Origin of the sequence: Paenibacillus sp. FSL K6-1318, from assembly GCF_037976905.1 — a bacterium.
In the GTDB taxonomy this organism is placed as follows: Bacteria; Bacillota; Bacilli; order Paenibacillales; family Paenibacillaceae; genus Paenibacillus; species Paenibacillus amylolyticus_A.
The window spans coordinates 576717-634387 of the sequence record NZ_CP150270.1; the positions used below are offsets into that span (position 1 = coordinate 576717).

49 protein-coding genes (2 of these 49 cut by a window edge) are annotated in these 57671 nt (G+C 46.6%); 37 read left to right on the forward strand and 12 right to left on the reverse strand.

All coding sequences use genetic code 11. The features are described 5' to 3' along the window. From NYE45_RS02700 to NYE45_RS02710, 3 genes are all read right to left on the reverse strand, one after another. Positions 1-577 carry the 5' portion of an SMI1/KNR4 family protein gene (locus tag NYE45_RS02700; protein WP_340015469.1) on the reverse strand. 398 nt of this gene lie to the left of the window's left edge, so 577 of the gene's 975 nt are visible here — the first part of the coding sequence; it begins with the start codon at positions 575-577; the stop codon falls past the left edge of the window. A gap of 166 nt (positions 578-743) precedes the next feature. Continuing rightward, positions 744-1775 carry a ribonucleotide-diphosphate reductase subunit beta gene (locus tag NYE45_RS02705; RefSeq protein ID WP_062837278.1) on the reverse strand — a complete coding sequence of 344 codons (1032 nt, stop codon included), beginning with the start codon at positions 1773-1775 and terminating at the stop codon, positions 744-746. A gap of 364 nt (positions 1776-2139) precedes the next feature. Beyond that, positions 2140-4458 carry a ribonucleoside-diphosphate reductase subunit alpha gene (locus NYE45_RS02710; protein ID WP_340015471.1) on the reverse strand — a complete coding sequence of 773 codons (2319 nt, stop codon included), beginning with the start codon at positions 4456-4458 and terminating at the stop codon, positions 2140-2142. Between the two features lie 774 nt (positions 4459-5232). Between NYE45_RS02710 and NYE45_RS02715 the strand changes: the two genes are divergently transcribed. The 3 genes from NYE45_RS02715 (at position 5233) to NYE45_RS02725 (ending at position 7411) form a co-directional block, all read left to right on the forward strand. Beyond that, the gene (locus NYE45_RS02715; protein WP_076332692.1) at positions 5233-5559 is read left to right on the forward strand and encodes an MTH1187 family thiamine-binding protein; all 327 of its coding nucleotides are present in this window, start codon (positions 5233-5235) and stop codon (positions 5557-5559) included. Positions 5560-5785: 226 nt separating this feature from the next. Beyond that, the gene (locus tag NYE45_RS02720; RefSeq protein ID WP_145151937.1) at positions 5786-6154 is read left to right on the forward strand and encodes a hypothetical protein; all 369 of its coding nucleotides are present in this window, start codon (positions 5786-5788) and stop codon (positions 6152-6154) included. 24 nt (positions 6155-6178) lie between these two features. Further along, entirely contained in the window at positions 6179-7411 is a 1233-nt protein-coding gene (locus NYE45_RS02725; RefSeq protein WP_340015472.1) for an exo-alpha-sialidase, read from the forward strand. Between the two features lie 87 nt (positions 7412-7498). Here the strand turns inward: NYE45_RS02725 and NYE45_RS02730 are convergent, their stop codons facing one another. Beyond that, a complete protein-coding gene (locus NYE45_RS02730; protein ID WP_340015473.1) occupies positions 7499-8623 on the reverse strand; it encodes a PsbP-related protein in 1125 nt (374 codons plus the stop codon). Positions 8624-8890: 267 nt separating this feature from the next. Here NYE45_RS02730 and NYE45_RS02735 point away from each other — a divergent pair, with 267 nt between their 5' ends. The 6 genes from NYE45_RS02735 (at position 8891) to NYE45_RS02760 (ending at position 13927) form a co-directional block, all read left to right on the forward strand. After that, positions 8891-8995 (forward strand): hypothetical protein, encoded by a 105-nt coding sequence (locus tag NYE45_RS02735; RefSeq protein ID WP_017690880.1) that lies wholly within the window; start codon positions 8891-8893, stop codon positions 8993-8995. 43 nt (positions 8996-9038) lie between these two features. Continuing rightward, positions 9039-9146, forward strand: coding sequence for a sporulation protein YjcZ (locus tag NYE45_RS02740; protein ID WP_201028111.1), 108 nt, complete (start codon positions 9039-9041; stop codon positions 9144-9146). A gap of 172 nt (positions 9147-9318) precedes the next feature. Continuing rightward, positions 9319-9618: a hypothetical protein gene (locus NYE45_RS02745; RefSeq protein WP_340015474.1), complete on the forward strand. Its 300-nt coding sequence runs from the start codon at positions 9319-9321 to the stop codon at positions 9616-9618. Between the two features lie 969 nt (positions 9619-10587). Further along, positions 10588-11184 (forward strand): sigma-70 family RNA polymerase sigma factor, encoded by a 597-nt coding sequence (locus tag NYE45_RS02750; RefSeq protein ID WP_340015476.1) that lies wholly within the window; start codon positions 10588-10590, stop codon positions 11182-11184. Next, positions 11181-12164, forward strand: a complete 984-nt coding sequence (locus tag NYE45_RS02755; RefSeq protein WP_340015477.1) for an anti-sigma factor — start codon at positions 11181-11183, stop codon at positions 12162-12164. The genes NYE45_RS02750 and NYE45_RS02755 overlap by 4 nt, the downstream gene beginning before the upstream one ends. 251 nt (positions 12165-12415) lie before the next feature. Next, on the forward strand, positions 12416-13927 hold the full coding sequence (locus NYE45_RS02760) for an HD domain-containing phosphohydrolase (protein WP_062837288.1): 1512 nt from the start codon (positions 12416-12418) through the stop codon (positions 13925-13927). Between the two features lie 4 nt (positions 13928-13931). Here the strand turns inward: NYE45_RS02760 and NYE45_RS02765 are convergent, their stop codons facing one another. After that, a complete protein-coding gene (locus NYE45_RS02765) occupies positions 13932-14585 on the reverse strand; it encodes a phosphatase PAP2 family protein (protein WP_340015479.1) in 654 nt (217 codons plus the stop codon). A 239-nt stretch (positions 14586-14824) separates the two neighbouring features. On the opposite strand from NYE45_RS02765, the gene NYE45_RS02770 reads away from it, so the two are divergent. The 4 genes from NYE45_RS02770 to NYE45_RS02785 all read left to right on the forward strand — a co-directional run bounded on the left by NYE45_RS02770 (position 14825) and on the right by NYE45_RS02785 (position 18860). After that, positions 14825-16240 carry an ATP-binding protein gene (locus tag NYE45_RS02770; protein WP_340015481.1) on the forward strand — a complete coding sequence of 472 codons (1416 nt, stop codon included), beginning with the start codon at positions 14825-14827 and terminating at the stop codon, positions 16238-16240. A 208-nt stretch (positions 16241-16448) separates the two neighbouring features. After that, the gene (locus tag NYE45_RS02775) at positions 16449-17606 is read left to right on the forward strand and encodes an MFS transporter (RefSeq protein WP_340015482.1); all 1158 of its coding nucleotides are present in this window, start codon (positions 16449-16451) and stop codon (positions 17604-17606) included. A 44-nt stretch (positions 17607-17650) separates the two neighbouring features. Continuing rightward, positions 17651-18337, forward strand: coding sequence for an oxidoreductase (locus tag NYE45_RS02780; protein WP_340015483.1), 687 nt, complete (start codon positions 17651-17653; stop codon positions 18335-18337). Positions 18338-18485: 148 nt separating this feature from the next. Next, positions 18486-18860 (forward strand): RidA family protein, encoded by a 375-nt coding sequence (locus NYE45_RS02785; RefSeq protein WP_017690870.1) that lies wholly within the window; start codon positions 18486-18488, stop codon positions 18858-18860. Positions 18861-18973: 113 nt separating this feature from the next. Here NYE45_RS02785 and NYE45_RS02790 read toward each other — a convergent pair whose 3' ends face one another. Then, positions 18974-19732: a tryptophan-rich sensory protein gene (locus tag NYE45_RS02790; RefSeq protein ID WP_340015484.1), complete on the reverse strand. Its 759-nt coding sequence runs from the start codon at positions 19730-19732 to the stop codon at positions 18974-18976. A 232-nt stretch (positions 19733-19964) separates the two neighbouring features. Here NYE45_RS02790 and NYE45_RS02795 point away from each other — a divergent pair, with 232 nt between their 5' ends. Further along, entirely contained in the window at positions 19965-20930 is a 966-nt protein-coding gene (locus tag NYE45_RS02795; protein ID WP_340015485.1) for a bile acid:sodium symporter, read from the forward strand. 364 nt (positions 20931-21294) lie between these two features. On the opposite strand, the gene NYE45_RS02800 is transcribed toward NYE45_RS02795, so the two are convergent. Both NYE45_RS02800 and NYE45_RS02805 read right to left on the reverse strand, forming a co-directional pair. After that, positions 21295-22917 carry a response regulator gene (locus NYE45_RS02800; protein ID WP_340015486.1) on the reverse strand — a complete coding sequence of 541 codons (1623 nt, stop codon included), beginning with the start codon at positions 22915-22917 and terminating at the stop codon, positions 21295-21297. Between the two features lie 5 nt (positions 22918-22922). Then, a complete protein-coding gene (locus NYE45_RS02805; RefSeq protein WP_340015487.1) occupies positions 22923-24752 on the reverse strand; it encodes a sensor histidine kinase in 1830 nt (609 codons plus the stop codon). 143 nt (positions 24753-24895) lie between these two features. On the opposite strand from NYE45_RS02805, the gene NYE45_RS02810 reads away from it, so the two are divergent. The 10 genes from NYE45_RS02810 to NYE45_RS02855 all read left to right on the forward strand — a co-directional run bounded on the left by NYE45_RS02810 (position 24896) and on the right by NYE45_RS02855 (position 37553). Next, positions 24896-25777, forward strand: coding sequence for a sugar ABC transporter permease (locus tag NYE45_RS02810; RefSeq protein WP_036607341.1), 882 nt, complete (start codon positions 24896-24898; stop codon positions 25775-25777). Next, the gene (locus NYE45_RS02815) at positions 25777-26613 is read left to right on the forward strand and encodes a carbohydrate ABC transporter permease (protein ID WP_062837301.1); all 837 of its coding nucleotides are present in this window, start codon (positions 25777-25779) and stop codon (positions 26611-26613) included. The genes NYE45_RS02810 and NYE45_RS02815 overlap by 1 nt, the downstream gene beginning before the upstream one ends. A gap of 601 nt (positions 26614-27214) precedes the next feature. Further along, complete coding sequence (locus tag NYE45_RS02820) at positions 27215-28513, forward strand: ABC transporter substrate-binding protein (RefSeq protein ID WP_145151910.1); 1299 nt, start codon at positions 27215-27217, stop codon at positions 28511-28513. A gap of 314 nt (positions 28514-28827) precedes the next feature. Beyond that, positions 28828-30051 (forward strand): ATP-grasp domain-containing protein, encoded by a 1224-nt coding sequence (locus NYE45_RS02825; RefSeq protein ID WP_340015488.1) that lies wholly within the window; start codon positions 28828-28830, stop codon positions 30049-30051. Between the two features lie 22 nt (positions 30052-30073). Continuing rightward, positions 30074-31126 (forward strand): YqcI/YcgG family protein, encoded by a 1053-nt coding sequence (locus tag NYE45_RS02830; RefSeq protein WP_062837304.1) that lies wholly within the window; start codon positions 30074-30076, stop codon positions 31124-31126. Beyond that, the gene (locus NYE45_RS02835; RefSeq protein WP_340015489.1) at positions 31123-32391 is read left to right on the forward strand and encodes an ATP-grasp domain-containing protein; all 1269 of its coding nucleotides are present in this window, start codon (positions 31123-31125) and stop codon (positions 32389-32391) included. Before NYE45_RS02830 ends, NYE45_RS02835 begins: the two co-directional genes overlap by 4 nt. Then, entirely contained in the window at positions 32388-33620 is a 1233-nt protein-coding gene (locus tag NYE45_RS02840; protein ID WP_340015490.1) for an MFS transporter, read from the forward strand. The genes NYE45_RS02835 and NYE45_RS02840 overlap by 4 nt, the downstream gene beginning before the upstream one ends. 284 nt (positions 33621-33904) lie before the next feature. Further along, positions 33905-34525, forward strand: coding sequence for a TetR/AcrR family transcriptional regulator (locus NYE45_RS02845; protein WP_340015492.1), 621 nt, complete (start codon positions 33905-33907; stop codon positions 34523-34525). A 60-nt stretch (positions 34526-34585) separates the two neighbouring features. Further along, positions 34586-36511, forward strand: coding sequence for an alpha/beta fold hydrolase (locus NYE45_RS02850; protein WP_340015493.1), 1926 nt, complete (start codon positions 34586-34588; stop codon positions 36509-36511). A gap of 94 nt (positions 36512-36605) precedes the next feature. After that, positions 36606-37553: an aminopeptidase gene (locus tag NYE45_RS02855; RefSeq protein WP_340015495.1), complete on the forward strand. Its 948-nt coding sequence runs from the start codon at positions 36606-36608 to the stop codon at positions 37551-37553. Positions 37554-37964: 411 nt separating this feature from the next. Here the strand turns inward: NYE45_RS02855 and NYE45_RS02860 are convergent, their stop codons facing one another. Continuing rightward, entirely contained in the window at positions 37965-39944 is a 1980-nt protein-coding gene (locus tag NYE45_RS02860) for a methyl-accepting chemotaxis protein (RefSeq protein WP_340015496.1), read from the reverse strand. 80 nt (positions 39945-40024) lie between these two features. Here NYE45_RS02860 and NYE45_RS02865 point away from each other — a divergent pair, with 80 nt between their 5' ends. The 6 genes from NYE45_RS02865 to NYE45_RS02890 all read left to right on the forward strand — a co-directional run bounded on the left by NYE45_RS02865 (position 40025) and on the right by NYE45_RS02890 (position 46908). Then, entirely contained in the window at positions 40025-40264 is a 240-nt protein-coding gene (locus tag NYE45_RS02865; RefSeq protein WP_340015497.1) for a hypothetical protein, read from the forward strand. Between the two features lie 19 nt (positions 40265-40283). Then, on the forward strand, positions 40284-40727 hold the full coding sequence (locus tag NYE45_RS02870) for a chemotaxis protein CheW (protein ID WP_145151896.1): 444 nt from the start codon (positions 40284-40286) through the stop codon (positions 40725-40727). Positions 40728-40988: 261 nt separating this feature from the next. Further along, complete coding sequence (locus NYE45_RS02875) at positions 40989-44192, forward strand: DEAD/DEAH box helicase (RefSeq protein ID WP_340015499.1); 3204 nt, start codon at positions 40989-40991, stop codon at positions 44190-44192. A gap of 46 nt (positions 44193-44238) precedes the next feature. Further along, positions 44239-45042 carry a hypothetical protein gene (locus tag NYE45_RS02880; RefSeq protein ID WP_340015500.1) on the forward strand — a complete coding sequence of 268 codons (804 nt, stop codon included), beginning with the start codon at positions 44239-44241 and terminating at the stop codon, positions 45040-45042. Positions 45043-45342: 300 nt separating this feature from the next. Continuing rightward, positions 45343-46311 (forward strand): M15 family metallopeptidase, encoded by a 969-nt coding sequence (locus NYE45_RS02885; protein WP_340015501.1) that lies wholly within the window; start codon positions 45343-45345, stop codon positions 46309-46311. 195 nt (positions 46312-46506) lie between these two features. Next, positions 46507-46908, forward strand: coding sequence for a RidA family protein (locus NYE45_RS02890; RefSeq protein ID WP_340015502.1), 402 nt, complete (start codon positions 46507-46509; stop codon positions 46906-46908). A 543-nt stretch (positions 46909-47451) separates the two neighbouring features. On the opposite strand, the gene NYE45_RS02895 is transcribed toward NYE45_RS02890, so the two are convergent. Then, positions 47452-48522 carry a copper amine oxidase N-terminal domain-containing protein gene (locus NYE45_RS02895; protein WP_340015503.1) on the reverse strand — a complete coding sequence of 357 codons (1071 nt, stop codon included), beginning with the start codon at positions 48520-48522 and terminating at the stop codon, positions 47452-47454. Positions 48523-48772: 250 nt separating this feature from the next. Between NYE45_RS02895 and NYE45_RS02900 the strand changes: the two genes are divergently transcribed. The 7 genes from NYE45_RS02900 (at position 48773) to NYE45_RS02930 (ending at position 56706) form a co-directional block, all read left to right on the forward strand. Next, on the forward strand, positions 48773-49249 hold the full coding sequence (locus NYE45_RS02900; RefSeq protein WP_062837317.1) for a GNAT family N-acetyltransferase: 477 nt from the start codon (positions 48773-48775) through the stop codon (positions 49247-49249). A gap of 47 nt (positions 49250-49296) precedes the next feature. Then, positions 49297-50367, forward strand: coding sequence for a Gfo/Idh/MocA family oxidoreductase (locus NYE45_RS02905; RefSeq protein ID WP_047840275.1), 1071 nt, complete (start codon positions 49297-49299; stop codon positions 50365-50367). 266 nt (positions 50368-50633) lie between these two features. Beyond that, positions 50634-51890, forward strand: coding sequence for a radical SAM protein (locus tag NYE45_RS02910; RefSeq protein ID WP_340015504.1), 1257 nt, complete (start codon positions 50634-50636; stop codon positions 51888-51890). Positions 51891-52249: 359 nt separating this feature from the next. Then, positions 52250-53149 carry an ABC transporter ATP-binding protein gene (locus tag NYE45_RS02915; RefSeq protein WP_340015505.1) on the forward strand — a complete coding sequence of 300 codons (900 nt, stop codon included), beginning with the start codon at positions 52250-52252 and terminating at the stop codon, positions 53147-53149. Further along, positions 53136-53921: a hypothetical protein gene (locus NYE45_RS02920; RefSeq protein ID WP_340015506.1), complete on the forward strand. Its 786-nt coding sequence runs from the start codon at positions 53136-53138 to the stop codon at positions 53919-53921. The genes NYE45_RS02915 and NYE45_RS02920 overlap by 14 nt, the downstream gene beginning before the upstream one ends. A gap of 642 nt (positions 53922-54563) precedes the next feature. Then, a complete protein-coding gene (locus tag NYE45_RS02925) occupies positions 54564-54992 on the forward strand; it encodes a hypothetical protein (protein ID WP_340015507.1) in 429 nt (142 codons plus the stop codon). Between the two features lie 43 nt (positions 54993-55035). Then, positions 55036-56706, forward strand: coding sequence for an ABC transporter ATP-binding protein (locus tag NYE45_RS02930; protein WP_340015508.1), 1671 nt, complete (start codon positions 55036-55038; stop codon positions 56704-56706). Between the two features lie 83 nt (positions 56707-56789). On the opposite strand, the gene NYE45_RS02935 is transcribed toward NYE45_RS02930, so the two are convergent. Continuing rightward, the gene (locus tag NYE45_RS02935; RefSeq protein ID WP_340015509.1) at positions 56790-57158 is read right to left on the reverse strand and encodes a hypothetical protein; all 369 of its coding nucleotides are present in this window, start codon (positions 57156-57158) and stop codon (positions 56790-56792) included. A gap of 94 nt (positions 57159-57252) precedes the next feature. Next, positions 57253-57671: the 3' end of a UvrD-helicase domain-containing protein gene (locus NYE45_RS02940; protein ID WP_340015510.1), read on the reverse strand. Its footprint extends 2161 nt past the window's final position; only the last 419 of its 2580 coding nucleotides appear in the window; its start codon lies off the right edge, out of view — the gene reads right to left on this strand; the stop codon is at positions 57253-57255.

The following is a 57671-nucleotide window of genomic DNA, read 5'->3' on the forward strand; positions in this document are numbered from 1 at the left end:
AATGAATATAGGAAGCGGGCAGCTTGTACCCCAGTTCCTTCTCAATAGACACAATCTCTTCTTCGTCGAAAGGTTCCGATACATGATTTTCCTGCGCATAATCGCTGTGTACCCAGAACGTTGCGGGGACGTAAGTCCCTGATGCCGCTCTTAGATGGTTCTGTGTGCCGCTCTGCTCCAATGCTGCGATATTCTCTTCATGGCGTTGTCGATCAAGCCGCATCTTCTCCGCTTGGGGACGAATCTGGCGAAGGAATTCAAGCGTAGACTCATCATGAGGCAGAAGTTCGTCAGCTCTCTCAAAAGCGAGTAGTGCCTGTTCATAGCTCGCGATGTAACAGTATGCGTAACCCAAGCGGTATTGCCAGAGCGGATCGCTTACTCCTCGCTCCTGAACAGACAACAACTGTTGAATGGCTTCGCGGTAGCGTGCATCATTGTTATAGGCTCTGGCGAGTTGACCAATCAGATCATAGTCCCGCTCAGATTCAGGTATACGTTCAATACGTTCGATAATGAGACTGAATTCGTCCTGCTCATGCCATAAGTTGATTTGTTCCAGCAGTTCTCTTTCCATTAATAGGCCTCATTTCAGTCGGAGGGATGTGAATCTCTTCCAAACTATCTTACTAGGTTAAGAGACAAAAAAACACTCCCGCATGCAGATAGCCATGAAGGCATTCTATCCAAGGGAGTGCTTTAATGTGTGCTTATTTATATTGGTAATACTCGATCAGTAGAGTTTACAAATCGTCAAATCCGTTATCGTCGCCAACTTTACCGTAGTTACGGGATTTAGCTTCGAAGAAGTCGGTTTTGGTTGCATTCAGTGCTTCATCGGAGAATGGTTTGATCCAAGGCATGCAGTTTACATCCACACCTTCATACGCTTTCTCCATACCCATCAGACGCAGACGTTTGTTGGCGATGTACTTGATGTAGTCTTCCAACTCGTTCAGGTCAATACCGCGTACGTTGCTGAGTGTGTAATGTGCCCAGTTGGTTTCAAGCTCAACAGCACGATGGATGGTTTTGTATACATAGTCCATGTTCTCAGGTGTGTTCAGTTCAGGGAAGTCTACCAGCAACTGTTTATATACTTCAGCGAAGAAGTAACAGTGTTGGTTTTCATCCCGCTGGATATACGAGATCATTTGGCTGGTTGCCATCATTTTCTGGTCACGGGCCAGATTGTAGAAGAAGGCAAACGTACTATAGAAGAAGATTCCTTCGAGTACCAGATCGGCTACCATCGCCTGGAAGAATGTCTGTGGAGACGGTTCGTCCCGGAAGTTTTGATAGATATCAGCGATGAAACGGTTGCGGTCAAGCAGTACCGGATCATGTTTCCAGTATTCAAAAATTTCTTTTTGCTCCCGATCAGATACGATCGAAGACAGGACGTAGGAGTACGATTGGTTATGAACAACTTCCTGTTGTCCGATAATGGCCGAGATCGCTTCGAGTGAAGAATCGGTAAAGTAACGTTTTACATCACCAACAAACATCGTCTGCATGGAATCAAGTACCGCGAGCAGGGAGATGTTGATTTTGAACGTACGTTGTTCTTCCTCGTCCAGTTGAGCAAACTGGGAAGCATCTTTGGACATTGGAATCTCGTCTGCGATCCAGTGGTTGAGTAGCAGTACTTTGTACAATTTGTACATATGAGGCATGCGAATGTCGTTCCAGTTCAGGATACCGGAGCATTCACCTTCAATAATACGGGTCGATTGGTTAGGGGCTTCGGTGTTGAAAATTTTCTGTACTTGCATTGTTCCGTTCACTCCTTGAATGAATTTACACTGTATAACTACGATGACAGAACAACCTTCCGATCGCTATTATCCCCTGATTTTTTTGATCCACTCTTTCAAAGGGGAAATCCGGTGATAAAGGCGAGCGCTCCGCTTCTTCAGCTTTGTTCTGTCCTCTTCGTTATCGTGTAATCATTAATTCTTTTATATATTAGGGTTCTATAATGTGGCATCTATATCAACATCTTGCGATGCTGTGATCGTGTTTAGGCAAAAAAGAACCAGGGCAACGCCATTTTGCAATCAAAACAGGATGCCCTGGTGGTCACCTTGAATCTAGTAAATCTTCTCTATCATGGATAAAACGGATCTTGCGCAAAAATCAAGATTCTTCAATCGTTAATGCCCGGCTACGCACATAATAAGTTGATTTCATGCCGGCTCTCCAGGCGTGCAGATGCAATTCCAGGAATTCTGTTGCTTTGATATCCGGTCGAACGTAGAAGTTAAAGCTTTGTCCCTGATCGACGTGGCGCTGACGGGCAGCCGCCATATTAATGGAAGCATGTTGATCCACCATGAACGCCGTTTGGTAATAAGGGCTTGTTTTTTCGGACAGATCCGGAGCCGGATTGGCAATTTTGTATGTTGTTTTCTCTTCATAAGACAAAAGCTCATAGAGCGGATCAATACTAGCCGTTGAACCGGCAATGATGGACGTGGAACCGTTAGGTGCAATGGCGAACAACCAAGCATTACGTACACCGTTCTGCTGTACTTCGGCTTGCAGTTCTTTCCACTGTTCGGTTGTCACGAACTCGCCTACACGCTCACCTGACGTGTACTCGCGTTGGTCAAAGTAGTGACCACTTTCCCAATCGGAACCTTTGAATTTCGGATAATGTCCTTTTTCTTTGGACAGCTCCATACTGGATTTCACGAGCAGGTAGTTAATTTTTTCATACAGATTATCGTTATATGTTACCGCTTCGTCAGACTCCCAATGAATGCCTTCGAGAGCAAGCAGGTGGTGAAGTCCAAACGTGCCCAGACCGACTGCGCGATATTGGCTGTTGGTATATTGGGCTTGCAACACTTCAATGTTGTTAATGTCGATAACGTTGTCCAGCATGCGCACCTGAATCGGAACGAGACGTTCCAATACATTATGAGGTATAGCACGTGCCAGATGGATGGAGTTCAGGTTGCAGACAACAAAGTCGCCAGGCACTTTGGAAATCACGATGCGAGTTTGTCCATCTTTGGTTACGAGTTCTTCCTTTTCAATTACAGTGGCAGACTGGTTCTGCATGATTTCGGTACACAGGTTGGAGGAGTATACCATACCGTGTGCACGGTTAGGATTCGAGCGGTTAACCGTATCCCGGTAGAACATGTATGGCGTACCTGTCTCCAGTTGGGATTTCAGTACACGCTTCATGATGTCGATCGCCTGTACTGTAATCCGGGACAGCAGTGGGTGATTCACCGCTTCTTCGTATTTATCACGGAACGCACCTTCGCCAAAGGACTCATCATAGAAATCTTCCAGTCCGAGTGCACGACCGTTCTCGTCTTTCCAGCCCATCACTTTCTTCGTTTCGTGCGGACAGAACAGGCTCCATTCGCCGCGAGTGGATACCCGCTCCATGAACAAGTCAGGCAGACAGATGCCGTGGAATACGTCATGCGCACGCATCCGCTCGTCGCCGTTGTTCAGCTTTAGATCGAGGAAGGCCAGGATGTCTTTGTGGAAAACGTCGAGATAGACGGCAATGGCACCTTTACGTGTACCGAGCTGGTCTACGCTAACCGCTGTATTGTTCAGTTGGCGAATCCAAGGGATTACACCGGAACTTGTATTTTGGTGACCACGAATATCCGAACCACGAGCTCTGACTTTGCCGAGGTAAACGCCGATGCCGCCACCCATTTTGCTCAGACGTGCTACATCCGTGTTGGAATCGAAGATACCTTCGAGTGAGTCGTCCACCGTATCAATGAAGCAGCTGGAGAGTTGTCCGGCTACTTTTTTACCTGCATTGGACATCGTAGGAGTAGCTGCGGTCATGTACATGTTGCTCATTGCCCAGTAAGCTTCCTTGACGAGATCCATACGTTTCTCGGCAGGCTCCTGATGCATTAGGAACATGGCGATAACCATATAACGTTCTTGTGGCAATTCCATTACTTTTCCATCAAAATCGTGAGCGAGGTAACGTTCTGCCAGTGTGAGCAAGCCGATGTAATCGAAGAGCAGATCGTTGCGATAGTCGATGCACTCAGCAAGTTCGTCGATCTGTTCTTTGGTGTAACATTCCAGCAATTCTTCGCGGTAGATACCTTTCTTCACGAGATCTACAAGAAGAGGATGGAATGCGCCGTAAGGCTCGTCCGCGTAAGACTTGTATCTGCGGTTGGTAGCCGCTTTTTTGTATAGGGAAGTGAGCAGGGAGCGTGCCGCTGCAAATTTCCAGTTAGGCTCCTCTTTGGTTACCAGTTCCAGTGCGCTCATGATAAAAGCGTTGCTGATTTCGTCTCCGGTAACTTCATCACGGCGGAGCTTGCTGTTTACCCCACGTACCAGACGTTCCTTGTCCAGCATTTCCAGTCCTTCCAGAGTACGGTCGGCATATACCGAGATACGCATATCATCAAAGGCAAGCTGGCGGTTGTTCGGCTTGGTCACAACTTGTGGCATGAATATTCCTCGCTTTCGCATGTTTAAGAGATAAATTGGAGAAATTCTTTATATAAAGAATTGAGTGTCTTCTTACGGTGAGAAAAAGGTAAAGGTTGCGTTTGGCGGACTGAAACGGCGGTGACAGGTCATGTCTTAAATCGCTCAACTTGAGGAGCACAAAACAGCACAATGCAGAACATGCTCATATAAAAAGCATTCTCCCCGCCTCGCGGCTGAAAATGCCCATGGATGCTCTGGCTTCCTTACTGTCTTGGAGGTTCAGCATATCGACAGAAAAGGGTGCTTATGTAAGCTTTTGTCTATTACAGATGTGCCTGTAGTTTGAGGGTACCGGATGCAGTCCAAACAGCCCCGTTAACCTCCGAGTCAACTCTGTTTCGAGAAAGCGATTTACACCTACAGGGACGTGCCTTTGGAGGTGATTTCATCCTGTTTTTCGCGAGAATGCAGAAGGTGACTAATAGAAGCGGAGAAATCTAGTGTTACTACATTTTGTAGCTGTCAACATACTGTAACCCAACATATTGTGTTTGTAAAGTGGGCCGATACAGTAAAACGTAATTCCGAGTATACCATTTAAGCCAGGAATCCGCAAAGGAAAAGGACTGGAAGATTTGAAGATTTATCAAAAAAAATTTTTGACCAATTTGAATGACGTCTTCACGTCAGTTTGAATTGTAACGTATTCAACTGGTAGAATAAAAACAGTCAAAAATCGACTAAAAATAAGTGGCAGCGGTTGTTCACGGGGCCCAGAGGAGGCGGAGCAAAATGGCAATAGCAGAAGTGACTGTAATTCCAATCGGAACGGGTACGACCAGTCTGAGCAGTTATGTGGCAGACATGCAGAAGGTATTGGAACATCAACGGGGCATTACATATCAGTTAACTTCCATGAGCACCATTATTGAGGGGCCGCTTAACGAGGTCTTTACAGCAATTGCGGCTTTGCATGAAGCGCCGTTTTTGTCAGGAGCTCAGCGTGTATCCACATCCGTCAAGATCGACGACCGTCGGGATAAACCGGATGCCTCAAGCATACAGAAGTTACAATCGGTTCAGGACAAACTGACATCACTTCAGACAAGACCTAATTAACGAAGTACAACGCAGTGAAAAAAATAGTCTCAAATCACTACTGCAGGTCCCGGTCCGGGGCTTGCAGTTTTTGCTCTATATTGTGGTTTTCAAAGTTAGGCGATTCTTGCAAGGATTCTTTCAGAAATTCGCATATTCTGCCGTGTCTTTCAACGAGAGATCACATATTTTATAGTATGCTGTCAAGCTTTGTCGACGGTGGTATAAGAGGAAGGGAGGCATGACGATGCCCTACAGTACAGGTCTCATCTTCAACACTCCGATGGGGAATGATCGTGCGACACAACTGATCGTTACTTGCCTAAATGATTCTCTCAATATTCCCTCAAATATTGAACTTCAGGTCTTTCGCTGGGATACTTCCCAGAACGCCAGAATTCCAATAGGCCATGATCTGTTCCAGTTACCAGCCCAAGTGTCCAAAACTTTATTGTATACCCTTAATGCAGCGGATTATTTTGAGGTTCAAAGCGACTATTTCAGTGCAACCAGCACGATCATTCAGGTGTATAGTCTGGATTCCGCAGGGAACATTACGCAGCGTGTGCTGCAATCGGAGATGGTATGGGTGGACCGCTTTACGAATATTCCTTAACACGAACGGATGGAGGTGTATGCAATGCCGGTTGTAAATATTACAGGGGCGCTCGGAGGCAGTCAATTTGAACCATCAATTGCGGTGAACGAATTACTGCCCAATATTATGTGTGTTGTTGCCGTCGATACAAGTGCGGGACCGACACGGACCGGATTCTATCGTTCCATTGACGGGGGGCAGACCTGGACGACAGGAATCTTGCCGCAGCCTGCCGGATACGAAGGGGCTGAAGCACCTACGATTGATTATACCTTTCCCAGTACATTCATTGTGACGGTGCATGTGTTCAATGGGGAGAATGACGGAACGATTATCAGTTATACTTCTCTTGATGATGGGGTGAGTTGGACCCCGCCTGTATTTGTTAACAGGGGTTATGGACTCATTGTACACAATGATGAACCGTTTGTTGCCTGTGATCGTACACCAGGCAGCCCGTATCGAGGGAATGTTTATGTGGGCTATACTCCGCTGGCAACAGCAGCTTCTTCAATCTTTTTACAACGGTCTGTGGATGTGGCATCAACATGGCAGATTCCCAGTCGAATTTCCAATCCTAGAGGCTTCCATGATCGGGCGACCATCGGGATTGGATTCACTGGGCAAGTCTACGCTGGCTACATCCTCACGGGTCCGGGCAGCGCGTATGCATTACTTCGGACTTCCTATGATGGGGGAGCCACCTTCCAGCCACCTCTAAGTAATCAGTCCACGCTAATTGCCTCTGTGGTACCTTCACCACAGGTTCTGCCTGTGCCCAATTATGCATTTCGAGTTCAAACCAACCTGAATCTGGCTGCAGATATATCTAACAGTATCTATAGTGGTACGGTGTACGCCGTTTGGAACGATGCCCGGAACGGTTACACGGATGTATTCATGTGCAGCTCACCGGACGGATTGCTCTGGAGTGAGCCGGTCAGTATTACCGGAGCACCCGCGGGAACACAGAATTTCTTCCCTTCCCTTACCGTATCTCCGTTCACCGGTGTGATACGGGTTATCTACTACACCAACCAGCTCGATGGTTTTTTGCTGGATGTTTATGTGGCGGAATCGTTTAACGGAGGGGCAACCTTTACGAATCGGAGACTCACTACAACATCGTTCAACCCGAATGGGAACTCGCCTACACCGACCGTGCTCATTGGCGACTATATTACGGCTTACACCCAGGCACCCGACAATCTGGCCGCGGTATGGATGGCAACAACTCCGCCCACAGGGAAGCTGGATGTATATTTCGGGTCATAGAACAAGGATATGTGTATAAATTAAAGGACAAAAAGGACCAGCTTAACGTTCATTAAGCTGGTCCTTTTTGTATATGCATATAACATTTTAATCTGCAATTACCAATGAGGCACCAATCAAAGTGGCGTTAGTATAACCACCACCAACATTTTCAAAAGAGAAGTTGGTAATTGGTGCACCGATCACAGTAGCGTAATCGCCGTCAAGCAGATCTCCCGTCGTTGCAGGGTATAACGCGATAATATCGTTTCCGTTTTCATCCATGACATGAACGATAGAGAAAGTTGCTCCAAGAGAGCTATCTTCTTCAACGGAAATGACTTCCCCGCTAACTTGTACGAAAGTATTGTAATAGTTGGACACATTTTTATTCAGATGACGGGTCGTTACATTGGAGTCAACGAGACCCCGTACCTTTTTGCTTAGTTCTGCCGTAATGGCCGGGAATACATCGCTATGTTTACCAAAGAAATCGTAAGAAGCCTGCTCCATAAAGGCTGTATCTTCTGTAATGTACGGAGTTAACTCATTAAAAAAATCGGCAACTGATGACGTGACCGATGAATTTCCAGTCGTTGCAGTTGGTGCTGTTTGCTCCAGAGGAGCAGTAATGCTCAGGGAATCAAGGATATCTTTGATCTCGTCCTGATTATAAGTATCCTTGGCGTAGGTTAACGTCATGCTATAGAGTTCTGTATTGGTTGGAATCAGATATTGGACAAGGACAACATCTGTACCCGATGTGTGTTTATAGGAGCCTTCCAAGACACCAGCGCTATATTCTTTATAAGGCTTGTTGGTGTAGCTGGTTTTTTTATAATCGGAAATGCCGATAGTTGAACCGTTTTGTGTGTAATAATCAACTACATTATTGGCGTATTCTTCAGGGTTGATTGAACCTGATGAGCTAGCCTCAATCGTCAAGTTAACGTTATCTGCGAATGTTGCTGATGAAGATTGGTCCGAGAAAGCAGCTTTAATTGCCGGAACATTCATTTGACTTGTATCTACGCTTTTCCAGGATTCAGGATATGCAAAAGAAAATCCTTCTCCACTATATGTAGTGTATTTCGCAGTTGTAGCTTCCGTTGAAACAGTTTCAGTTGCTTGGGTTGCTTCCGAAGTTTGGGTATCGGCTGTTGTGTTTGTTTCTGAATTACCACAAGCGCTAAGCAATGCGGCTAGCGCCAGAATCGTAATAAGTTTCTTCATTATTTAACAACTTAAAATCTAATGATATACCGTATGGGTAATCTTATTGGACGATAGTACATTAACTTTACTAAGGTAACTGTGAGATTTACTTATGAGTTAAACACAGTGGAATATCGCATTCAGACTTAAGAACTAACCCTGTGTATATGTGCAAGGAGAGATTAATCTGTGGAAAAAAGAGCCGCCCATTTTCGGCCTGAGCCCGGTCCCATGTGTAATTGGTGCATATAGTGAACTGTACCTCAAATCAAAGGAGGGGTTTACATGAGTGGAGTAGTAGGTGGATACGGCGGCGCATGGACATCGACTGGCGCGATCTTGGTTCTCTTTATCTTGTTGGTCATCATCTCTAAAGCATTCTTGATCTAATAAACCGTTTGGACCCTAATATATTCGTAAAGGAGGGTTCTGCATGAGCAAAGTAGTTGAAGGCGTAGGATACGGCGGCTGGACATCGACTGGAGCAATCCTGGTTCTGTTCATTCTTCTCGTAATCATCACTAAATCTTTCTGGGTATAATATGGCGAGCTCTGCCGGGCAACCGGTGGGGTTTTTTTTGTAGAGGACAAGCATGGGAAGCACACCCAACGGCTAAACGCCCATTTTGTCAAAATGAGGGCAATAGCCCGGTCCAGAGTTAGGCTAAATACATAGGTTAGGGGTGTAGGCAAATGTTAAGGAGGAATGAACAATGAGCGAAGTAAAACCAAACTCACCGAACGGACAGGGGCACGTATACGGACATATGGGGGGACATGAGCACATGTATGGATATCAATACACAGGTCACGAGATGCACGGATATGGTTGCGGAACAATGCCAATGGGTTATGGTTACGGACACCAGCCTAATCAGGCTCCAATGATGCACGGTTATCACCACGGTTGTGGAGTTTCCTATGGTCATGGCGGCGGAAGCTGGGGTTCCATGGGTACGATCCTCGTACTGTTCATCTTGCTGGTTATTATCTCCAAAACCATGTTTATCTAATAAGTTGTCAGTGCAACGCGGCTTTGCTGAATGTGGATCATTACGATAGGGGCTGGTTCAGAAAGCTCTAGACTAAGTCAAACCCTGAGTTTGATGAGGGGGCGTAACGTTCCTGATGATTCAGAGAGGGACAGCGTAGGAATTCATCCTGCGTTGTTCCTTTTTTGTTGCGGGAGCAGTTTCTTTAACGAACTCCCAGGCTCTATTCGATGAATTCAGGGCATTTCGAACGTTTAACGAATCGTAGACATCTTATTATCTGAATCTGGGCATGTTTGGAGCCTATACTGATAAATTGATATCGATTAACGTGGCTGAGATTCGTTAGATTTTACATAGCACAGAAATCTCAATATAAGGTGTGCAGAATGCGTTAGCGTCTGATAAGCGGAAGGAGAGACTTTGCTCAATGAAGGAACGATGTCCGACAGTATGTAGATGATGCTGAAATGTGTATGTAGACATGGATAAACACCCGGAACCCAATTCCGGGTGCTTGTGTATGTTTTCAATCTTCTCAAGAATAAGTGATATCCAAAACAACAAAAGCCCTACCTCTCTTTTGTCCTTGCGGCTCCGATGACCGCGCCAGTGTGAATGGGAACATCTTGTGAAACTCTGTACTACCGGGTTATTGTTATGCAGGTTCTTCAATCTTCATAGGTTGATTGTACTTATTCGCTGCGGTCGCAGCATGAAGAAAATATTCCGGGGTTTAAAGAAGACAGAAATCATATGAGGTTGTTTGATACAACTCTTATACTATACCACAGGTTGTAATTTTTTGCAATAAAAAGGAAAGCCGCGAACAGAGCAACATGTTTTTGGACTGTTTTTAAGTTAGAAGGTGAAAGGTTAGTTTGAAAAGATACAGAAAATTTTTCAAACTATTTCTCCATAGAGGTAATCCTCTTCAAAAGTTTCTGCGTAGGTTATAATAAGAGGGAAGAAACAGAAAGGGGCCCTCGCATGACTGAATCGATGGAGGACAGCAGGTTAATGCGGCAGATTGCGGAACGAGATGCTTCCGCACTGGAGCTTTTATATGACCGTTATGAGCGAGCGGTATACTCTTTTGCCTACCGGATTGTTGGTGATCCCATGACGGCAGAGGAGACCGTTCAGGAACTTTTCCTGCGGGTCTGGAATAATGCTGAACGATACGATGCCTCACAGGGGAAGCTGACCACATGGATGTTTGCGATTACGCGTAACATTGCTGTGGACATGCTGAGGCGGAAATCAAAAGGGGTAGCGGCTACTTCAGTTGAACACGAGACACTGGCGGCCTATGCCGATGAAGATACGAACACGGAAGAAGAAGTACAACGTAAATGGGAAGGCACCCGGATTAAAGAGGCGTTGTCCCAGTTGAACGGTGATCAGCAACAAGTTATCGAATCGATTTATTATGCGGGATTAACCCAGCAGGAAGTATCCAGCAGATTCGGGATTCCGCTGGGTACAGTAAAGAGCCGTGTCAGGCTTGCCATGCGGCAGCTCCAAAAGTTGCTGGCCGATGCTGAATTGCATCCGGACGCGGGAAGGGAGGGCATACATCCATGATAGAACGACATGAGGAGTGGTCTGATCTGGCACCGATGTATGTGCTGGGCGGACTGGAAGCAGAGGAAGTGGCGGCGTTTGAAGCGCATATGGCCAATTGCGAACCTTGTCGCCAGGAGGTGAGGGAATTGCAGGAAGTGACTGGCTTCCTGCCACTTGCGGCGGAACCTGTAGCACCGCCGCCTGGCATGCGAGCACGTGTGCTGGGCAACGTGCTCGGACATGTGCAGGAGAGCGCCGAGGCGAAGCCAGCGGCTGCTCCTGCAGAGCCTGAAGCACCCGTGGTGCTTCAGGAGGACCTTGCGCCGCAGCACGAACGTGCGGCGCAGCCCGGGCCAGGCCTGCCGCCGGTAACGGCGGAGCCTGCGGCCCGGGTGGAAGAGGCTGCCCAGGCACAGCCATGGCAGCCTCAAGCACGCGCGCGTGCGCGCAGCAGCAGCGCCTGGCGCATAGCCAGTGCCGCCCTTGCGGCAGCGGCACTGTTGCTGGGCGTGTACACGGCGCAGCTGCAGAGCCAGATCGACTCGCTGACGCAGCAAGCGGCGGGCTCGTCGGCTACGCAAGAGCAACTGGTGCAGGCACAGGCGCAGAATGCACAGCTGCAGGAGCAGCTGGCATCAGCTCTGGAACCTGCACAGGGCATGCAGACGGGCGAGGCAGTGAAGCTTAATCCTGCAACGCAGGATATTGTAGCTCAGGGTCTCGCAACCATCGTTATTGATAGCAAGGGCACTCACCTGGTTGTGCAGGCTGAGAACTTGCCGAACCTGGAAGGCAACGAGGCATTTCAGGTCTGGTTGATCAAGGGAGATACTCCTCAGAATGCGGGGACTTTCCTTAGTCGTGACGGCACGGGAGCGGTATACTACACACTGGATTCGGCGAACGACTATGATACGGTTGCGATCACGCTTGAACCGGATGCCATGGGAGATGAGCCGCGCGGTACCATGATTTTGGCTGCCAAGATCAAAGGATAGATATAGGACATATCACAAAAGGCTGCTCCTTCGTGGAGCGGCCTTTTCTTGTTGTCCGGATTGCCACCAAGTTACCGCGGAAAGGGTCAAATGTTTTGAAACGTTTCGATAGATGGAGTTTTGGTGTCTAATCAGCAGATTTTATTAATTTTTTTGGTTTGAATAACCGATAAACAAATAGGAGGCTATACCCTTAATCTCCCCGTGACATCAAGGGAGAACTGGTTGCACATAGAGAGCGAGGGGTTCAGTTGGAAGTATACCGTTCATTTATTTTTCGTCTGCTACGCAATTATCTGATCGGTTCACTGGCAGCTGTTTTTGTTGTCGGTACAATGGTTATGGTATCCACCTTGCAGATACCCAATATTCAATTTGTTCGACTCATCTTCATTGTGTTGATATCACTCTTGTTCATGCTTGTTGCAGAATTAATTACACTGTGGGCGCAGCTTGGACCCATAAGGCAATTTTTCGCTTCCGAGCATCACGAGAAAGATGAACTGAACCGCATGTATGAGAGTGTTCATCGTTTCCCCGGACAGACCATATATCGGATTATGGGTCCGCACATGCTTGGTTTTTCAATTCCGGCAGCCGGATTAACAATATGGATGATATCCACGGGGTGGCTTGAGTTCCCTTATGGGTACGTTGTGGTGGCAGCTGCGTGTGCAATTTTGATCGCCGTCATGCATGCACTGATTGAGTATTATCTGACGGTGCGGGCAGTTAGACCCTTGCTGCTTGAGATTCGTCATCGAGGCAAAGTCCAGTATGGGATGGAACCTTCACTGGGAGGACGCATCCTGGTGTCGATTCAGCGTAAATTTCAGCTAAGTACGGCACTGATCGGATTATTTCCTTTATTTTTGTTTTTCCTGGCTACATATATTCGGCTTCAGTATATGGATAGTGAGTTTGCAAAAGAGTACATCCTGTGGGGTGTATTTATCGTCATTCTAGGCGCTGGGTTTGCACTGGTTGGCAGCTGGCTGTTGATTCGGGATGTTCGTGATCCGGTTGCTGAACTGACACATGAGATGAACCGGATTCAAGGGGGAGATCTTGGCAGAAGAGCCCCGGATCTGTATGCGGATGAATTTTCGGCGTTGATCTCCGGCTTCAATATGATGATTAATCGGCTTGAGATGAGACAGGAACGTAATCGGCAGCTGCTGCAAAGTTATTTTTCTACGTTGGCGGCTGCATTGGACGCCCGAGATAAATACACGGCAGGGCATTCCATGCGTGTGGCAGAGTACTCGCTGATGATCGGCAAGCTGAGCGGAATGGATGAAGAACAGGCGGATTTATTGTACAAATCAGCCCTGCTCCATGATATCGGGAAAATCGGCATACCTGATGAGGTGTTGCTGAAGGATGGAAAACTAAGCGATGAAGAATTCGCAATTATTCGGACACATCCCGTGCAGGGGGAGAGCATTCTGCTCCAGATTGAACCCATTGATGCCATGGCGGACTTTCTGCCCGGTGTACGATCCCATCATGAAAGATACGATGGCAAAGGGTATCCGGATGGAATGGCAGGCGATGAGATTCCGCTATTTGGCCGCATCATTGCGGTTGCGGATGCCTTTGATGCCATGACGTCTGATCGACCATACCGGAATGGAATGAGTCACGAGAAAGCGCTAACGATTTTGGAAGAAGGAAAAGGGACCCAATGGGATCCCTATTTTGCAGGTTTGTTTATTGATGAATGGAGACGACAACAGCACATTCAGAAACCGTCGAAGTGAGGGATCAGCTGATCCCCTCTGTCCACTTCGATTCTTTTCTGCGTCTTCGGTATTGAGCAAGGCCAGTTATGATGGTGAGAACACATTCGCCAAGTATGACTGCACCCAGGGCATCGTAGATCACATGCTGTTTGATCATTAGCGTGGATACTATAATGGTTGCTGCCCCGGCGGCCACCAGAATCTTGATGGGTTTGCGGATGCTTGGAACCGAGAGAACGGCACGCATAACGAGATAAGAGTGAAGAGAATGAATACTTGGAAAACAATTATAAGGGCGATCCTGACTATAGAGCCATCCGAGAACAGATGCGCCCAAGCCTGTACCCGTCAGTTCAGGGCGCGGTACCATGGTCTGAAAGTTGAAGTAGATCAGATAACAGATCCAGACACAGATATTCATGGATAACAAGACGCGGTAATACGTCAGGCGATCCTTGGCACACAGGTAAGCGAGCACACCGAATACAAACGGGTACCAGCCCAAATATGGAATGGACATGGCAGGCACATAGGGAATGATCCGGTCAAGCGAGGAATCAAGCACTACGAACCCGCGTTCCGGACTATTTAAAATATCGTAGAACAGCCCCATGACGGCCAAAGACAGCATTAAACTTAGTGACAGCCAATAGGATTTACTTTTTAACAAATGCACAACACCTTTCTCCTTTCATTCATGTTCCGACGAACATGACCCCAGCAAATAACTAATTCAAATTTAAACAACAATATATTCTACTACGTCCAGCGCACAAATTGAATCCTGATTTGTGTATTTTTGTGTATTTTTTTGACGAAGAAGGAATGCGTAAGCTTCAATGGGCATGATATGATAGAAACACATACGGACGAAGGTAATTTGGCCAGTAAAGTCGGGACAACAGGAGTGAGTGAATGCAATTTTCAAAAATGTTCGTATTGAATATGGGGATGCTTATAACGATTGCCTATCTTGCTAGTGTGTTCTATAAATATATCGTAATACGTATCTCTTCCCGAATGAAGCAGATCAGCTCCGTGCTTGTCCTTATTTTTGCAGGTTGGATCAGCACGGTTTTTGGCCTTCAACTTACCGATGAAGTAGTCTTTGATCTTCGTTATGTCCCTTTAATTGTTGCCGTTTTAACCTATAGACAACCCTATAGCGTAATTATCGTAGGTGTCGGGATTGGACTGTCGAGGCTGACTTTTGGCATCACGGATGCTACTGTAGCAGCGGTAATTAATATGTCTCTTCTTGGCCTGATATGTGCGGGTTTAAATATATGGATGAGACGCAGCAACTTTAGACTAATCAGTAAAGGCATATTAGTGATACTCATCGTCAACGTATCTAATAGTATAGGCATAGCTATTTTTGGGGTAATCCCGGCTACATATTTTTTCTCGCACATTATGCCGTATACGCTTCCTACAGGTATTGCGCTCAGTTTGATGTTTGCATTTATTTTACGTGATTTTCAGAATGAACAGAATCGCATTTTGCTTATCCAGAGTACGAACAGGCTATTGTCTGTGCAAAAAGAAGAGTTACAGAAAGCCCAGATTGTGCTGGAGGATCGAGCGAAACAATTGATGATTGCCTCACAATACAAATCGGAATTTCTGGCAAATATGTCACATGAGCTGCGTACACCACTGAACAGTGTCATTAACTTCGCCCAGATGATCAGTGAGAACGCTGATACGATGGATCAGGAAGAAATTGTACGTTTTTCCACCATGATTGATCACTCTGGCCAGGAACTGCTCACGCTCATTAACGATATTCTGGATCTGTCCAAAGTGGAAGCGGGACGGCTGGATATTGTACTGGAGGATATCAGTGTCGCACAACTTACAGAAGATGCCATGAGTCACTTTCAGCTGGTTGCCGAGAAAAAAGGTATTCAGTTGCAAATGGATAAAAAGCCAGGACTGCCCGAGACACTCTGGTCTGATCCTCAGCGGGTTCAACAGATTTTGCGGAATCTGATGTCGAATGCCATCAAGTTCACTCACCGGGGGAAGGTCACGCTGACCGTAAGCACCAAGCAGATTAAGAATGCAGGTATTCAGAATCGATGGCTCGTTTTCTCCGTTCAGGACACAGGCATTGGTATTTCTGAGGACAAGCATCATTCCATATTTGAAGCATTTCAGCAAGCAGATGGATCGATTAGCCGCAAGTTTGGCGGGACTGGACTCGGTCTTTCGATCAGTCGGGATCTGGCCAGATTACTGGGAGGATCGATTGAACTTGAGAGCGTTGAAGGCAAGGGCAGCACCTTCCATCTCTATCTTCCGTTGAACCGTGAAAAAATGAGTTGACAACCTTCGCGCCGTGAGTAGAATTTGGGGTGACAACTAGCATCGACCGGCGTTCGAGACCCGGTCTAAGGAGTGTATCCCCATACAGAAGACGGTCAACGTTAACCCTCCCCCGTTAGCAAGCAAACCACGGCGCAAGGGTTCGACACAACGCACGAATTTATCGATTGCAACATGGGAGGGTGTACCGGCAATTATTTTACAGACATTGCTGGGAGGCCCGTTTTTAACCGGGTTTCTGCTGTACCTTGGGGCCGGGTCGAGACATATCGGCTTTGTGCTCGCGATTACCACGTTCGTGAACATTGCCCAGATCGGAGCAGCTTACTGGATGCAGCGTATTCGCAGCCGAAAACGCATGCTGCTGCTATTTGTGGGCACACATCGTATCTTATGGAGTGCGACGGGACTGATCCCGTTTATATTTCCCAAAGAGTGGTGGGTAAGCGTATATATTGGTGTGTATACGGTTGCTTTTATATCGAATACCATCGGCGGCATGATCTGGACTTCACTGATTGGTGATATCGTACCTGCCAAGGTGAGAGGGCGTTATTTTGGAATTCGAAATACGATCCTGAATGCACTTGGAAGCGTATGCTTATTCGCAGGCGGCATTGTTTTGGATCGTTATCCCGGAGAAATGGGCTTTTTGATACTATTTATTCCGGTTTGGCTCTGTGCAATCGCGAATACAGTCATCTATTTCTTCTATCCGGACCTGCCTTTTGAACGTTCTACCGAAAAGGTTTTCTGGCGGATGTTTATTAAGCCGTTTCAAGATCGTTCTTTTCTTAAAGCAACGCTGTTCCTGGCTGTCTGGTTATTGATCCAGACCTTGATTGTTCCGCTTTATTCCTATGTGATGTTGGATCTATTGAATATTAATTATCAGACCGTGTCCCTGATCACGGTAGTCCAGACGCTGGTTATGATGGCCGGTTTCTATGTCTGGGGCAATCTGAATGCCAGATTCAGCAACAAAACTCTTTTATTTTGGACATTGCCTGTCATTGCACTTTCCTGTCTGTCGTGGGGATTAATGTCGTTCATGCCTGTATTGATCGCCCTCTTTCTATCTCATATCTTCCTTGGGATCGGTGTAGGTGGATTCAATCAGCTGGCATTTAACTTTACGATTGGAGATACACCGAAAAGCGAAAGACCGATGTTTGTCGCCGTGTATTCGGCTCTGACGGGAGTGACCTCGTTTCTTGGGCCGCTGATGGGCGGCTGGCTGTATGAAAAGATGGAAACCTGGCCCGATGCACTGGCCTGGATCTCTGCCTACGGATTTCAGGTGGGGGTTGGTGTCGTGATGCTGGTTCTTACATTTACCCTTGGACGTCGTGTACTGTTAAAATAGAAACGATCACGTATGACTTAATATAACGATGGCGAAGTGGAGGGATGTATTTGAATCGTCTCGAACGGAAAGCCATGGTGATTGGAGCCACCGGGCTTGTAGGCGAATTACTGGTTCATAATCTGCTGGAGCACTCGGCATACAGCCTGGTTCGCGTTCTGGTTAGACGTCCGCTTGAGTTGCAGCATCCCAAATTGGAACAGCATGTGGTGGACTGGGAACAGCTGGAGAGCCAAGGCCACTTATTCGATGGAATCGATGACCTGTACTGTTGTTTGGGTACCACGATCAAAAAAGCAGGCAGTCAGGAGAGTTTCCGTCAGGTGGATTACCATTACCCGGTTCGTGCAGCTACGATTGCGAAGCAGCATGGAGTATTACAGATGCTTGTGATCTCCTCCATGGGAGCGAGCGCAGGTTCCCGAGTCTTTTACAGTCGGACCAAAGGGGAAATGGAGGATGCATTGTCCGATATCGATTTTCAGTCATTGCATATCTTCCGCCCGTCCTTAATCCTGGGAGATCGAAACGAGAAACGGTTAGGTGAACAGATGGCTGCTCATGCGATGAAGCTTCTGGATCGCTGGATGAAAGGCAGAGTGGACAAATACCGGGCGGTCCACGCTGCAACCATTGCACAGGCCATGACGAATATTGCGCTGGTGCAAACCAAGGGCAACCACGTGTATCCGAATGATGTCATTCATGTTCTTGGTGTGGACGGAGGTTAAGAAACCTTTAAACTAGCTGTTTGCTTCATGTGGCTAGGGAGGGGCGTTTCTCGCTTGAGGTAGATCGTGGTATAATAGGCAACAAAAATGAGTTCGAACCCTGACCCCTTGTGGCAGCAGGATAACGAACATGAAGGAGAACTCGTCCATGAAAAAACCAATCTCTACCGATCAGGCGCCAGGCGCCATTGGTCCATACAGTCAAGCCGTTGATGCGGGTGATTTCATCTATACTTCCGGACAGCTTGGTCTGAATCCTCAAACGGGAGAGTTCGGCGCAGATGTACAGGAGCAGACACGTCTGTCTTTGAGCAATGTGAAGGCTATCCTTGAAGCAGCGGGTACAAGTATGGATAAAATCGTGAAAACGACGGTGTTCCTGAAAGACATGAACGACTTCGTTCCTGTGAATGAAGTGTACAGCACGTTCTTCGAACAGCCTTATCCTGCACGCAGTGCAGTGGAAGTTGCTCGTTTGCCAAAAGATGCACTGGTGGAGATTGAAGTTATTGCCCTGAAATAGGACAACCTACACTCGCGCCGGTATACATAAAAAGCCGATTTCAGGTCCAATGACCAGAATCGGCTTTTTGCATTTTTGCGTTATATTTAAGCGCTATATAGAAGGGGGAAATCTTAATCACGATCCTGATTACGGGCGAAGAACAGCCATACCGCGTAGATGGCCAGTACGATCGCAATGATGATTGCCGTATAATATACGGAAGTGACATCCTTTTGTTTAAGTGCAATGGCGATATACGCCCATGTAAACACAAGTGGGTACACACTGTCCCGATAACGGAAGCTAACAAGAACAGCTAGCACCATACCGACAATCAGCATGATGATCGTCCAGGTCGGTTCGCTGATACCAAAACCATCCCAGCCTATTTTATATAACAGCACCGCTGCATTGACAATGGTTGCCACGCTAATCCATCCGAGATAGATGCTGAAGGGCAGTTTTACAAGCCAGATCTCAGCAGTGGTCGGAACAGTAATGGTGCGTGTTTTTACATACAGCACGATCAGAGACAATAGAAGCAGTACAATGATCAGTAAAGCGAGACCGGTCTGCAAGTTTTGAAAAGCAAAAATCCATGCTACATTGAAGGCACAGCTTGCCAAAAACCAATACCCGAGACTGGTAATCGAATTCCTTTTCCAGGAAGCGGGCACGAACTGATAGATCACGAACCCTGCTAATAGCAGGTAGATCAGACCCCATATAGAGAAGGCATAGCCTGAAGGTGTGAGCAGCACAGGGTACATATCCGATACTTCTTTGTTGGTCTTGCCTCCGATTGGCAGAGCGTTGGAAAGGTAGTTCACGATAATTACAGCGATAAAACCAATGGCGTTTAACCACTTGTACGGATTGTTACGTGACATTGAGTTTCCTCCTTGGTTTAACGAAATGAATGAACCACGGGTCAGTCTACAATGAATATACCCAGTTCTCGTACATTCTAATAACAGCCGCAAAAAATTCACAAGATGACCTTTCAAATTCTTGTGCTTTGCCGCTACGTTGGAATGGTACTCTGTCCCAATGTACGCGAAGCGAAGCAGGAATATGTCCACACGATATTATGTCCCACATGTCCAACGGAGGAGGAGAAGAATGCTTTCGAGAGAAACGATGGAGAAGCAGCAGACTTGGTTCTATGTAGTTGCACTGTTCGTAGGAGCAGCGGTAGGGCTGAGTAATCCGGCATGGGGGAATATTTTGGGCTACACCGTGTCTCCAATACTTGCCATTCTGTTATATAGCATGTTCGTACAGATTCCCTTTCTACAGTTAAAAGAATCCTGGTCCAACCTGCGATTTATGGGCGCGTTACTGGTGGCTAATTTTATCGTTGTACCTGTAGTCGTATGGTTGCTTACACTGGTCTTTCCGCAATCACCTGGCGTTCTCATCGGAGTCTATCTGGTGCTGTTAACGCCTTGTATAGATTACGTCATTGTGTTCACACAGCTCGGTAGGGGCAATGAGAAACTGATGCTCGCGGCAACACCCCTTTTATTTGTTATACAAATGATCCTGTTGCCGTTTTATTTATGGTTATTGATGGGTGCTGAGGTAGCGCAGGTCATGCGGGTTGGGCCGTTCGTGGAGGCTTTTCTGTTCCTGATCGTTATTCCACTGTTGCTCGCTGTCGTTACGCAAGTCTTCTCAAGAGGTAAAGTGAGCGGGGAGCGTGTCATGAACGCCACGGCATGGCTCCCGGTTCCGATGATGGCACTTGCGCTGATCGTGGTTGTCGCCTCCCAGATTGGCAAAGTCTACAATGATATGACGATCATTTTGAACGTGATCCCGATCTACGTTGCTTTTATGATCATTATGCCTTGGATATCCCGAATCATTGCTAAGCAGTTTCGATTAAATACAGGCGCAGGGCGGGCGTTGATTTTCAGTTCAGCCACACGGAATTCGCTGGTCGTTCTGCCGCTAGCGCTGGCACTCCCTCCAGAATGGGCAACCATAGCTGCGGCTGTTATCGTTACACAGACGATAGTGGAGCTTGCAGGGGAGCTAATCTACATTCGACTTGTACCTGCGGTGATTTTGCGGGATCGGTGAGCGTACTAGGGTGTATCTATGTTATGATCTAATATAATCAATAAAACCATTTTTGGTAAATCAAAGGGGGAGATGAGTATCCCTACTTATCGGAAGATCATGTTCTACCTGGATATTATACTTGTACCGTTCATTGTTATCTTTTTTTCCATAGCAGCTCATACAACGGGAAATAAAATATATTATCTCTACTTTGGTGTAGCTGTAGCCGCAATCTTTCGGAGCGTATCCTATCTTAGAAAAGAAAGAGCCAACAAGTCGTCATGATCTAGGCTATTTTCTGTAAAAGTAAAATTAAAAAGAGTACTTCCGATGGACCATGCCGGGAGTACTCTTTTTAATTCGGATCAAATACTCGTTACATTTAAGCCTGCAATACTGTTTTTCGATATTCCCCTGGTGTGATGCCCTCCATTTTTTTGAACACTTTGCTGAAATACTTTTCGTCCTGAAATCCAACCATCTCCGAGATTTTGGCGACTCGCAGGGAAGGATTTTGCAGCAGCATCTTGGCGTTGTTAATTCGCAGTTTACCCAGATATTCCGACCAGTTCAGACCAAATTGCTGTTTGAATTTGCGTGAGATATACTCCCGGCTCAGGTAGAAACGTGCAGCAATCTGCTGCAAGGAAAGGTCTTCCTGATAGTGGGCGTCCATATAACGTGCAATCTCACTCATGGGATCAGGATTGGCGGGGTGATGGGCAGTGAGCGCCTTTCCGGCTGCAAGCAGCCGTTGTTCCAACAAGGAACGAAGCAGGGGGAAAGATAACAGTCCTTCAGCGTCAAAAGGTAACTCGGCAAAGGGAATAGACTGCTCCTCCGTCACTTCCTCCTCTTTGGATGGCAAATCTGCCGTATCATCAAGCCAGCGGCTCAGCATCCATTCCAGCTCATCGATCCATTGCTGGATCTGCTCGGCACTGACAACCTCAAGGTCAGTAATCGGGTCAAGCCATTCGGCGACCGCAGCAGATACACTGGAAGCCCGGCAGCTCATCGCTGCCATACGCATGGGCTCTTCATGGGCGGTTAAACGCCGACTTTTATTCCCATTCGATGATTCAACAGAAGCATGGATTCGCTGCTTGGTCTGCACAGCATTACGTCGCCACAACCTTGAACTTGCTTCCAGATAGGCTGCTGAGATTCCGCCGGGGTAAGACTCACAGGTGGAGATGCCAAAATGAAGCTGACGCTGAATCGTTTGCTCCAATCCATGATTGACCTTGTCCAGAATATGTTCCAATGAAGTGGATGGACCCCAATGCAGCAAAACAATCTCGTCCGGTTGATCCAACTGGCGAAACATTACGCCTTCCTCTGGTGTGGATAACATCTCGGCACAGATATTGAGTACCGAGAACACAAGCAGATCTGGTTGACTGCGGTATTTTGCCAGACAATCTGCATCCAGATGGGACAGGCTGGTGACAGCGACATGACAGACAGGGATTGGACAGGGGAGATTCAACTCATCCTGCAATCGCTGCATGTGTGATGGACTGCTGCCTCTTCCGACGGCAAGTTCGGTAAGAAGACGATCCTGATAGTGGGGGCGCATTCGATTAACGACAATGGATTGCCTGGTGGATTGTATCCGAATGGCGTCCTCTTCTTCCCAGGCTGTAACGGCCTTCAATAGAGAGGCATTCAGCTCGTCTTCTTCCACGGGTTTCAGCAGGTAGTCCATACCACCATGCCTGATTGCATGCCTCACGAGTTCAAAATCATCATATCCACTAATAACCAGCACCTTGCAGTGTGGGGCATGAGCGGATATCCATTCAAGTAATGCCATACCGTCCTTGCCCGGCATACGCATGTCACTGAGAATGATTTGAGGCTGATGTGCCGTGATGTAAGCTATGGCTTCATTCCCGTCCGCAGCTTCAAGTAACGTATTAATACCAAAGTCTTCCCAATGACCAAGCAACCTTATGGCATCGCGGACATGTTTTTCATCATCTACAAGCAGTGCCTTCATGTTGTTCACTCTCCCGCGTATAGTTTAACCTTGATCTTCACACCATTTGGTTCCCGATTGCTGATCTCAAGTCTGGCTGAGTGACCGGGATATGAGTTCAATTGAAGTCGGCGTATTACATTTCGTAGACCGATGGATTCAGACTCGTCGGACTCTTGTGTTGATAACCCGGTTGTTGTATGACTTTGATGCAGCCATCCTCGGATTTCCAGTAATTTAGCTTCAGGTATGGAGGGTCCGTTATTATTCAGTTCGATTTCAATCCAATGATCATCAATCCGGCGACTGGATAGGGAGATGTGGCCTTTGCCTGGCTGAATATCTGCCCCATGTTTGAAATAGTTCTCAATTAAAGGCTGTAACGTCATTCTTGGCATTTCGACAGACAGGGTATCTTCGGCAAAATGCAAATCCACCTCAAGGCGGTCACCGAACCGCTCATGTTGCAGTTCCAGATATAATCGTGCATGCTCCGCCTCTTCGCGTAAAGTCACGCAGGTCTGATCCCGCATGCTGTAGCGCAGCATTTTGGACAGGGAAGAGAGTAGGGTATACGCCCGCTGTCCTTGCTGTTGAAGGGCGAGTGTACCGATGGATTGCAGTGTGTTATACAGAAAATGCGGATGAATCTGCGCTTGCAATGCTTTGAGCTGATTGGTCTTATTGGCGATTTCCAGTCGATATTCCCGCAAAATCAGGTTATTTACCGTATCCATCATATCCCGGAAATGACGAGCGAGTACCCCGAATTCGTCACGGCTGGATAGGTGGATATCCACATGCAGACGCCCGGCTTGAATCTGGTTCATATACCGCATGAGTTGCTTGAGCGGACCGGTGATTCGGATCGAGATGAACAAGGTTGCGACAATGACCAATACAAGTGCCGCGATGGCAATCAGCGCGTTATTCCACGTGAGTGTGGTCGCTCTGGCATATAACGTCTCATTCGGGATCTGTTTGACGATGGTCCAATCGGCGTACGTGCTGCCAAGCTGCTGGTATACATACATGGAACGATCCTGTTCAAAATGTCCTGCGACATTCTGGGCTGTACCAGCGCTAGATCGTGCAATATTCAGTTCGCTAGCCGTTTCATCTCGTAATGATTCAGTATGATTGACCTCAGAACGTCCCTGGTAAATGATCTGATTCTGTCCATCCACAACATAGATCTGTTCCTTAGCCGGATCATACAGCCTGCCGGTTATCGCTGCAATGGTATTCATATTCAGATCAATAGCGAGCACACCCAGACGCTCGGTGGACGGAATATCCTTGATCACTCGATGTAAGGTAATGACCGTTCTTGCAGGGTCATCGGGGGAGGCAGCCTTGAATCCGTAAGTGTGACTCATATGGGCCGATTCCACCCAGATATCTGAGCTGCCACCGCCCATTTTTCCATGAAGCGAGTCGGAATAGGCCTGTTTGCGTTCCTCCCGCTTCGGAAAGGGGTTCGTAATTAAAGTGGATTGATCTGCAGCAAAAGAGTGCAAATACAGCTGAAATACATCCGGCACAGCAGCGCGGATCGTTTGCAAAGTAGTGTACACTTCGGCCACCGCACGATAATCCCCAGGAATCTTCGCCAGGTTACGCAGAAAGTTCGGGTCGTTATACACAGCGAGCGACGCTCTGGCCACGTTATCTACATAGTTATTGAGATTCGTGGAAGCTTGGTAGATCAGGCGTTTGTTTTCTTCAACAGCCTGTTCCCGCAGGGCCGTCTTGGTCTGGATAAACGTCATGCTGATCGACGCGAGCAGTGGAAGTGTAGTAGCAATGAGCATAAAGGCAATTAATTTCGTGCGTATACTGTAGTATCTCGACATCGGAACACCCCTTCTGGTTGCAGGTTAAGAGAGGACAATATTTTACCCCCATCTGTTCACAAGGGTCGGTGTTTCCCTCGGTGATAATGGGGTTTAATAGAAAAAGAGACCAATTTCATCCATCTATAGAAGGGGAGAACGATATGAAGCATCGCAAATCTTCACAGCTGTTACAGCAGCTTGTGTTCGTGGGTCCCTCCATCGTGTTTTTTATTCTCATCATCGTGGTCCCTTTCCTGCTTGGCATGGTGTATTCCTTTACGGATTGGAACGGGGTATCCGAGAACATTAATTGGGTAGGGTTTGATAACTTCGTGCATGTTTTTGCGAATGATCCCAAGTTCCAAACGGCATTTTGGTTTACGGTGCGCTTCACCGTGGTTGGTGTAGTACTGACCAATGTGATTGGCTTTTTCCTGGCGTATTTCCTGACCAAACCGCTGAAGACGAGAAACATTCTGCGTACGATCTTTTTTATGCCTAACGTGATCGGTGGGTTGTTGCTCGGCTTTATCTGGCAGTTCATATTTGTGAAAGGGTTTTCAGCAGTAGGCGATGTAACAGGCTGGTCCTTCTTCAACCTTCCTTGGTTGGGAGACGAACCGACCGCCTTCTGGGGAATCGTGATTGTATTTGTATGGCAGACCGCAGGATATCTGATGGTCATCTACATCTCATCCTTGACGAATGTATCCCCTGATCTGCTGGAAGCTGCCGAGATTGATGGCGCAAGTCGCTGGCAGGTACTGCGGAGCATCATTCTTCCGCTCATTATGCCGGGTGTAACGATCTGTCTGTTCCTGGCGATCTCCTGGTCGTTCAAAATGTTCGATCTCAATCTGTCGCTGACCAAAGGTGGACCATTCGGATCGACAGAGTCGGTTGCACTCAATATTTACAATGAAGCCTTTGTGAATAACAGATATGGCATCGGAACCGCCAAAGCACTCGTGTTCTTCGTAATCGTTGCCATCATCACTATGATTCAGGTACGTCTGACGAAGAGCAAGGAGGTAGAAGCCTAATGGAGACGACGAAAAATTACCGCCTAAGTACCATTCTAACCGAGATTGTCATGGTGCTCATTGGACTTTTATTCCTGGTTCCGTTCTACTTCCTGTTCGTGAATTCGGTCAAAACCTTCGGTGATCTGCTCACCAATTCGGCTGCATGGCCGGAAGTATTCCAGTGGGGCAATTATGCGAACGCCTGGGAGAAAATTAACTTCCCGTCTGCGCTGATGAACTCGCTAATCGTTACCGTGGTCAGCAATCTGTTGCTCGTACTGATCAGTTCCATGGCAGCGTACCGAATGGTCCGCAGCAATACCCGGTTCAACCGGATTTTGTTCGGCATGTTCATTGCCGCCATGGTGATTCCGTTCCAGTCTATCATGATTCCCCTCGTTACTGTAACCAGTAATCTCGGGCTGATCGATAGCCTTGGCGGACTCATCATCTGTTATCTCGGTTTCGGGGCACCGATGTCTGTCTTCCTGTTCCACGGATTTGTGAAATCCGTCCCACTGGAGATTGAGGAAGCGGCTCGTGTGGATGGAAGTTCTGCCTACGGAGTGTTCTTCCGGATCGTATTTCCGCTTATGAAACCGATGTATGTAACCGTAATCATTTTGAACACACTCTGGATCTGGAATGATTATCTGCTCCCATCCCTGATCCTGCAAAGTTCTAACTTGCGTACGATCCCCATTGCGACCTTTGCGCTCTTCGGACAATATACGAAGCAGTGGGATCTGGCTTTACCGGCACTTGTGCTCGGTATCATGCCGATTATTATTTTCTTCCTGCTGATGCAGAAGTATATCATTCAGGGGATTACGGCTGGATCAGTAAAAGGGTGAGTGCGAGGCAAGGTCGCTGGCGGGCTCAAGTTGCGCTTTCGGTCGCTGTTGCTCCTCGGTGGCCTGAATGGATTAGGGCAAGGAAGCCACCGAGGTTCAAAAGGCGAACGCTCCGCTCCTGCATCGCATCCTGATCCCTTTGCTCCCACCTCGCATGGAGGTGGGCAAAAGGAGTTATGCCCGCATAGCTTGGGCATTACTCCTGAAGAGAAAGCATCGATAAAGAGAAAAGACCAAGAAAGAAGCTTGTATAGCCAGGAACTTCTTTTACAGAGTGATGGTATGCTCCCTGTTCAAAGCGCTAACGAACCCACCGCATCTTAATAGGTGGATAATCAAGGAATCCAAATTGTAACGAATCTCAGCAACGTTATTCGGGTACAAAATGGCTTCAGAGCCTTGAAAATCGACCAAATCGACGAAATAGCGTCTCTGTGATTCGTCAGGCTGGAGATTTGCGCAAATAGGAGCGAATAACGTGCGCTCGGTTCGTTAGAATGAAAACACGCTTCAAGGGAAGGTTATTCTGTCATCGGAGTGCCAGTGTAAATATTCATTAGTGGAACTGTTATACTGAAACTACTATAGGGAGAGTGTATGTATGAAAAGAATGACGAAGTTGACGTTGCTTATGCTGATTGCTTTTTCGGTAATGCTCGCAGGTTGTGGCAACGGGGACAAGAGTGGCAGTCCGGTCAACACGGATACTCAAGGTGGTGGCGAAGCTGCTGCCGGGGACAAAACCATCAAAATTTTCCAATTCAAAGTCGAAATTGCGGAAGCGCTTAATCGTCTCAAAGCGGAATATGAATCATCCCATCCAGGCGTCAAACTGGACATTCAAACCGTGGGTGGCGGCAGTGACTATGGTGCTGCACTGAAAGCCAAGTTTGCCGCAGGCGAACAACCGGACATTTTCAACGTAGGTGGTTATCGTGAATTGGATACATGGCTTGAATATTTGGAAGATCTGTCTGGAGAATCATGGGCCAAGGATGCGCTCGAAGTAGCCAAAGAACCAATGACCAAAGACGGCAAGCTCTATGGACAGCCGCTCGCGCTGGAGGGGTATGGTTTCATTTATAACAAAGACCTTTTCCAAAAAGCGGGTATTACCGAAATTCCAACGACACTGGAGCAATTGGACCAGGCTGCACAGAAACTTCAGGCCGCAGGCATTACACCTTTCTCGAACGGATACCAGGAGTGGTGGGTATTGGGTAACCATAACGTAAACGTGGCATTTGCGAATCAGGCAGATCCGGTGAAATTCATTCAGGGGCTCAACGAAAGCACGGAAAAAATTCCTGGCAATCAGGTGTTCACCGACTGGATTAACCTGCTCGACTTAACGTTGAAATACAGCAACAAAAACCCGCTGACAACCGACTACAATACACAGGTAACCTTGTTTGCGAGTGGAGAAGCGGCGATGATGCAGCAAGGGAACTGGACTCAAGTTCAGATCGATGGAATCGATCCGAATCTGAATCTGGGTATCCTGCCAATGCCAATTAACAATGAACCCAATGACAAATTGTTTGTCGGCGTGCCGAACTACTGGGTTGTGAACAAGAATTCCCAAGTGAAAACGGAAGCGAAAGAGTTTCTGGAGTGGCTTGTAACTTCGGATATCGGGAAACAATATATGACCAAAGAATTCAAATTCATTCCGGCGTTCAGTTCCATCACGGCATCCGAAGAGGATCTGGGTGACCTCGCCACAGATATTATGAAGTATAGCCAGGAGAACAAAACACTGAGCTGGAACTTTAACCGTTTCCCTGAAGGTGTTCCGCAGGAGTATGGTAGCACGATCCAAGCTTACGTTGCAGGCAAATCGGATAAAGCCGGATTGCTCGACGCGTTGCAACAGAACTGGGATAGCCTGAAAAAATAACAGATTCCCATTCATTTAATCAATGTGTGAATAACAAAAAGACATGTAAAAGGTGACTCCAGATTAATCGGAGTCACCTTTTTTAATAGGAAAATTTCCAGTTAGAAAGTGCAAATATCAAAGAATGGATCGACTAATACAGAAAGTAGAGGTGTTTGTATAATGTCTACAACCTGTTGTTAGTACACGATATGGCAACAAATAGCCAAAATTTAAATATTTGTAATTTTTAGATTGACAGTCCCAACCGATATCCATATTATAGAAAAATATAGCAGAAAGTAAAGAAATTTGAATTGGGGGTGAAGTTCTTTATGAAGGATATCGTATTCCTGTGTGACAAGCGGATTAACACCAAAACCGGGTTTCTCGATGCCTTGTCCAAAATATCGGATACAACCAACATTTTGTTGGTGGAACAAGGATATGAACAATTTTCCTCATTACCAGAGGGGTTGTTTAGTGCTGTGTTCGAAGTGAACGATATTACTCGGATTGATCAAGTGGAAGAGGTTTTTGAGCGCATTTTGGATGAGTATGATGTGGAACGAGTGATTGCCCCCACTGAAAATGTAGTGGAAACAGGAGGGTATCTCAGAACACGTTTTGGTATCCCTGGTATTCAGAAGAACCAGGCCGAGACAGTGCGAAACAAATGGATCATGAAGGAGACATTGCGGCAGGCTGGAATCCATACGTCACAGACACGTATTGCGTCCAATGCAGTACAGATCAGAAAGATTGTTACAGGTATTGGCTTTCCCATCATTATCAAACCGATTAGTGGCTGGGCGACGATCATGACGTACAAGCTTAGCAATCAAGAGGAGCTTGAGCAGTATATCAGCCATTCCTGGAATCGAGAATCAGTGCTCATTGAGGAATTTATCACCGGTAGGGAGTTCCATATAGACTCCGTCGTTTCAGAAGGTAAGCTTGTGTTTTCCTCTGTCTCTGAATATTTGTTCAATTGTCTCGAAATCGTCCAGAATGATCGCCCTTCCGGCACGATCTGTTATCCCACTAACACCAACTACGAATATGTGGAACGGATGCAGTCATTCAATGAAGAGATCATACGGACGCTTGGAATACGTAACAGTGTGTTCCATGCAGAGGTATTCCTTCTGCCTAATGGTGAGATCTGTTTTGGAGAGATAGGAGCACGTATTGGAGGCATTGTCATCATTCCGCCAATGGTGTTGAATTCCCACCAGGTTAACCTGTTTGATGCAGCCATTCAAACGGAACTGGGAATATATGAGGCCCCAACCCTTGTTAATTCAGGCAAGTACACCGGTGCGATTAATTTCCCATCTGCTGTGGGCAAGATCGAAAGTATCTCATCAGCAGAAGATTTCAAATCGATGGAAGGACTTATTGATATCCGAATTAACTATACATCGGGTCAGTCCATTTCAGGTGGTCGCGATACGATGTCTAGATCCGGATTTGCCATTGTGGAAGGTCCAGATATTGAATTCGTTAGAAAACAACTTCTAGAACTACATGACAAGTTTGTCCTGGTTCACCAATAAACCATTCTAGGAGGGCTTTGGGTTGTTGCTAGATAACGCTGATGTGAAGAGATTGGATAGTCATGATTGGAGAAAGCAGGAATTTGAGCATTTTGAAAAGGACATGACCAGTGAGAGTCCACGGTTTCCCTGCATATTCGGCTCGATGGGACTCAACCGTAATGAGCTGCGGTTCTCTTTTTTTAATGATATAGAAGATGATTCCATAGAAGAGCTTGCAAAGGCATTGAGAGAATATGTGGAACAGGCAAGGAGCTTCGGAAACTACACCTCCATGGTTACATTCTTTAATATTGACAAGGATTTATCCATCCATGAATATCAGCATACATTTTGGTCCATCCTGACCCGGCTGCACACCATCGACTTGAAAGAATGGCCAGAATCCATACCGAATGAAGAGAATGATCCTTTATGGGAATTTTGTTTTCATGGGGAACCCATTTTTGTCGTTTGTAACACACCAGCACATGAGATCAGAAGGAGCAGACGTGCGAATACATACATGATTACCTTTCAGCCCCGATGGGTCTTTGATTCGATTGGCTTGGGAACACCAAAAGGAGATAAATCCAAGGATTTGGTGCGAAGCTTGCTTCGGCAATACGATGCAATTGATCCATTCCCGCATCTTGGGATCTACGGAAGTCCGAATAATCGGGAGTGGCTGCAATATTTTATTCCAGATACCAACGAAGTTTCTGCTACAGCGCAATGCCCATTTCACCATATGAGGAGGAATAGTATGAGTTCAGTTCAATATATCCAAGGGTCTGATGTCACACTTGAAGAAGCAGTAATGCAATTGCTGCCTGTAACCGGTTCGGTCGAGGTTCAAAGAGATACACCATTCAGGGAGCACAAATCCCATACCCATCCCACAGACGAAACTCTTCTAATCATAAGCGGAGATATCACTTTCTATACTGAAGAGGGGGAGCTGTATTGCACGCCTGGTGACCGCATTCTGCTTCCGGCTAATACGGTGCACTCCTCCAAGGCTGGGGAGAATGGGACGTTGTATATTATTGCTTTGGAGTTCGTGGAGCAGCCGAAAGAAGAGGTTCTGGCATGAGTCGGTCCTCCGTTGGTCTGCTCATGAGAAAAGGTTTTTCCCTACATGGGGATCATATTGAAGCTCTGGGGAGAATTTTTGAGGAGGTCCATTTATGGACCTCTGTTCCTGGGTATGAACAAGATCCGCGCTTTCGGTCGGTTCAGCTTCTTCCCAAGTATGAGAATGTGGAAGAAATGATCGAGCAGGCGAGAGAAAAGGGAGTCCCGTTTTTTGTTACCTGGCAGGAGACGGATATTGTGCTGAATGCCAGATTGAATGAAGGATTGGGAAGACAAGATATCCCTGTTCGGGCAGCTGAGATTGCCAGAGATAAGTCCAGACAACGTCAGTTTTTGCAGCAGCAGAACACAGCCTGTCCGGTATTTCATGCTGTAAATACGATGGATGAGGCCGTATCGGCAGCAGCAAGTGTAGGTTATCCGGTTATTATCAAACCGACACTGGCGGCATCCAGCAGTCACGTAGCGCTCGTTCATTCTCTTTCCGAATTGAAGCAGGCCTTTGATAGCATATCGCAACTTGCCGTTTCGCAATCCGGATTGTACTTCGATGATGAATGTCCTGCAATAGCGCTGATTGAAGAGTTCCTTCCGGGCGAGGAGATCACACTGGATGGAGTGGTCGTCCACGGAACGTTTTATCTGGGGGGGATACATAACAAACTCAGAATGCCAGGTCCTTATTTTGAAGAGGATGAATATACCCTGCCTTTCCAGGGAGAATCCAATGTGGAACAAGATCTTTGTGAGATGGCTCGGCAAATATGCACAGGTCTAAAGCTTGAAAATGGATTGTTTAACGTTGAAGCCAGGCAAAATGCAAATGGTGAGTACAAAGTAGTGGAGTTCAGCTGTCGTATCAGCGGTGGGCATGTCTATCGCAATATTCGCGATGTGTACGGGACCGATCTGGTGACCGCCCATGCTTACGGTCTTCTGGGCGAGGATACGCTTGCTGCCCATTTTGCCAAACGAACGGCTCCGAAGTGTGCAACCTGTATCAAATTTGTCTACCGTGACGGAAAGGTATTGAATAATGCCAGCGGTGAGGCAGCAAGCGATGTCAGGTACCGGGCTTATTATCCGGTTGCTGCCAAAGGCAGAGTGGTCTACTCTGCTCCAAAAGGGTTCGACATCACAGGTCTGCTGTCTGTGCGTACCCAATATGAGGGTCCTGAGGACATTGAATCGGTGAAACAGGCCGCAAGAGTTCTGGAACAAAAGCTTGATTTGCAAGTTGCTGAGGTGAGACAGCTGCAATGATGCAGACCATTCTGTTCATCCTCTTCCTGTCTATTACCCTATGTGGAGATACCATCCTGAATATTACCCTGATCTGGTCTGTACTGGAACAGGGTGGGTCCATTACTCATCTGAGTATCATTATTACGATAATGAGTTTGGTGCCTATTTTACTACAAAAATATAGCTTTTTTCTTAAAACGGCCCTTAAAGAAAGACCATTACTAATTTTCAGCTTGGCTCGTATTCTGGGCATTGTGTTTCTGCTTGTGTTCTTGATTCAATTTTCAGGCAATACCAATGTGTATGGTTTATATCTGATAGGTGGCATCTTCTCTGTGATTCTGTTCTTGTCCAATCAGAGCCTGGAAATCTACATGTCCCAGATGGTATTGGATGGAAAAATCAAATCACACAAGGCCTCGCATGACTTACAGACTGCGATTCAGATTGGTGCATTTGGAGGAAGTGCGTTAACCGGAATTCTACTTAACATAGGTGGATTGCCAATGATCTCGACGGTACTGATGGTTACGCTGGCTGTGGGCATGATGGCTCCATGGCTCATTCCGATTCTGTCCCGTTCCGGTCAGGTAGATCAGAACGTACAGAAAGCAACAACGGAGGCGCCGCAGATTATGTACTCCGACGTCGTGCGGAAAAAAGTACTGAACATGACTATACTGGCGGTAGTTGTATTAACCGTGCAATTGGGAGCAATCAATTTTATCGTACCAATTTTGTTCCATGATATCTATAACTGGGATTCATCCCGTTATGGGGCCATGGGCGCAGCGATGGGTCTGGGTGCTTTTCTGGCAACGATGATTCGTAAGTGGGAACACCGAATTCCAATGTATCTATTTATACTGATTGGTGTGATCGATATCATCATTGGCACAGTACAGGTGTTTGTGGTGTCGTTGATCTGTGGATTCATGCTTGGGTTTGTATTTAACCGGACTCGTATCATGCAAAGGTCTGTCATGTTTGATAACTTGCGCAGCCGCGAAGAGACCATGAAGTGGTCGGGCAGATCAACGTTCGCCACTCAATTTACAAGATCAGTTGTCCCACTGGTGCTGGCACTTCCGCTGTCTCTGATGGGGCAGGAGAACACGGGCGTGCTGTTAGGAACACTGGGTGTTACGGTGACGGTTATCCTGTTTGTCGCCATCCGACTGGAGAACAGATTGCCGCTTCAAGGCAACGAATCGATCATTGCTGGGGATAGTAAACCTTCAGTTTGAAACAGGGATACAACCCGTAACGGTTGGGGAATGAATTATACGAAGGGTCAGCCAGGTACGTTCTGGTTGGCCTTTTTTGTTGTATCTATAGGAAGATATGTGGATAACTTTAAAACGGGTTGATGATCTCATAACGTAATTTACACAGAGTTAATACTATATGTGGATATCTTGTGTGTATAATGACCCAAATGTGGACAAGTAAGGAGAAGCTTGAGCCAGAGACGATCTTTTGTTAACAGAAAAACTTGTTTTTATCTAACTAGTACTATATAGTTCTAAATATGACAAATCAAAAATCGAACACAGGCTCTGCTAAACCCAAGAATACCAATCCGGTCAACCGGACCAAGGCAGTTGAAGTGGCTGCACAGTTATTTCTGCGTCAGGGGTACAGCTACGTCAGCATGGATGAGGTCGTGCGGGTGAGTGGAGTATCCAAGTCGAATATTTATTATCATTTTAAAAACAAGGAGGAACTGCTTCAGGCCGTGGTGCAATACTGGATTGCTCAGTATGAATCGGAGCTGTATATGCTGCTCAGTCAGCGTGAGCGAGGTGTGGAGGAGCGTATCTACTCATTTATGGCATTGCTGTCGGCAGGCATTGAGGGCCGAAATTACGAAGGGAGTTGCCCTTTTGTCACGTTATATATGCAGACACCCGAAAGTGCACCCCAAGTAAAGGAGAGTATATCCAGATTCTTTCGTGAGCTTAGACCTATGGTGGAGAAGCTGTTCCAACAAGGTTTGGATCGTGGTGAATTTCGCAAAGAAATTGAACCGGGACCGGCTGCTTTGTTATTTATTGCAGCCTTGGAAGGTTCGCTGATTCTCGCGGGAACTGCCCGTGATGTTGGGATTATAGAACAATCGGCACGTACGTTTTGTCAGATGCTTCGTTAATCGAAGCTCTTTTTTTGAATATAACTAGTACTAAATAGTACTAAAAGGAGCCGTAACAGAATGAATGTACATACTAACCATGCAGCAACCACGACCATTTTTATGACAGGTAGCACAGGTTTTATCGGCAAAGAAACGGTCAAACAACTCACGCAGGGAGACGCACAATTGCTCTTGTTGGTTCGTTCGGAACAGCGAGCCAGAACTGTGCTGAAGGCTTATGGAGTGAAGGATTTCAACCGAATTACCTTTATTACAGGTGATTTGTCCATTTCGGGTCTTGGCCTTACCGCAGCGGATCGGGAGCGTGCTCTTGGAGCGAGTGTGATCATTCATGCGGGTGGAACAATGGACGTCACTTTGGAACGAAAGGTAGCCGAGCAGATATTTATGAACGGGGCCAGAGAAGTGGCTCAGCTTGCACAAGAAATTCACCGTACCCGTGGACTGCGGCACTTTATCCACGTTGTCGGTTTCATGAGCCCTTATGGAGAGCGGAATGAACAGGGGAATTATCTACAGGTTGAGCATGTGGATAACAATGAAAGTGCGTATGAAGAGATGAAGTTTCATGCTGATTTGCATATTCGGGAGCATGCAGAGCAGCATAACTACCCCTTATCCGTTGTGAACCCGAGTACAGTGGTTGGACCGCGTCCCACCGGTGAAACGGAGCAAACGGGTGGAATTGGGCTGCTCATCCAGGCCATCCAGAGAGGGCTTATGCCAGTAGTACCTGGAGGATCGTCCTATTGGTTACCCCTTGTGGAGAACGATATTGTTGCACAGACGCTTGTTTTTCTATCCAGGGAAGCTGCTCCAGCCGGAGGAACCTACCCACTGTTGGCGCGGAAGGAAGACAGTCCCAATATGAAGGAACTGCTACATCTTCTGGCACAGCAACTGGACGTATCCAAACCCATAGGGTCCGTACCACTATCTTGGATTCAATGGGCTATGAAGTCAGGTGGTACACGTATCAGTGGTGTTCCAGCGGAGTCGGTTGCTTTTATTACCAACAGGTCATTCCCGGTTGAAGAGACGGAGGCTCTATTCACACGTATGGGGCAATCCTGGCCGGACATCCGGGAACAGCTTCCGCTGGTTACAGCCGATCTGGATTATCGTCTTCGTTATACGCCGTTACCTGAGGGTTTTCCGACAGATTATACCCGGTCACGGAGCGGAGATATGGCTATGCTTGGTTGGGAGGGTGAGGGAGAGCCTTGGATTATTGTACATGGTCTGCTTCAATCTGCCGATGAAATGTTACCGTTAGGAAAACAGCTTAGGGACCGGACCGGGAACCCGGTATGGTTAATCGATCTCGCTGGATTCGGACGGTCCCCGGTGCATCAGGGGGATGAAGCATTTGAAGGTCAGGTGGATGCACTGCTTACGGCTCTTGGTGAGTTTGAAGGTCCGGTGAAGCTGGTGGGCCATTCAATAGGGGCTGCTATTGCAGCTGAGGCACAGATGCGTAGCGGGCGGACAGACATTCGGCTGGGTTTGCTTCAGCCAGTCGCTAACAATTCGAATCCGAATGTACTGAGATGGATTTCCCGTTTGCCAAGAGGTGTGATGCGCACCATGCTGCGTGGCAGATCGGAAAAAAGTTGGAACCGGATGTTCAGTGCATACAGCGGTGGAGAAGACAACAGTGTTAGGGATCATACGATGGGCAAGAGAATACGCTCCAACCTCCAATCTCCTCGCATTGCGGGAGCACATGCGGATTTGTTACGGTGGATCCACTCCGGTCAGCGAAAAGGCGCCAGATCAACGTTGTGGGCGAAAATGGAAAGCCAGCACCACGCCAAAAATGCATTAGTCATATGGGGCAAGGAAGATCGAGAATATCATTATCCCCTGGATATGAACCCACAGATCAAACACATAGAAGTGCCCTATGGGCATTACTTTCCGACGTTTCAGTATAAGGAAACAGCTGCAATCCTCGCCGAATGGTCCGATACCGTGAGATGAGTTCAGATTCGGACAAGCAGGAATCCCATGCCAATTGTCGAAAGGGTCAAGTCGGGTTGTGAAGAGATACACCATAGACAGGAGAGATACATGTATGAATCAGCAACGTGTGGAAATCAGTAAAAATGTGCTAACGGAGTGTCTGGGGCTGCGTAGCGGAGAGAATCTGGTGGTTGTCGCAGACGATATGAAACGGGATTTGGCGGAATCCATCTATGAGGCAGGAAAAGCACTTGGAGCAGAGTCGGTCCTGCTAATTATGGAGGAGCGCAGCAGATCTGGAGAAGAGCCGCCTGCGCCCATTGCAAAGGCCATGATTCAGGCGGACGTAGCCGTGTGTATAACGCGATATTCATTAACCCATACCCAGGCACGCAAACAAGCGGCTGCATCAGGGACCCGAGTGGCAACGATGCCTGGTATGACAGAGGATATGTTTATGAACGGGGCAATCACGGCTGAATACCCAAAAGTAAAAGCATTAACTGAGAAGGTAACGGATCTATTAACGGCAGGTCGTCATGTACGAATAGAAAAGCAGGGCCATAGTCTTTCCTTTTCCATAGAAGGTCGTAACGGTGTACCGAGCACAGGTATGTACTTGAATCCCGGTGAATCGGGCAATTTGCCATCTGGAGAAGCCTATATAGCTCCGGTTGAGGGTAAAGGCGAAGGCCGTATTGTTGTAGATGGTTCCGTTGCTGGAATAGGGGCACTCCGTGAGCCTATGCTACTAACCGTCAAGGAAGGACGTCTGGTGTCAGTTGAAGGCCCGGATGGGGCTCAATTACTGGCAACACTTGGCGAGGGGGATGGTCGCTTTCTTGGTGAATTCGGGATTGGGACCAATAACAAGGCGCGAATCACGGGTGTAGTGCTGGAAGATGAGAAAGTGTATGGCACAATTCATGTAGCCTTTGGCAGCAATAATACATTCGGTGGAACGATTGCCGCCGGTGTGCATATCGATGCAGTTGTACAAAAGCCGGATGTGTACATCGATGATAAGTTGATCATGCGTCAGGGTGAATTGGTCGAATAAATGAATCACTGAATAACTGCATTGAAGGAAATGGGGCATGTCCACAACGTGTCCACAGTGATGGATAACTGGAGCGGAAATTCAGATTTTACGTCAGATTTACAAACAAATACACAACATGTCCACATTAAAATAATGAATATCCACATGAAATGCTAAACATATCCACAGCATGTGTGCAATATGTGCACAACTTATCCACAAATCAGGTATAACTCATGTTTTCACTCGATAAAACATTCATTTTGGAACAAGAAAACGAGTTATCCACAGAAATCTTGATTTTTTGTTCCAAGTATTTGAAAACATAGAAACAGATCCATAAATATGGGGATAAAAAAAGACCAAAGATCAGCTTCGTGCCGATTTTTGGTCTTTTTCACATGTAAAATAATGAAATTGAATGTTAGGTTACTTACTCTCCGTATTGAAACGACTAACTTCCAAGAGCAACTGATCTGCATGATCCGATAATGCCTTGGCGGCTTCTGCGATGTTACCAATAGATTCGGATTGCTCCGTTGTGGAGGATGCAGCTTCTTCCGTCGAAGCAGCACTTTGCTCGGCAACCGCTGCGAGGCCTGTAATGACGTCAGAGACCTGAGCTGCACCTGATTTGATGCTGTTCATGCCCGAAGTAATGGAATTGATCTGATGAATAATCTCTTCAATGGACTGACGGATATTCTCAAATGATGCTGACGTCTCTGCCATAGAGTCGGATTGGGCTGTACTATTCAATCTGAATTGCTCCAGCTCTGCTGCACTTTGCTGGCCTGCAGTATTCAGATCATTCAGCAACTGATCGATACCCGCTACAGACTGTGAGGACTGTTCTGCCAGTTTCCGAACCTCACCCGCCACTACTGCGAATCCTCTGCCATGCTCTCCAGCACGTGCAGCTTCAATAGATGCATTCAAGGCCAGCAGATTGGTTTGGGCCGCAATATTCTGAATACTGCCCGTAATTTCGGAGATTGCTCCAATCTTGCTAAGGAGTAGTTCATTGGATGTTTCGACTCGAGTAGTGGATTGTTGCCCGACTTCAGAAAGATTCATCTGGCGGCTGATAGCACTTGTACCACTTTCCATGGCCTGAGTAACATCCAGTATCGTTTGCGAGGCTTGATGAGCCTCATCTGTAATCTGATCAATCACTTGATTAATGCCAGATACCATTTCTGCACCGGATTGGATGGATTCAGCCTGTTCGCCTGCACCCTTGGCAATCTCTTCAATGACTGTGGAGATCTGACCTGCAATTTCATTGCTGCCGGAAGCTTCCTTGTACATCGTTTGAGAAGAGGCCTGTACTTGCTGTGCGGAGTGATCCACCTGTTGAATCAACTGACGCAGAGAAGTGGACATGGCATTGAAAGAAGTGCCCAATTGGGCAATTTCATCTTTACCTTTAACGGCAACTTGCACCGTAAGATCTCCTGCGGCCAATTGTTGCGCACTGTTCTTCATATTCAGCAGGGGTTTGATCGTTCTGAGTGCGAAGAAGTAGGCCAGAGCCGCCAGCACCACGGTGAAAATAACGATAAACGCCAGATACAGCTGTCTTGTCTTGGTGAATTCCGCTAAGGCGGCAGCTTTGGAGATGGAGGTTGCTACAATCCAGTTGGTATTCGGAATTTTCTCGTAATAGATTAACTGCCGATCGTTATTATACGTATATTCGGACAATCCGCTAGGTTGATTAAGCATCGTACCCACAATATCGGTATAGTCACTCTGCTCGGCGAGAGGTGTGTTCAACAACTCTTGATTCGGATGTGAGAGCACAACACCCTTCTGGTCCAGCAAAAAGGTGAATCCGTTGTCTGTGTGGATCGAACTGATCTCATCCTTAATGGAATCGAGGGATATATTTTCCGATATGGCTCCTTGGAAATTCCCGTTCTCGTCATGTAACGGCACGCCGATGAAAATGGACTGTATACCGGCTTTGGTGACATAGGCATCACTGAACGTAAGTGCGTTCGAAGCTTTGATGGCTACGTACCATGGACGCTCTCGTGCATCGAAGGTGGCATCTGGTATGAAGCCTGCTCCGTCTAAATATGTACCGTCTTCGAGCCCGAAGTAAATGGTGGCGATATCCTCTTTGTTAGAGGCCAGTTGGAATGCTTGTAGATGCTCCATGCTGATCTCATTGAGGGGTACCGTATCATCAATGACTTTGCCCAGTGTTTCGATGACTTTGGCTTGAGTCAAAGCCCAGCCATTAACTTCTGTTACTGCTTTCTGAACTGTGCTTTGCAGCTCATTATCTACAGATTCCGTCGCTTGCTTCTCAATCACGTACAGCGCGATATAGCTGAGTGGAGCAGCGAGCAGAATGCAGATGGTGGTGACGATGACAATAACTTTAGTTTTGAGCGTCATGATTTTCCTCTTTTCTAATCCTGTATATACTATTTATATCGGCAGTTGATGCGGTAATTTTATATGGCATTTAATAGGAGGTGAGCGGTTCAAGATCAGATTTCTTCACGGGCAGAAACAGCTACACAAGCAGTTCTTTCATCCGGCGTGATCCAAGGAAATGGAATTTTGTTGAATCCAAGAGGACAAATGAGCAGAGCGGAGACGGCAACTGTAATGCAACGTCTGGTGAAGTTGGCAAAATTGATCTGAAGCCTAAACATTTGCTTGAAAATAACCGATACACCAAAGTAACATCTAATGGGACGAAAGTAGTCTGATTATACGGAATGAGAGGGTATGGGGATAATTATGGATGAGGGCATGCAATATATTAATTTTTCGGTAGGAGACCAGATCTTTGCACTACGAATTGATGAAGTTCATGAGATCATCAGAATGGTTCAGGTGACAACGGTCCCATTTGGAAGTCCGGAGATCAGAGGTTTTGCTTCGTTGTATGGTAAGGTCGTTTCGGTGGTGAGTCTTCGTGTATTGTTAGGCATGCCAGATCAGGAGGATACCTCTTCTACACGTATTATTGTGGTGCCTTACAAAGGTGGATTTGTACCGCTGATCGTAGATATGGTCGATTCTGTCGTAAGTTACGATCGTTTCGAGGAACCTGCTGAGGAACACCGCCGTTTCATGCTTGGCGTTTTTGACAAAATCGGGTTCTGTGAAGATCATCGTGCTGGCATTTTGAACCTGGATGTATTGCTGGGCAGCTTGATCAGATCATAGTAATATAACGATCCGTAATTCTTTGAATATTCAGTATTATCCTTTGGTTGACCCAAATGTTCCTCATCCGCTTTTCGGGAGAAGGGGCATTTTTTTGTGCCGCCAGGGCGTGTCTGAAAACTCCGAAGGATGCACTTCAGTGAGTTTTGAGACACGCCCTAATCATCGAAATAACCACTTTTTGTGGGTAAAGGTTTTTAAATCCGTTCATTTTCGTATATGATGGAGAGTAACAATGCGAAGGGATGACGGGAGACTTTAATGATGCAATCGCTGTATGGAGTATGGCTTGGTGACGTATTTTTTTGTTTTTCCGGTGAAACATCGGAACCACGTGTGGATGCATGGAGCCACGTGGTAAGAAGGTTGAATTTTGGCGACGGGGGTCGTCTGTTTCAGCCTGCCGCTCTGCGTCTTGCGGAGCTGCGCTGGCCGAATCCGCTGAGGAACACGGCTGAAGCCAAGAACACGAAGCGGCGTCAACTGCTGGGACGCACATTGGAAGGATTGGCAGTCTCGCCCAAGGATGCCTTCAGGCTACTGCTGCAATGGGATGACCGTTTGTTAAATGCAGCCGGAATTCAGGTTGGAGAAGAGATGCGTTACTGGATCAAAGCGGCGCAGTTCACACAGGAGCTGCTGTTGCGGGGAGCAATTGCTCCATCGGCTGAATTCGCAGCAAAGACCGGCGCACGGCGACGGACCGGGCAAGAAACATTGACAGGTGTATGGCGGCCACGCTTGGAACAGGAGGATGACATCGAACGCTTCCGCGATCTTGCTGAAGCGATGCCTCCCATCGGGTTGGCTGCACCGGGAGCCTATGCTTCATTGGAACCGGAAACGCGTGAAGAAGCAGGGGCGGCGGTATTATTTTCATTCATGAGTGGAATGATTCATGCTGTAGTGACAAGTGAGTTGGAGGGTATGGACAGTGAACTGTCCCGATACCGCACGCCTTATCGACGCGGATCTTCGCCAGTAGCGGAGCTTTGGTGGAACAGTCTGATCTCGATGTTCCGTCCTGTAACAGTGCAAGGGCCGACGGACGACATGACAGCGTTTATTCATACGTTGCAAGAAGCTGGTGGAACGACGATGCCGATCGTGGGAGCCGAAGAAATGGCGCCTGCCGAAGGCCAATTGAAGCTGGTACTCCGTTTGGAGCCGCCACTGGGCGAACATGAAACGATCTGGGGAATAAGCTTTTGGGTAGACAGTGAGCAGGAAACGAGCCTGAGGTTGCCTGTACGCACCATCTGGGCACATCCGGAGCGAGATCTGGACCGGGGGAAAGTATTATATACCTCGGCGGCAGAGCAGCTGTTGATGGCACTCGGGCATGCAGCAGAACTGGCACCTGAACTGGAGACGGCGCTGCTCACCGCTCGTCCCGAGGGAATTAAGCTGGAGCAGCAGGGTTTCTTTGAATTTCTCACGCATGCGGTTCCACGTTTGCAGAAGGCCGGGATAACTGTTCTCATGCCTTCAAGGTGGAGTCGTGCCGGGAAACGTCGGGCGGGACTACGTCTACAGATGTTGAATCGAGGAAACGAGCGGTTGCCTGGAGCCCCATCGGCACTGGGCATGGAACAATTGGTTGCTTTCAAGGCGGAGCCTATGCTGGATGGCAAACCCGTCACGGCAGAGGAACTGGCAGCACTGGCTGAATCCACAGTTCCGTATGTTATGTTCCGCGGTGAATGGATTGAAGTGGACACGAAAGAGATTCGCCAAGTCCTGCGTTATATGAAAAAAGAAGAAGAACAATATATGCCTCTTTCCGAATGGCTGCATCTGGCTGCGGATGAAGGGGAAGATTCCGCATGGAAGGGGCTTTCCGTCTTTGGTGCAGAATCTGATGGGCTGCTCGCTTTCCTGCTCGATGGACAGGTGCTTCGTAGCATTGAGCCTCGTCAGGTTCCGGCAGAATTGCACGGTGAATTGCGTCCTTATCAGGAAAGAGGTTACCAATGGTTATCGGCCATGCGCGAGCTGGGCTTCGGCGTATGTCTCGCGGACGATATGGGACTTGGGAAGACGATTCAGGTAATTACCTGTCTGCTGGACCGCAAACACGAGGAACGCCAGGCGGCTGAAGAGGAAGCCCGTGAGAATGAGCTGCTGAACGGATCTGATGATGTATTCCCAGCGGATCGGCATACGCAGGTGCAACCTATTCATCTGCCTGCACTTATTGTGTGTCCTACCTCGCTGCTTGGAAACTGGCAGCGTGAGCTGAAGCGGTTTGCCCCGGATCTGTCGCTATATATTCATCATGGCGGACAACGGTTGCACGGGAATGATTTTCAGGCAGAAGCGCAGACGCATGACATTGTACTCACGACCTATCATCTGGCAGGCAGAGATGGACCGGATCTGGCTTCGTTGCACTGGTCCACCATTGTGCTGGATGAGGCTCAATATATTAAGAACTACCGTACCAAACAAGCGCAAAGCGTGATGCGTCTGTCTACACTTCATCGTATTGCGATGACAGGAACACCTGTGGAGAACCGCTTGAGCGAACTCTGGTCCATTTTCCAGTTCCTCAATCCGGGGTATCTGGGCACAGCTTCATCGTTCCGCCAGCGCTATACGGGACTCGGCCCATCCGAAGAAAATGCAGCATCCTTGCGTGAGCTTCATCGATTGGTATCTCCGTTCATGCTGCGTAGGCTGAAAAGTGATCCGGATATTCGCAAGGATCTGCCAGAGAAGCTTGAACTGAAATCCTATTGTTCTCTGACGCCGGAGCAGACGGTGTTGTACCAGCGTGTGGTGGACGATCTGATGGGTGGTCTGGATGGCAGAAACGGCATTGCCCGCAAGGGAATTGTTCTGTCCTCTCTGACCAAGCTCAAGCAGATCTGTGATCATCCGGTGCTGGCGGACAGCAATCGGAAAGACCACGGTAAGGCTGAGGCATCCGGTAAGATGGAACGTTTGCTTGAACTGCTGGACGCCATCCGTGATAACGGGGAATCTGCCCTGATCTTCACGCAGTATGTTGCTATGGGGGATCTGCTGGTGTCGAGGTTGAAACAGCGATATGAGGAAGAGCCGTATTTCCTGCATGGTGGTGTGTCGAAGGCGCAGAGAGACGATATGGTGGATACTTTCCAAAAAGGTGAGGGGCCGTCCATGTTTGTTCTATCTCTTCGTGCCGGAGGTGTAGGTCTGAATCTGACCCGCGCGAGTCATGTTGTTCACTATGATCGGTGGTGGAATCCCGCGGTCGAGAATCAGGCGACGGACCGGGTATTCCGAATCGGGCAGAATCGCAATGTACAGGTGCACAAGCTGATCTGTCAGGGCACACTGGAGGAACGGATTGATGAGCTGATTGAGAGCAAGAAGGCACTTTCTGAGCAAGTCGTCGGTTCAGGCGAGAACTGGCTGACCGAGATGTCGGATGATGAGCTGCGTGGCCTGATCTCGCTTCAGGGTGAGACGTGGCTGTGACCTTAAAATCTCATGAGAATATAGATGTTGAGAAAGGGGGATTGTTGTGAGTGAAAAATGGAAGATCGAGCTGCATATGTCCCCCGGTGGATGGACAGCAGAAGTAAATACAGCAGCGGATGCAGAACAGGAGAATTCTGATTCCGCTGCTGAGGGCAAGACCGGATCAGCTGCAGGCGTGTTCACGGTCACGGGAACGCCAGCGCCACTGAGCGAAGCCCAGCGCGAGGCTGTACTGGCTCAGCTGCGCAAGCGCCCGCTGACGCTGTACGCCCTGCTGCGCGGCGGCCCGGCGCCTGACGAGCTTGCCGGGCTGCTGCCGGCTGCGCAAGCGCCCGAAGGCCCGCCAGGCGCAGCAACGGCCAGCGCGGCCGTGGCGTGCACCTGCGGCCGCCCGAGCGCGCATGCCGCGGCCGCTGAGCGCGCCGTAGCCGCGCGCCTCGCGGCCGAGCCGCTGCTGCAGCTGGCGCACGCCGGCCTGCCGCGCGAAGCGCTGCTCGCCGGCGTGCTGGGGGCATGGGCGGAGGAACTCGCCCATGATCCCAGCGGCCCCGGCCGCGCAGCGGAAACGGCTGGCCGCCCGCAGGTGCGGGGCGGCGAAGGCGGCGCAGCCGTCGGCGAGTGGATCGCCGAGGCAGCCGCAGACGGCGCCATGCACCAGCCGGGGCCGGGCTTTGGCGCCGTTGAGGTGCGTCTCACGCAGCCGGGCAAGCCGCCAGCTCTGCCGGAGCTGACGGCGCTACTGCCGGGCGTGCCGGCCACCGCAGGGCTGGACTTGATCCGCGAACGTGTAGCCGCGCGGATGTGGCAGGCTGTCCAGAAGAAGACGGACAGCCCGGCAACCAAATGATGCACTCATCAGAGCGGGGGAGATCTCAGATCACCCCTGCTTGTTTTTATTGCATAATCACTTTTGGATATATGAAGGCATATTCCCATTTCACTGCTATTGTGCACAGCACTGGGATGTTGCTCTAAAAGTCCAAAAAACGATCATACAGGCTGTACAGCACGTAAATGTTCATTCGGATCTCGTCTAAAGGAGGTCTTTACCGGTGGAGCTTCGCTCCCAATTAAGGTATACTGTCGCAGGGAACATTGCACGCTGAGAACTATATAACATTTATATTATGGCGATAGGAGTTTTTACATGAAATCACGTACAGGAAGACAGCGCCGCATGGTGGTTATGCTGTCCTCATTGATGATATGCGGAGCAATACTTGCCGCGTGCCAGAATGGCACAGAGGAGAGCCAGGATCCGAATGGAGCAGGTAACACACAACAGGAGTCGGACGGCACAACGGTTCATTTTACGGAGGATAAGGGAACGGACGGCGACAATGCTGGTGGCGATGATGCGTCAGCTTCAGGCAACGGCGGTGAAGGGACGGATAGCGAGTCAGGAAATGCTTCAGCAGGCGAAGAGCAGGGTTCTTCAGACGATGGTAACGGGGCAACAGCGGAAGATCCATTAATGGAGAAACGCAGCATCAGCGCACTGCAAACGACGATTGATGCACAATCCGTGGTGACCAATGCCGAGTCTATGACCGTTATTGTGAACAAGCAGCGCAGTCTGCCTGAAGGGTACGAGCCGGCCGATCTGGTGGAGCCGAATGTACCGTTCTCCTTCGACGAACCGCACGAGAAGCGGCATATGCGCAAGGAAGCTGCCGAGGCGCTGGAGAAGTTGTTTGCAGGTGCAAAGGCGGATGGCATTGAGCTTCGTGCAGTGTCTGGCTATCGATCATATCAGCGCCAGGTATCCATCTATAACAACAATGTCAAAACCAAAGGTCAAGAATACACGGATCGTGTGAGCTCTGTACCAGGCAGAAGCGAACATCAGACGGGTCTTGCCATCGATGTATCGAGTCCGAGTGTAGGCAATGTGCTGGAAGAGATATTTGGCACATCGAAGGAAGGCCAGTGGCTGGCTGAACACGCTGCTGAATATGGATACGTCATTCGTTATCTGAAAGGTGAAGAAGACACAACAGGTTACGTCTACGAGCCTTGGCATATCCGATACATCGGTACGGATTTGGCGTCAGATGTAGTGAAGAGTGGTTTAACTCTGGAAGAATACTTTGATGAGGCGAATATCAAGTTGTAATCCGGATGCTATCCCTGAATGAACGGCCCTTGATCTAAACAATGGGCAGTCATCAGGGATTTTTTTTGCAAAATGATGATGGAATGAAGATAGATTTATACTCCATTCTATTGTCTGAGATGATGGTGCACTGATATAATTCATGTTTAATCCAATTCAATTTAGATAAATACAACCAAAGCGAGGGACGAAAGAATGAGTAGACAGCAGGTATTTACCGGCTCCCCATGGGAACCGTTGGTGGGATATTGCCGTGCCATCCGTGTAGGGAACCGAATCGAAGTGGCGGGTACAACCGCGATGCAAGATGGTGTAGTCGTTGGGGCAGGTGATCCATATGCACAGACGAGGTTCGTTTTGCAGACGATCGAGAATGCACTGAAAGAATTGGGAGCTGACATGTCGCATGTCGTTAGAACCCGAATGTTTGTGACCGATATCTCCAGGTGGGAGGAAGTCGGCAAGGCTCACGGTGAATTTTTTGGACAGATCCAGCCTGTAGCCACCATGGTTGAAGTTAGCGCACTCATTGATCCCTTGTTGATGGTTGAGATTGAAGTGGAAGCGATCGTTGAAGATAAAGTACAAGCCGATTGATCCTGACGATTACCCTGAAGGTTTTCTAAGGAACACAGGACGTCTTATTTGGCCATTAGGTCCTCTTTTTAAAATGTAAGGAACATCAGACCCGTTATTTCTCGAATTCTTCAGACAAAAACGCTGTAAACAGCTGTTTATTCTGATATAGCATGTGTCAGATTCCTTAGATTTTTACAGGTGCTTTAAATGCTTGAATAAGATGCCTCAGATTCGTTAGCACTAAATCCGCTTGCTCTTATATTCAGTATGCAACGTATTTCGTATGCAGCGTACATCGCATGTGTCTGATCCGGACAAGTCAGGTACGCTTCCCTTTGAAGCAAGTGTGTGAAGACACACTCTAAACAACCAAAAAACCAAAAAACCTTATCCGTGCTTGTCAGAAGACAAGCAGATAAGGTCTTTTTTGAATTGACTTCGCAGTCCAGCTGCACGGCTGAGCTCTTGATGCGTCAAACTCATTGCACCGTGCGCCAAGAGATACAAGCGGTCTGCAACAACATATAACATGTGTCTCAGCCAGACGTTTTTCTAACCGTGTTATTTCGCTTCCAGCTCTGCTGCTGGTGCTTCAACAACCACTTTCCAAGCTGTTCCGATCGGAGGCAGGCTGCGTGTCAGCACAGGACTGTAGAAACCAATGACTTTAGTTCCTTTAGTCAGTTCTTCAGCTTTCACCGTTTCACCTTCGTGGTTCACGAGCAGTGTGTCTTTGTCGATGTTCAGCACGACATGGTCAGGAGCGGTCTCAGTTAACCGTGTACCTGTGATCTCAATTTGTGAGATGCTGCCTTCAGCTGTTGTTACATTTTCAATCGTACCAGCCGTCCCCAGAATCTCTTTCAATTGTGTTTCAGATTCTGTAGCGTCAGCCAGTACAGTGACTTTATAGGTTGGCGTTTGTGGTGGCAGACTGCGTGTTGTGATCTGGGAATGTTCAGCCTCCACGTTCATACCAATGGTCAGATCGGTTAGTGCAATCTCTTTCCCGTCTGACGAGATGAATTTCGTATCTTCATTCAGATTGAGCACGATACCATCCAACCCTGCACCGCCAATCTGGATGGACTTATAATCATCTTGGTTCGAGATTCGGGTAATAACACCACGCTCAGTAACCGTCTTCACGTCCTCTTCACTAGAGATAGTCACCTGATTCCCTGTTGTGTTCACTTGTCCATGCAGTACCTTTTCGGCAAAAGAAGCCGGTACATACAATGTGCCACCTGTGATTTCGGGCGCTGTACCCAGCTTGAGCAGCATTTTATTTACGGAATATTGATCTTTGCCTGTCATTACCTGTGTCCAGAGAACACCTCGTGTCAGCTCTGCAGTTTTGTTCTCTTTATTCCATTTCAGTTCAATACCCAGTGCTTCGGTAAGATCACGCAGCGGGATCATGGCTACTTTGCCATCCTTGTTCCAATAACCATCGGAGATGGATGTACCATTCACGGATACGTTTACTGCATCAGTTGCCTTACTATCGGCTGAAACGGATGTTTGATGGACTGGTTGTGTGTTGTCCAGTGTTGCTGCATAAGCGGCTCCACCACCCAATGCCATGGATAGGGCCATCAGGGCACTTACTTTTTTCATGTTGTTGTTCATCAATATTCATCCCTTCTAATCTTTGTACTGTCGCGGTAAAATCTTCCTTAGGGCCGCGCTTCAAGTTAATAGACGGGACAAATCGTCTCAGTGTTGCAGTTAATATGCAATGAATGTAAACGGTATGTTAGTTTAGATTTGAAATATCGCTTGAATTGCAGGTTATCAGCAGCAGGATCAGGTTAATTTCAGGTAAGTGGCCAAACCTTTATCTTATTTTCGCATTCAAGTACGAGGAGGAACGGATTAGATGAGTGATATGTTGGTAGCGCTCTATCGTTTGCCGGAGCAAGAGAGTGGACTGAGAACGTTGGAGGAATCCTCCATTGTGATTCGAAGAGCCATTGCCCCAGAGAAGCAGCTTGTACTGGATTGGGTGAGGTCACATTTTAGCCAGGCTTGGGTGGATGAATGCGAGGTCGCTTTTGCGCGTCAGCCCGTGTCCTGTTATATTGCGGTTGAGCATGGGAAAATGATTGGATTTGCCTGTTACGAAGCGACATGTCGCAATTTCTTCGGACCGACAGGTGTGAGCCAGGATGCACGGGGCAAAGGTGTAGGCACAGCCCTTTTACTGGCCTGTATGCATGCGATGAAGGCGGACGGTTACGGGTATGCGATTATCGGATCAGCGGGACCTGTAGACTTCTATGCCCGGACACTGGGTGCCGTGAAGATTGAAAATTCGACGCCGGGTATTTACGAAGGCATGCTGCGGGCAGACTAGACGATAATGATGTTCTGGAAGTTGTGGAAAAGGAAGGGAGGATGATGATGAGCACGAAACAAATGCTACACATCGGAATGATTGGTACAGGATCTATCTCGGATCTTCATATGAGATGTTATGCCAAAAACGAGGATGCCGTCATCTATGCGATCTGTGATCTGAACGAGGAGCGGGCTAAAGCTGCGGCACAGAAGTATGATGCCCAGTCCGTCTATACCGATTATCGGGAGATGCTGGAGGACCCGCATGTGGATGCTGTCAGTATCTGTACTTGGAATAATACACACGCGGAATTCGCCATTGCTGCACTGGAGGCAGGCAAGCATGTGTTGCTAGAGAAACCGGTGGCAACCAATGTGGAAGATGCACTGCGGATTGAAGAAGCGGTGAAGAAGAGTGGACGTACCTTTATCGTTGGATTTGTGCGTCGGTATGATAACAATATGCAGATGATGCGCAGATTCATTGATGCCGGAGAGTTTGGTGAACTCTATTATGCCAAAGCTTCCATTCTGCGGCGGCATGGCAATCCGGGTGGTTGGTTCGCTGACAAAAGCCGTTCCGGCGGCGGTCCTCTGATTGACCTGGGCGTACATATCATTGACCAATGCTGGTATCTGATGGGCAGGCCCAAGCCTGTTTCGGTCAGTGGTAATACGTATCGGAAGCTGGGCAATCGTGCCCATATCGAACATCTTTCTTTTTACAAAGCAGCCGACTACAGCGCAGCTGTGAATGACGTGGAAGATATGGCAAATGCGCTCATTCGGTTTGAAAACGGGGCTTCGCTGGCGGTGGATGTGAGCTTTACCCTGCATGCACGCGGGGATGAATCTTCCGTGAAGTTATACGGTGAGCGCGGTGGATTTGAACTGGAGCCGGAGACACTGATCGTCACGGAGAAAAATAACACCATTCTGAATATTGAACCCCAGACGGACAACACGGGTCTCCATATTCATAGTGCATTCCAGAACCAGATTGACCACTTTGTGGATTGTTGCCTGAACGGCACAGAGCCGATTAGCCCAATTGCGGATGGTGTGGCTTCCACGCGCATGTTGTGCGGAATCTACGAATCCGCTGAGAAAGGGCAGGAGATTCGTCTGGATTAATTACGATTAAAATATAAAGTGTATTGTTTATGTTTAGGCATGCAAATCGGTGTATTCCGACTGAAGCATGTCTTTTTTTATTCCATATATGATAAAACTGTGAATTCACACTTCTATATTACATATAGTGACATTTGTCACCTGTATTTACATATAGATGGAATATAATAACATATGACAAACATATACTACTCATTCAAATTAATGGTAACGTTTACCTTTATGAAATTTGATTCCGTAAGAAAATCAAAGTATGAGGTGATATTGTGAGTTCTGTTTTAGATGATCGGTACCAATTACACAAGGACATTAGACAGTTTGAAATTGATGGAATACGCATGATTGGTAATATTGGTAATGGATCCATTATTGGTTTGGATGCAAAAGGTGTGCATTTGATTGAACAGATCAACAGTGGAGTAGAACTTGTTCAGCTTGATAAAGAAGAACAACAGTTACTAGAATGTATGATAGAGAATCAATTTTTTGTAGAAGAAAAGAAAGGGCTCAAAGCGGCTTATGTTCATCTTACAGATCGGTGCAATTTGCATTGCGTGGGGTGTTACTCCTTTGTGGAGGAACGAAATCTAAAGGATGCACTGCCTTTTGAAAAGATATGTCATGTATTATCTGAACTGAAAGCGAATGGTGCGGAACAAATTGTCTTTTCTGGAGGAGAGCCATTTATTCGCAAAGATATTGTGGAAATATGCAAGTTTGCAAAAGAGACTCTGGGCATTGAGAATCTGCATGTCATCAGTAATGGAACGATGAACTATCGACGCTATGAAGAGGCATTTCAATATATAGATGCACTTAGTATTTCCATTGATGGATATAATGAGGAAACACGATTTATTCGTGATCAGGGTATCATGCCAAAGATTATTAGCAATGTGACTTATTTAAGACAAAAGGCTTCTGTAACTTTGATTGCAACCATTCATGCTCAAAACATTAATCATATTGATGAGTACTTAAACTTCGCCAAACAACTTGATGTCAAACTTTCCTTCAGTATTTTTACGGTGAATCCAGAAGACGAATATTTTCGTCCATACATATTTGATCATCACTCCCTAGTGCAGTTTTCCAAGAAAATATCGAATCTGGATCAAAGTGTTCCTATCTATGACATGCCAGCAGGGGAAATTGAACTGACTTGTCGAGGGAACTGTGAAGTTGGTAAAGAGATGGTTAGCATTGGGGCAGATGGTACGATATATCCTTGTCATATGCTGCACGACTCATCCTTAAGTTTGGGCAATATACTGGAACAAGAATTGGATGAAGTATTGGAGCATCCGGATAATCCCTTCCTGAAACTTAATGTTGACAACATTGAAGAATGCAAACATTGCAAATATAGATATCTATGTGGTGGTGGATGCAGAGGTAGAAGTTGGTTGTACAACAATACACTTAATAACAGAGATGCCTTTTGTCCGTTTATTAAAAATTTCTACAGGGATTCGATTCAAAGATTAAAAGAGTCTATTGGATACATTGAATCCTCAGTTTGAAATTTTTGATAATATATTACTTTTAAGGAAGGGCAGGTGATAATATGTTGTTTTCGACACGTAAGACGGTATCCAAACCTAACTGTGTTAGTGTAGGTGTATTTGTGTGTGTGAGTTATGGAAATAAATGGTGATGAAGAAAACTGAATAATCATACTTATAAAAAGGAGATGTATCTCAATGTTGTTTTCGACTCGTAAAGCATTGTCCAAATCAAACTGTGTCAGTGTGGGTGTATATGTTTGTGTTAGTTTTGGTAACAAGTGGTAGTGTGTTATAACTTATAATTTTGGGAGACTCAGATAAAAATTTGTGTTCTGAGTCTCTCCATTCTATCAAGAGGATATAGGGGTAGATTTATGATTCTCGAATTGAAAGATGTGACGAAGTTTTACGGTAAACATTTGGCCCTTCATAATTTTTCAGCTAGTATTCAATCCGGTGAAATTGTAGGTTTGATCGGAAAGAACGGTTCGGGTAAAACTACGCTTATGAATTGTATTGTGAACCATATACAAACCACTTCAGGTACAATTCTCGTCGATTCGCATGATGTCCAAGAACAACCATCTTTAATCTCTCGATTCGGGGTACTGATTGAGAGTAGCTTTTTAGATTATATGAACGCATACGATAATTTGAAACTGCTTATGCTTGCTGACGGTGTCACGGATATGAACAAAGTAGAGTATCAATTGAACGAAGTACTCGAACTTGTAGGGCTGACCAAGAGAAAAAAAGAGTATGTAAAAAAATTCTCATTTGGTATGAAACAAAGGTTGGGTCTCGCACAGGCTCTGCTGAATGACAAGCCCTTCCTAATTTTAGATGAACCCTTGGTGGGACTAGACGTTATGGGTCGAGAATTGGTCAAAAATATCATAATTAAAAAGGCAAAACAGGAGAATAAGGCCGTTATTTTCTCTGATCACAACCTGAATGAAGTCAAGGATGTATGTGACCGAATTATCTACATTGAAGATGGAGAGAAAAAATACGATGGTGTATTTGACGACGGACGCAAATATGAAATCGTTTTTGATGAGTCATCCTCAAATATTTCTGCTTTACTGGATAAGATAGACGCAATTGAAAGTGTTAGGGTAATAGCGAACAGGATTCAAGTTGCTGATGTGGAGACACTCAACCAAGTGATAGAAGAAATTGTAACACATCAAGTGAAATTGCAAGATTTGAACGTCATAGAAGGTTCGCTCATTAGACTGTTTGAAGGAGATAACGAGCATGTTGAGCTTTAGAAACATATGCAACATTGAACTACGGAAATTGATGTATCGTAAGGATATGTGGATTATGCTTACGATGCTTGCAATCCCGGCTTTGTATAGCATCGGTATTTTTCTCAATTCCTCTGTTATTGTATTCACCGGGGAAGAGAAAGAATATGGCATGAGTTTCTTTGTGAATATGTTCAGCTTCGTAAATGCAGTATACATCTATTATTTTATTCTATCTCTGGTGTCTGTCCGATCATTGGGAGGTGAAATTGAGAACAAGAGTATTTTGTTATATACACAACGGATAAATAACCGTCCCAAAATGTACTTTGCAAAAGTTAGTTCACTGATATTGGCCTTTTTTGTGATATGTCTAGTTTTTTTAATCGTGACTTTGGTGATGTATTATTTATTTGCTGTTCAACGTGAAGATTTGGTGACGAGACAATTATTAAAATCGGAAGAATTAACAGGCTTATTCCTGTTTTTTTTGTGCATTGTATTGGTTTATATTTTCACAATTACATTCAGCGTTATGTTAAGTGTGTATTTCAAAACCAATACTGCGGTCATTATTTTTAGCATTGTCCTTATTGCATTTATGTTTGTTTCAGAGTTTCCAACCATTCAATATCTGTCCATCACGTATTATATTTCTAGGTTTGGAGAGTTGGATCTAACCCAAACGTCTGAGGCTGTGAAATTGTTTTTAGCAAATGCAGCATTAGTCGCAGTGTACAGTACTATTTTCAGTGTAATAGGAATAAGGAAGTTTGAAAGAAGGGATCTCTGAATGGAGAGCTTTTAGTGTCAAAAGACAGAAAGAGAACATTATAGAAGTTATTGGACACTTTCTCATCCTATTGATTTTGCCTACACTTATGGTCTCTATAAGTGGAATTGTCATGAGTTTTTTAGTACCAGGAAACAGTGAGTGGGTTTCATTATTTCTGATAATTGGAGTCAGTATGACCGTAGGATTTATTTTATTCCCTTATTCGTATCTGAAGAAGTTATATCAGGTGAAACGAGAGGAGTTGGGAGTTCGATCAGTCCAATACCTTGAAATCATTATAGGATGCATAACCTTAATTTTCCTCTATTCTTATTTATTTAGTAAAGGGATTGATTTTCAGGTTTTAATTTTAAGCACAGTTCAGATGTGCATTGTTGCTGTTACAGAAGAATTCTGGGCACGTGGGGCAATGTGCTATATCATCAGAAAGCTATATAACAGGGCATGGTTCGTTGTCTTGTTAAGCAGTATATGTTTTGCGTTTGTTACACATATGAATGAGCCCTTTATGGATAATGTACTGTATCGTTTACCTGGTTCGATTGTGATGGGTGTAATCTATGTAAAGACAAACAACTTACGCTACACGGTACTCTTTCATTTCACATATAATCTATTGAATATTTAGGGAGGGTGCATATGAAAACAAAACTACTATTTATCCTGTCGTGTGTTATTCATATCCTTTTGTTATTTGTTCTGGTGACGTTTCAGCGTCAAGTCGATATCATTCAGATCTTTGCTTTGGTTTTTCTTCCCATTGTAGCCAGTGTAGGTATTGGGCTCATTGCACAGATGTTTTGGATTAAAGAGAAGCAAGGGCATGCCAGGAATGTGGGAATCGTGTTTAGTATTCCAAGCTTGATATATACTTCTGTTGCTTCATATATCATAAGCAGGAATATTGAAAGTATTTTTAATGCTAGCCAGAAGTATCAATCCGACTACGTAAACATCTCGACTAGCAGCTCACCCTGGTTTGCATACATCATTATTATGGTGATCACACTGACACTGCATTACATAATTGCAGGAGCGGGGCTTAAACGTAAAATGAAACTCAATTAGCTGAATGTTCTGTGCTGTTCTGGAAGAAACCGGAGGGCCAATCATGAAATATATTCAGAAGGATTTAAAGTTCATTGTGTTAATTAGTGCCAATTTTCTATTATCGATTGTCTCTGTCTTATTTCCGCTGGCATTAATGAAGGTCACAGATTTCCTGATTGCTAATGAGATGAATTTATTCAGGTTCTATCTGTTTTTGGCACTTATAATTATCGTTATTCAAATGGCGATGACATATGTGACAGGAAGAATGAACAATACGTATGTCATGCATAGGACAATTGAGATTAGAAATCGTGTAATGAAAGCTTTATTACAATCAGAGTACGGACAGTTCAAATCTCAAAAGAATGATGAATATGCATCCTTGCTATTAACCAATATTCCTGTTCTGGAAAATGACTATTTCAAAACTGTGATTAATTTGATCTCGAAGTCGTTGTTGCTGGTAGTATCCATATGTACTCTGATTGTGTTGAACCCGTTGTTAACCTTGAGTTTGATTATAGTTATTGCTGTACTTGGCATATTTCCTCTTCTATTCACTAAACGGATTCTCTTGTTAAAAGAGGAATTAATCAAAAAAACAGAAGAATACACTAAATCTACAAGTGAAGCTTTATATGGATATGAAACAATCAAAATTTATAAGGTTGCGAATTATATACTGAACCGTCATGTCATTAAAATAAAAAAAATGGAACGGAAGAGCAAACAGTTTGGAGATATACTTATTCTGGCAAATGTTACATTCGGAAGTTCGTCTATGGTATTATTGCTACTGATTTTCTTGATTGGTGGTTACTCCGTGAGTACCGGTGCTCTCACAGTAGGTTCTCTTATTGCATGTACTCAATTAATCATGTATGTTTTTGAACCTGCTATCAGTATCACTCAGGATCTTAATATTGTTCGTTCCACTAAGCCGATACGCCAACAGATCGATAAGATTATTGAGCGTTCGGAAGATGGTGAAGAGAATAATAAAGTTTTCATTGATCAATTTGAAAAGATACATTTGGAGAATATAAGTTATGTATATCCGGATGAAGAGAAGGCGGCAGTTCGTCAGGTTTCTATCACATTAGAAGCCGGAAAAAAATATGCAATTGTTGGTGGGAACGGAAGTGGGAAGTCCACGTTATTAAAGATGATTGCAGGATTAATTACGGATTACACAGGATCTATCCGACTAGACAACAGAGATATGAAGCAAGTGAGTTATGAGAATTTGGCTTATATTGATCAGCAAACCTATTTGTTTAACACGACTATTCGGGAAAACATCCTTATGGGACAATCCGATGTTTCTTCCGACTTTGAGGAACTCCAATCACTCATTGAAAGACTGCAACTTCGTGAATGTATCAACAAGCATCCTGATCAGCTGGATTTTGTGGTAGGGGATCATGGAGAGTATTTATCAGGTGGGGAACGACAGAAGGTCTGTATTGCTAGAGCATTGTATAAAAGGCCTGAAATATTATTATTAGATGAGCCAGACTCCGCATTAGACCCTGAGACCCGTGATCAGATCAAGGATATACTGGGGCAGATGAAAGATGTGCTTTGTTTGATGATCACTCATGAGTATGATGAAAGTTTAAAAGGATTTGATGAGATCATCGTCATGGAGCAGGGGGAAATCATCCGAACAGGAAGGTATGAAGAGGTTCTCATGAAACATGAAACAACTTATAAAGCTTTCGTATAATCGAAAAGATTAAAGACTTCCATTCTCCTTAACCCGGCTTTGTTGCCCGAATCTATCGGAGAGGAAGTCTTTTTGGTATCCTGTCATTTATTCAGTGGTGAATTCTCGTACCCCGGGTCATCGTAATCCGTGTCCTGCAGTCTTGGAAGCACGTTCATGCTCTCAATCGCCTGCCGTGTGTCCGGCGTGCCATGGTCATACAGAAAGGTGTACAGCAAGGTCATGCCATCCGAAAATTGCTCTGTCGCCTCATCGTGGTCTGCCGATTTGTAGGGTACGGGAGCCCGTTGCAAAGTATAGGCATCGTCATCCTCCAGCACCTTCATCAGATCCTTCAATCGGCTCAACTGCCCGTCATCCACCAACACTTCAAAGGGTGTAGATTCGTTCTTTGTTCGTTCAATTAGGTTATGAGTTACCGATACATACAGATGTTGTTTGCCGTCCTGCATAATCCAACCTCCATTCTGAAATGGAAAAAAGACGCTTCTACTGTTAATAAACAGCAAAAAGCGCCCTGAAACGAGCGACTATGCTCGTGTTATTTTATTTCCCAAATCTCCCCGTTACGGGAACTTGGCGGGTACCTGCCTCCATCGATCCTGAACATAGTGGACAGACGGGAGGTCCCGATGATGCCTTCTTGGTTGCTTTTGAAGGCACAGCCGGCTTCTGTCTTAGCCACGCTTTGCAGGTAGACGAGCTGCATTTCCAGACCGCAACAGTCTCCGTACGCTCAGCATTACCTGAACCTGAAGTGTGCGACTGTGAACTGGAGGAGGTCCCAGCTGTCGGACTCACACCTGTGGTGCTGAATGCCTTATGATTGCGGATTTCACCACTCCCACGTCGTTCACCGAGGCGATCCTCATCTCGTTCGTTGTGGACCTCGAAGTCACGACGGTCACTGTGGCTTATTGCACGGCGCTGTGCCATATCCCGACCTTCAGAACGGGCACCTGAGC

Coding starts and splice junctions, on each gene's coding strand:
- NYE45_RS02705 (WP_062837278.1), bottom strand. CDS start 1,775: ATGCAAGTACAGAAAATTTTCAACACCGAAGCCCCTAACCAATCGACC.
- NYE45_RS02710 (WP_340015471.1), bottom strand. CDS start 4,458: ATGCCACAAGTTGTGACCAAGCCGAACAACCGCCAGCTTGCCTTTGAT.
- NYE45_RS02715 (WP_076332692.1), top strand. CDS start 5,233: ATGGCAATAGCAGAAGTGACTGTAATTCCAATCGGAACGGGTACGACC.
- NYE45_RS02720 (WP_145151937.1), top strand. CDS start 5,786: ATGCCCTACAGTACAGGTCTCATCTTCAACACTCCGATGGGGAATGAT.
- NYE45_RS02725 (WP_340015472.1), top strand. CDS start 6,179: ATGCCGGTTGTAAATATTACAGGGGCGCTCGGAGGCAGTCAATTTGAA.
- NYE45_RS02730 (WP_340015473.1), bottom strand. CDS start 8,623: ATGAAGAAACTTATTACGATTCTGGCGCTAGCCGCATTGCTTAGCGCT.
- NYE45_RS02735 (WP_017690880.1), top strand. CDS start 8,891: ATGAGTGGAGTAGTAGGTGGATACGGCGGCGCATGGACATCGACTGGC.
- NYE45_RS02740 (WP_201028111.1), top strand. CDS start 9,039: ATGAGCAAAGTAGTTGAAGGCGTAGGATACGGCGGCTGGACATCGACT.
- NYE45_RS02745 (WP_340015474.1), top strand. CDS start 9,319: ATGAGCGAAGTAAAACCAAACTCACCGAACGGACAGGGGCACGTATAC.
- NYE45_RS02750 (WP_340015476.1), top strand. CDS start 10,588: ATGACTGAATCGATGGAGGACAGCAGGTTAATGCGGCAGATTGCGGAA.
- NYE45_RS02755 (WP_340015477.1), top strand. CDS start 11,181: ATGATAGAACGACATGAGGAGTGGTCTGATCTGGCACCGATGTATGTG.
- NYE45_RS02770 (WP_340015481.1), top strand. CDS start 14,825: ATGCAATTTTCAAAAATGTTCGTATTGAATATGGGGATGCTTATAACG.
- NYE45_RS02780 (WP_340015483.1), top strand. CDS start 17,651: ATGTATTTGAATCGTCTCGAACGGAAAGCCATGGTGATTGGAGCCACC.
- NYE45_RS02785 (WP_017690870.1), top strand. CDS start 18,486: ATGAAAAAACCAATCTCTACCGATCAGGCGCCAGGCGCCATTGGTCCA.
- NYE45_RS02790 (WP_340015484.1), bottom strand. CDS start 19,732: ATGTCACGTAACAATCCGTACAAGTGGTTAAACGCCATTGGTTTTATC.
- NYE45_RS02795 (WP_340015485.1), top strand. CDS start 19,965: ATGCTTTCGAGAGAAACGATGGAGAAGCAGCAGACTTGGTTCTATGTA.
- NYE45_RS02800 (WP_340015486.1), bottom strand. CDS start 22,917: ATGAAGGCACTGCTTGTAGATGATGAAAAACATGTCCGCGATGCCATA.
- NYE45_RS02805 (WP_340015487.1), bottom strand. CDS start 24,752: ATGTCGAGATACTACAGTATACGCACGAAATTAATTGCCTTTATGCTC.
- NYE45_RS02810 (WP_036607341.1), top strand. CDS start 24,896: ATGAAGCATCGCAAATCTTCACAGCTGTTACAGCAGCTTGTGTTCGTG.
- NYE45_RS02815 (WP_062837301.1), top strand. CDS start 25,777: ATGGAGACGACGAAAAATTACCGCCTAAGTACCATTCTAACCGAGATT.
- NYE45_RS02820 (WP_145151910.1), top strand. CDS start 27,215: ATGAAAAGAATGACGAAGTTGACGTTGCTTATGCTGATTGCTTTTTCG.
- NYE45_RS02825 (WP_340015488.1), top strand. CDS start 28,828: ATGAAGGATATCGTATTCCTGTGTGACAAGCGGATTAACACCAAAACC.
- NYE45_RS02835 (WP_340015489.1), top strand. CDS start 31,123: ATGAGTCGGTCCTCCGTTGGTCTGCTCATGAGAAAAGGTTTTTCCCTA.
- NYE45_RS02840 (WP_340015490.1), top strand. CDS start 32,388: ATGATGCAGACCATTCTGTTCATCCTCTTCCTGTCTATTACCCTATGT.
- NYE45_RS02845 (WP_340015492.1), top strand. CDS start 33,905: ATGACAAATCAAAAATCGAACACAGGCTCTGCTAAACCCAAGAATACC.
- NYE45_RS02850 (WP_340015493.1), top strand. CDS start 34,586: ATGAATGTACATACTAACCATGCAGCAACCACGACCATTTTTATGACA.
- NYE45_RS02855 (WP_340015495.1), top strand. CDS start 36,606: ATGAATCAGCAACGTGTGGAAATCAGTAAAAATGTGCTAACGGAGTGT.
- NYE45_RS02860 (WP_340015496.1), bottom strand. CDS start 39,944: ATGACGCTCAAAACTAAAGTTATTGTCATCGTCACCACCATCTGCATT.
- NYE45_RS02870 (WP_145151896.1), top strand. CDS start 40,284: ATGGGGATAATTATGGATGAGGGCATGCAATATATTAATTTTTCGGTA.
- NYE45_RS02875 (WP_340015499.1), top strand. CDS start 40,989: ATGATGCAATCGCTGTATGGAGTATGGCTTGGTGACGTATTTTTTTGT.
- NYE45_RS02885 (WP_340015501.1), top strand. CDS start 45,343: ATGAAATCACGTACAGGAAGACAGCGCCGCATGGTGGTTATGCTGTCC.
- NYE45_RS02890 (WP_340015502.1), top strand. CDS start 46,507: ATGAGTAGACAGCAGGTATTTACCGGCTCCCCATGGGAACCGTTGGTG.
- NYE45_RS02895 (WP_340015503.1), bottom strand. CDS start 48,522: ATGAACAACAACATGAAAAAAGTAAGTGCCCTGATGGCCCTATCCATG.
- NYE45_RS02900 (WP_062837317.1), top strand. CDS start 48,773: ATGAGTGATATGTTGGTAGCGCTCTATCGTTTGCCGGAGCAAGAGAGT.
- NYE45_RS02905 (WP_047840275.1), top strand. CDS start 49,297: ATGAGCACGAAACAAATGCTACACATCGGAATGATTGGTACAGGATCT.
- NYE45_RS02915 (WP_340015505.1), top strand. CDS start 52,250: ATGATTCTCGAATTGAAAGATGTGACGAAGTTTTACGGTAAACATTTG.
- NYE45_RS02920 (WP_340015506.1), top strand. CDS start 53,136: ATGTTGAGCTTTAGAAACATATGCAACATTGAACTACGGAAATTGATG.
- NYE45_RS02925 (WP_340015507.1), top strand. CDS start 54,564: ATGAAAACAAAACTACTATTTATCCTGTCGTGTGTTATTCATATCCTT.
- NYE45_RS02930 (WP_340015508.1), top strand. CDS start 55,036: ATGAAATATATTCAGAAGGATTTAAAGTTCATTGTGTTAATTAGTGCC.
- NYE45_RS02935 (WP_340015509.1), bottom strand. CDS start 57,158: ATGCAGGACGGCAAACAACATCTGTATGTATCGGTAACTCATAACCTA.